Below are 57427 nucleotides of genomic sequence, written 5' to 3'. Positions count from 1 at the left end.
TTTCGTCGGCTGGACCCGCCCCTGGTCGCCCCGCTCACCATCCCCGGCCGTCGACGCCGACCCGATCCCCCGCAGACCTTGGACACTTCCCGTTCCCAGAAGCCACTAAGTGTCCAAGATTCCGCACGGGTTCCGCCGGGGACCGGCGGGCGCGGAGGCGGGCGCGCGGAGGCAGGCGCGCGGAGGCAGGCGCGCGCGGAGGCAGGCGCGCGGAGGCAGGCGCGCGCGGAGGCAGGCGCGCGCGGAGGCAGGCGCGCGCGGAGGCAGGCGCGCGCGGAGGCAGGGGCGCGCGGAGGCAGGGGCGCGCGGAGGCAGGGGCGCGCGGAGGCAGGGGCGCGCGGAGGCAGGGGCGCGCGGAGGCAGGGGCGCGCGGAGGCAGGGGCGCGGAGGGTTGCAGGGAGGGTAGGAAGGGTGCAGGGAGGGACGCGGGGAAGAGCACCTAGGCGGGCGCACAGACGGGGCAGCTCCGTAGGGCCACGAAGGGCCACTGCCCGCCCCGCCGTCGGTGTTGTCAGGCGGCGGCGCGATCAGGCGGCGGCGCGAAGCACGAAGGCCTCCACCTCCTCGCCGCCGTACCAGTCGGTGCGTCGGCCCACGTGGGTCATGCCGAGCTGGCGGGCCACCGCCATCGACGCGGCGTTGCCCGGCGACACGACCGCCCAGACCTGCGGGGTGCCGGTCGCCAACTCCCGGGCCACCAGCGACCGGGCCGCCTCGGTGGCGTACCCGTGGCCCCACGAGTCCGGGTGCAGGTGCCAGCCGACCTCGATGTCGGTGGTCAACACGCTCTCGTCCCGGCCGGGCAGCGGCTTGAGCAGCGCCGTGCCCACCACCACGCCGGTGTCTCGGACCTCGATCGCCCACGTGCCGTACCGGTCGCCGTGCTCCGCGTGCCGATCCCGCCACATCGCGAGCCGGTCGGCCGCCTGCGCCGGGTCGGTGAGCGGCAGGCCGGGCGCGCCCAGCCAGCGGGTGACCTCGGGCCGGGAGTAGATGTCGAAGATCCGGTTCAGGTCGGCCGGGTCGGCGGTCCAGTCCCGCAGGACCAGGCGTTCCGTGGCGAGGATTCCCATGGCGGCGATCCTAGTGAGCGGCGGACGGCCCGGCCGGCGACGGCCGACCTGCGCGGCCTGCGCTGTCGTGAGTGACGCGGGGCGGTACGGGGAAAGAAGCCGCGATGGGCAGCGGATGGCAACGGGCGAAGCGGATCACCAGTGCGGCGTTCCGCCCGCTGCGGGGCCGGGACCTGTCCCTGCACGCCGCCGCCATCACCTTCTACGGGGCGATCGCCGTGGTGCCGGTGGCCCTGCTGGCGATCTGGCTCACCTCGCTGCTGGCGGGAGCCGACCGGGTGCGCCGGCTCACCTCGTACGCCGTGGAGACGCTGCCGGACGCGATCGGCGCGCCCCACGCGGTGCAGGCACTGGTGGAGGCGGGGGTGGGGTTGACCCCGCTGCCGGCGTTGGCGTCGCTGCTGCCGGCGTCGCTCTACGGCGAGGGGCTGCGCCGCGCGTTCGTCTCGGTCGCCATGCCGCGCAGCGACGAGTCGCTGGTCGGCTGGCGGGGCCGGCTGCTGCTGCTCCCCCTGCTGGCACCGGCCCCGGCCCTGCTGCTGTCGATCCTGCTCGCGCTGCCGACGACCACCAGGCTGGTCCGACAGGGCGGGTGGAGCGGCGCGCTGGGGGTGGTGCTGTCGTTCCTGGCGGTCTGGCTGGTGCTCACCCCGGTGCTGCTCTGGCTGTTCCGGGTGGTCGGCCCGGCGTCGCCGGACTGGCTCTCCGCGCTGGGCATCGGGTCGTTCACCGCCGCCAACCTCTCCGGATTCCTGCACGGCTTCGTCCTCTTCGCCTCGCTCCCGATCGACCTGGGCATGCCGTTCGGCGGCTTCGACGAGATCGGCGCGGGGGTGGCGGTCCTGCTCTGGCTCTACCTCTTCCACGTGATCGTGCTGGCCGGCTACTCCGCCACCCTCGCCCTGTCCTGCTGGCGCACCCGCGCCCAGGTGCCGGCTCCCGGCCCGAACGGATGACGGGCTCTCGGGGCGCTCCCGGCCCGAACGGATGACGGGCTCTCCGGGGCGCTCCCGGCCCGAACGGATGACGGGCTTCCCGGGGCGCTCCCGGCCCGAACGGGACCGGCGACGGTCTCCCGCCGGGGGCGGCGCGGCACTAGGCTGCCCGAGCATGAGCGAGCGCAGCGGTGATGGCCGCATGAGCGGGGCGAGTGCCGTGGTGATGGCCGCATGAGCGGGGCGGGCGAGCTGCCGACCCGGGCCGACGTGGTGATCGTCGGATCCGGGCACAACGGGCTGGTCTCGGCGATCCTGCTGGCCCGTGCCGGGCTGGACGTGCTGGTGCTGGAGGCCGCCGACGTGATCGGCGGGGCGACCCGCACCGAGAACCCGTTCCCGAAGGTGCCGGGGCTGCGCCACTCCACCGGGTCGTACCTGCTCGGGCTGATGCCGCCGGAACTGCTCGCCACGCTCGACGTGCGCATCCCGGTGCTGCGCCGCGACCCGCACTACTTCCTGCCCACCCCGGGCGGCACCGGATCGCCGTACCTGCTGATGGGCAGCGACCACACGGCGACCCGGCGGCAGCTCACGGAGTTCTTCTCCCCCGCCGACGTGGCCGCCGACGACGCCATGCAGGCCGAACTGGCGGCCCTGCGCGACGACCTGGCACCGGCCTGGCTGGCCGAGCCGCTGCCGGTCGAGGAGACCGCCGAACGGCACGTCCGGCCCGCGCTGCGGCAGGTCTTCGTCGACCTGGTGCGCGGCTCGGTCGCCGACCACCTGGCCCGCTTCGACTTCCGCTCCGAGCTGCTGGTCAGCATGTACGCGGTCACCGACGGCCTGTCCGGGCTGAACGCCGGCCCGGACGACCCGGGCACCGGGCACAACTTCCTGGTGCACAACATGTGCCGGTTGCCCGGCTCCGACGGCACCTGGATGATCGCCGAGGGCGGGATGGGCACGGTCTCGCGCACCTTCGCCGACGCGGCCCGCGCCGCCGGGGCCCGCATCCTCACCGGTACGCCGGTCGCCGCGATCACCCTCGACGGCGGCGCGGCCGGCGGGGTGACCCTGGCCGACGGCCGGCACGTGGCCGCCCGGGTGGTGCTCGGGGCCTGCGACCCGTACCGGCTGATCGACCTGCTGCCCGACGGCGCGCTGCCGGCGCCGCTGACCCAGCGGATGGCGGCGGTCCGCCGCCCCGGCACCACCCTCAAGCTCAACCTGGCGCTGACCGGGCTGCCCCGCTTCTCCTGCCTGCCCGAGGGCGCGCCGAGCCCGTTCGGCTCCACCATCCACCTGCTGCCCGGCTCGGCGTCGCTGGTCGGCGGCGGGGGCGAGCCGCCGATGGCGGCGCTACGGGCGATGTGGGCGGACGTCCAGGCCGGGCGGCTGCCCGACGAGCCGACCATCGAGTGGTACCTGCACACCACCGTCGACCCGTCGCTGTCCGACGCCGCCGGCCACCACTCCTCGGCGCTGTTCGTCCAGTCGGTCCCCTACGAGCTGGCCGGCACCACCTGGGACGAGGCCCTGCCCGGGTACGTGTCGCGGCTGGTGGAGATCTGCGAGCGGTACGCCCCCGGCACCGCCGACCTGATCGCCGACGCCGTCCCGCTCCCCCCGCCCGGCATCGAGGCCCACTTCGGCATCACCGGCGGCCACATCCACCACGTCGACAACACGGTCTCGTTCACCGACCGGATGCCCTACGCCACCGGCGTCGACGGCGTGTACGCGGGCAGCGCCGGCTGCCACCCGGCCGGCAGCGTCATCGGCGCCGCCGGCCACAACGCCGCCCGTCGCATCCTCACCGACCTGGGTCGCTGACCCGTCCACCCCACCGCCCACCCACCCCGTCGATCGTGAACGGGTGGAGCGGTGGGGCGGTGGCGGTCAGGGGGTGGGGGTTTCGGCGGTGGCGCGGTGGGCGCGGACCTTGTGACCGACGCTGGTCAGGCACCGGCCGCTGGGCAGGTCGAACTTCCAGCCGTGCAGCTGGCAGGTGAGCTGGTCGCCCTCGACGATGCCGAACCGGGTCAGGTCCGCCTTCAGGTGCGGGCAGCGGCGCTGCACCACCCAGTCGCCAAGGGTGACGTCCTCGGCGTCGGTGCTCCGCTCGTGCTCGTCGTACCAGCCCTCGGCGTACTGGAGGCGCTCGGTGGACAGGCACTTGAAGAAGGCGTACACGAACTCGTTGTACTGGCCGATCCGGGCGGCGGAGAACCGGCAGGACAGGAAGAGCGAGTTGACCCAGTCCACCTCGTCGATGTGCAGCAGGTGCTCGACCAGCGCCCGGTCGGTGCGGAACCGGTAGCGGACCTTCTCCTCGGCGTACGGGCGTACCTCCTTGCCCGGGAAGTCGACCACGATCGACTCGACGCTCTCGCCGTCGTAGCCGACCAGATCGAAACGGACCGGACCGCCGACCCCCTTGGCCAGGTAGATCGACTCCTCCAGCAGCGGCTCGATCCGGCGCTTCATCCCGGCCAGCACGTCGACCTCGGGGTGCCGCCAGGACGCCTTCTCCGCCTCGATGACGCCGCGCTTGCGCTCCCGCATCTCCTCCAGGTGGGCGACCTTGTTCGCGAAGAACTCCTCGATCGGAACCGGGTGGGTGGTCGTCGCGCCTTCGGTGGTGACCTCGGCGACGCTGCCCGGCAGCAGCACGATGCCGTTGGTGCCGCCGACCTTGGCGTACTCGGACAGGAACACCGACTGGTCGGGGAAGATGTTGCCCTCGTCGCCGTGGATGTCGTTGAACTGCCACAGCGCGTCGTCGAGGAAGCACGGCGGGCCGGCGATCGGGAAGACGTGGTCGGCCTTCAGGTCGGCGATGTAGCGCCAGGTGCGGTCGAACTGCCGCTCCCGCTTCTGCTTGCCGAACGCGGTCTTCGCCGACTGCGGCAGCTCGTAGACCATCGGGTACCAGATCGCGCCCGAGAACTGGAGCATGTGCGCGTGCACGTGGCCCAGCTCGGTGAAGACGCTCAGGTCCGTCGGACGGGCGTCGTTCTGGTTGAGCAGCCGGACCCCGTCGTACTCGACCCAGAGGGACGAGTCGCCGATCGGGCCGTCGGTGGGGCTGGTCAACGCCTGAATCATGATCTTAAGACCGCCGTCGAGCTCGACGACCTGCTCGTTCGGCGCCCGGAGGAACTTCGTGAAGCCCAGCTCCCGCAGCTCGTCCTCCATCTCCGAGGTGGGGAACTCGGGCAGCAGGACGGTCGTGTCCTTCGACACGTGCCGCTTGAGGTGCGCCGCGTCGAAGTGGTCCCGGTGCAGGTGCGACACGTACAGGTAGTCGACCTTGCCGAGGGCCTCCCAGTCGAGCAGGGAGTTGTCGGGGAACGGGAACCAGGACGCGAAGTAGGCGGGATTGACCCACGGGTCGCACAGGATGCTGCCCGCGGCCGTGTCGATCCGCATGCTGGCATGTCCCGTACCGGTCACTCGCACCGCAGTCCCCCTCAAACAGGCAATCAAGGTGTACGTCAGAACGCTACCGGAGGCAGTGTCGTCGACAACCCGCGATGCCGGTAGTGCCGTCCGGCCCGGCGCTCCAGGCCGGACGGCACCCGACGACGGACGGCACCCGACAGCGGACGCGCACCGGGAAACCCCCACCGGACGAGGACAGGCGCGGGGCGTGCCAGACTAACCGGAGATCCGAATCGCGAGGGAAGGACCGACAGTGGCAGGAAGCGAGCCGGTGACGTCGCCAGATCAGCACAAGCCCGGGCACCGGAAGGCGGGGCGGATCGGCGCGGTGCTCTCCGCCCTGGCGTTGCTGGCGATGCTGTGCGGCAACCACGAGGGCAGGGTCGAGGACATCTGGCTGGTCGGCCTGGCCGTGCTGCTGCTGGCCGTTGTCATCGGCGACGCGGTGCTGCGGCGCAACGGCCTGCGCTCCTGACCACGACCGGCGGCCCGCCGACCACGTCAGACACCGAGGGCCCGTCACCCTGCTGAGCAGGGGACGGGCCCTCGGCGTACGTCTGCGTCGGAACCCGCCTGCTGCCGGTCAGCGACCGAAGAGGATGTCCTGGACATCCTTCAGCGCCGCGTCGACCTCCGCCTCGAAGTAGCCGCCAGGCACCAGGCCGAATCGCAGGGTGTCCAGGTCCTTCGGGTTGACCGGCATCGGGCTGCGGCCGGTCATGCCGCCGAGGATGCCGTCGAAGAGCCGGTCGACCTGCTCCGGGTCGTACCCGCTGCCGAAGCGGCGCACCTGGAAGCCGCGGCGAATCTGGTCCACGCGGTGGAGGTCGCCGCCGGGGGGACCGGCCATCGGGGGGCCGGCCATCGGCGGCGGGCCACCCACCGGCGGCCCGGCGACCGGGGACGGCCCGCCCATCGGCGGGCCACCGAGCGGCTGCTGCGGCAGGGGCGGCGGCCCGGCCGGGCCGCGACCGCGCAGCTCACGCAGGTCCCGCTCGGGCATCCGGATCTCGGCGGTCATGTCGGCCCGACCGTGTCGGCCCGCTTCGAAGCCGTCGAACCGGCCGTCTGGGCCGTAGCCACCCGTCCCGGCGGGCAGCCCTCGCGGCGGGGGGCCGCCGTGGCCGTGGCCCGCGCCAGGGCCGGGACCGGGGCCGGGGCCGGGGCCAGGGCCGGGGCCGGGGCCGGGGCCGGGGCCGGGGCCGGGGACGATCGGGCCACCCGGACCGCGTGGGGTGTCGTATCCGCCGCGCGGGGCGTCGTAGCCGCCGGCGGCGAAGGCGCCGCTCGGCTCGTCGTAGCGGCCGTACCGGTCGGCGGGCGGACCGGCCTGCGCGGGCATCGGTCGGGGCGGCACGGGCCCGGGCCCACGGTCATCATGCATCGGGACCGGGCCACGGTCATCACGCAGGCCACGGTCATCATGCATCGGGACCGGGCCACGGTCATCGCGCATCGGCACCGGGCCACGGTCATCGCGCATCGGCACCGGGCCACGGTCGTCACGCATCGGCACCGGGCCACGGTCATCGCGCATCGGGACCGGGCCACGGTCATCGCGCAGGCCACGGTCATCGCGCATCGGGACCGGGCCACGGTCATCGCGCAGGCCACGGTCGTCGCGCATCGGGACCGGGCCACGGTCGTCGCGCATCGGCGGGCCCATCCGGTTCGACGGGCCGAGTCGGTCGGACATCCCGGAGTCGGTGCCACGGCTGACCACGCCGCCGCGCTCCTCCAGCTCGGCCAGCTGCCGCTCGACCCGGTCGAGGTGCAGGTCGACCTGCCACTCGTCGTAGCCGTTGAAGCGGACCCGGAAGACAACGTCGTGGACCTCCTGGGAGGCCACGGGCGCGCCGACCGGCTGTCCGGCGAGCGTCGCCTCGACCCGGTCCAGGAAGGCGTCCACCTCGTCGACCTTGTAGCCCCGACGGAGCGCCTTACGCCGGAAACGCTGACCCTGACTCGCCACTATGTCTCCTGGTCTCGTTCGCTACGCCCGGTCACGCCGTCGCCTCCTGCGGCGCGTCGGTGTCGTTGTCCTCGGCCGCGGCGAGCTGCCCGCAGGCGCCGTCGATCTCGCGCCCCCGGGTGTCCCGCACCGTCGTGGACACCCCGGCGGCGCGCAGGCGCCGGACGAACTCCCGCTCGACCGGCTTGGGACTCGCGTCCCACCGGCTGCCCGGGGTCGGGTTGAGCGGGATGAGGTTGACGTGGGTCAGCTTGCCGGCCAGCAACCGGCCGAGGAGGTCGGCCCGCCACGGCTGGTCGTTCACGTCCTTGATCATCGCGTACTCGATGGACACCCGGCGTCCCGTCTGGGCGGCGTAGTCCCACGCTGCGTCCAGCACCTCGGCCACCTTCCAGCGCTGGTTGACCGGCACGAGCTCGTCGCGCAGCTCATCATCGGGCGCGTGCAGGGACAACGCAAGGGTCACCGACAGGTCTTCGCTGGTCAGGCGGCGGATGGCCGGGACCAGGCCGACCGTGGAGACGGTGATGTGCCGCTGGGACAACCCGAGCCCGTCCGGGGCGGGGGCGACCAGCCGGCGGATCGCCGCGATCACCCGCGAGTAGTTGGCCAGCGGCTCGCCCATCCCCATGAACACCACGTGGGACAGCCGTGGCGGGGAGCCGGCGACCGCGCCGGAGGCGGCCACGCCTGCCAGGTATACCGCCTGGTCGACGATCTCGGCGGTGGAGAGGTTACGGGTCAGACCGGCCTGGCCGGTCGCGCAGAACGGGCAGGCCATCCCGCAGCCGGCCTGGCTGGAGATGCAGACGGTGACCCGGTCCGGGTAGCCCATCAGCACGCTCTCCACCAGCGAGCCGTCGTGCAGCCGCCAGAGCGCCTTGCGGGTGGCCCCGTCGTCGCAAGCCAGCTCGCGAACCGGGGTGAGCAGAGTGGGCAACAGCGCGCCGGCCAGCCGATCCCGGGTGGCGGCAGGCAGGTCGGTCATCTTGGCGGGGTCGCGAACCAGCCGGCCGAAGTAGTGGGTGGAGATCTGCTTCGCGCGGAACGCCGGCTCGCCCAGCTCGGTGACCAGCGCCTGCCGACCGGCCAGATCGAGGTCGGCGAGGTGGCGGGGCGGCATGGCCGCGCGGCGTGCGGCGGGGGCGTCCGGGGCGACGGGAATCAGCGGAAGGCTCGTCATGGCGCTCCCAGTCTCCCACGCCGAACGGACGACGCGCCTGGCCGGAGGTGCCGAATCGCCCCCGACCGGGCGGCCGGCACGGGGTGCCCGGCGTGATCCATGCCTCAGCCCACCACCGGGACGAACACGGCCAGCAGCAGGTACGCGGTGGGGACCGCGAACAGAATCGAGTCAAGGCGATCCATCAGGCCGCCGTGGCCAGGCAGCAGGTTGCTCATGTCCTTCACGCCGAGGTCCCGCTTGATCATGGACTCCGCCAGGTCGCCGAGGACCGCCGCGCAGGAGACGGCCACCCCGAACAGCGCGCCCCACCACGGGGCCACGTCGAACAGCAGCCAGATCAGCAGGGCGCTGCCGAGGGCGGCGGCGGTGATCGACCCGGCGAAGCCCTCCCAGGACTTCTTCGGACTGATCGAGGGGGCCATCGGGTGCTTGCCGAGGTTGACCCCGGCGGCGTACCCGCCGGTGTCGGAGAGCACCACCGCGACCAGGGTGACCAGCACCCGCAGGTGCCCGTCGCCGGGCGCTGCGGCGAGCATCGCCGCGAACCCGCCGAGGAACGGCACGTAGACCGCGATCAGGGTGGCCGCCGTCAGGTCGCGCTGGTAGTTGCCCGGGCCGTCGCCCAGCCGCCAGACCATCGTGCCCAGCACGGTCACCAGCAGGCCGAGGCTGAGCGCGTCCGGGCCGGCGAACCACGCCAGGCCGACCGTGAGCACGCCGCCGGTGAGCAGCGGCACCAGCGGCGGGTGGGCCCCGCCACGGCGAACCGCTCGGGCCATCTCCCAGGTGCCGATCGCGATGGCGGCGGCGAGCACGAACAGGAAGGCGGGCAGGTAGAAGAAGAGTGGCACCAGCACGGCCGCGCCGAGACCGACGCCCACCCCGATCGCGGCAGGCAGGTTACGTCCCCCGCGGTTGGGCGGCGCCTGTTGGGTGGGCGGACGGTCCGCGCGGGCCCGCCGGCGCCCGGGCTGCCGTCGGCCCCGGGGCCGCCCCGGCTCCGCGCCTACGCCGGCCACCGTCGCGGAGGGCTCCTCCGGCCGGTACGGCGGCGGGGCCGACTCGCGCCCGGCGACGGGCTCGTCGACCGGCCAGGCGGGGTGACCGGGGCCGGCCGAGCGGTCCTGGTCGGGGTGACCCGGGTTCCCGACGTCGGGAAGGCCGGGCCAGACCGCGTCGCCGCCGGGCAGCGGGGGGGCGCCGTACGGGTCGGTGCGGTCCGCGTCGAGCGGCCCCAGCCGGCGCGACTCGGCCCGGACCTCGGGCTCGGACGTGCCGATCGCGGCCGGCGCGATCGGGTCGGTCGCGGCGGCGCCGAGCGTGTCGGGGGCCGAGGGCGGGTACGCGTCGGTGACGGCGCCGTGGGCCCACTGCCCCGGTTCGAGGTCACGGTCGGGCCAGGGAAGCGCGGCAGGGGCGTCCGGCTGGTCCCAGCCTCGAGGCTCGGCGCTGCGGTAGGGGTCGAGGTGGGACATCACGCACCGAGCGGACGCGGTACGGGGTTCACCACATGACGTACGACCAAGACCATCCCCTACAACAACAGTTCCGTCCGGTTGACCGGCCTGACGGCCGGCCGATTCCGACCGTTCACCGCGTGGTGGTCGGAATCGTGCCGAGCCTACTGCACTGGCCGCCCGGGCCGGGCGGACGATGGGCCACCGTCGCCGGCCGGCGACGGTGCGCGGACTCTCCCCTGCACGGCGAGGGCCCGGGTGGTGGCCTGGTGGCCGCCCACCGGGGCAGCAGCGGCCCGCGACGACGAAGGCACCGGCGTCCCGCCGCCCGACGGCGACGGCACACCGGTGCCACGGCAGGTCACGCGACCGGCCCGGGCCGGTCGCGGATCAGACCTCCAGGAGCTCGGTCTCCTTGTGCTTGACCAGATCGTCGACGCTTGCGACGTACTTCTGGGTCAGGTCGTCGAGGTCCTTCTCGGCGCGGCGGCCGTCGTCCTCGCCGACCTCGCCGTCCTTGACGAGCCGGTCCAGCTCTTCCTTGCCCTTGCGGCGGATGTTGCGGATGGCCACCTTGGCCTCCTCGCCCTTGTGCCGGGCGACCTTGATCATCTCGCGGCGCCGCTCCTCGGTCATCTGCGGGACGAGGATGCGGAGCTGGTTGCCCTCGTTGTTCGGGTTGAGGCCGAGGTCGGAGTCGCGGATCGCCCTCTCCATGGCGCCGATCTGCGAGTTGTCGTACGGCTTGATGATCACCATGCGTGGCTCGGGGACCCCGATGGACGCCATCTGGGGCAGCGGCGTCGGGGTGCCGTAGTAGTCGATGATGACCTTGGAGAACATGGCGGCGTTGGCGCGACCGGTGCGGATGGCGCCGAACTCCTCCTTGGCGTGCTCGATCGCACGCTCCATCTTCTCCTCGGCCTCAAGGAGGGTGTCGTCGATCACCGGTCTCCTCGCCTCCTTCTTGTGTTCGTGGTGGGCTGTGCTGTCGTGTCCGGAGGACCGTCGCTCGCCGGCCGCCGGACGCTCAGGCGGTGATCAGGGTGCCGATCTTGTCGCCACCCACCGCACGGATGATCGTGTCCTCGCCCTGCGCGCCGAAGACCAGCATCGGCAGGCCGTTCTCCATGCACAGGCTGAACGCGGCGGCGTCGGCCACCCGCAGGTTACGGCGCAGCACCTCGGAGAAGGTGATCGAGTCGAACTTGCTGGCGGTCGGGTCGATCCGGGGGTCGGCGGAGTAGACGCCGTCCACGCCGTTCTTGCTCATCAGCACCACATCGGCGCGGATCTCCAACGCGCGCTGGGCGGCCACGGTGTCGGTGGAGAAGTACGGCATGCCCGCGCCGGCGCCGAAGATGACCACACGGCCCTTCTCCAGGTGCCGGATGGCGCGCAGCGGGATGTACGGCTCGGCGACCTGGGCCATCGTGATCGCGCTCTGCACCCGGGTCTCGATGCCCTCCTTCTCCAGGAAGTCCTGGAGGGCGAGGCAGTTCATCACGGTTCCCAGCATGCCCATGTAGTCGGCGCGGGCCCGGTCCATACCGCGCTTCTGCAGCTCCGCGCCGCGGAAGAAGTTGCCGCCGCCGACCACCACCGAGACCTGCACGCCGCGGCGGACCACGGTGGCGATCTGCCGGGCGATGGCCTGCACAACGTCCGGGTCGACGCCGATCGCCCCGCCGCCGAAGACCTCGCCGGAGAGCTTCAGCACCACCCGACGGGCCCGGCCGGGCGGTGGGGCGGTCGGATCATCCGCTTCCAGGCTCCGGTCACCAACAACCTGCGTCATCCGCCCCGTCCCTCCCCACGCGCACAAACGTGCGCCGGTTACCGCGTACCTGCCGTCGCTGACCCTATGCGACAGGGAGGCCGCGGTGCCTGTCACGTACACCAGCGGCCTCCCCGTCGACGTTCCCTGCCGCAGGCGCGTCACGCCCGACCGGCGGCTCAGGCCTGGCCGACCTCGAACCGCAGGAAGCGGGTCACCTCGATGCCGGCCTCGGCCAGCAGCTGCTTCACGGCCTTCTTGTTGTCGGCGACCGATGCCTGCTCGACCAGGACGTAGTCCTTGAAGAAGGCGTTGACCCGGCCCTCGATGATCTTCGGCAGCGCCGCCTCGGGCTTGTTCTCCTCGCGGGCGGTCTGCTCGGCGATGCGCCGCTCCGCCTCGACGACGTCGGCCGGAACCTCGTCGCGGGTGAGGTACTTCGGCCGCATCGCCGCGATCTGCATGGCCACGCCACGGGCGTCGGCGTCACCGGCCTCGTCGGTCTTGCCGGAGTACTCCACCAGCACACCGACGGCCGGCGGCAGGTCCTGGCTCTTGCGGTGCAGGTAGACCGCGACGGTGCCGTCCAGCTTGGCGAAGCGGTTGAGCACCAGCTTCTCGCCGATCTTGGCGGACTGCTCCTGGATCAGGTCGGCGACCGGCTTGCCGTCGATCGTGCTGGCGAGCAGCTCCTCGGCGGTGCTCGCGCCGCTGCCCTCGCCGTGCTCGACGAGCTGCTGGGCCAGCACGATGAAGGCGTCGTTCTTGGCGACGAAGTCGGTCTCGCAGTTGAGCTCCAGCAGCGCCTTACCCGAGTGCGCGACCAGGCCGTTGGCGGCCGTCCGGCCGGCCCGCTTGCCGACATCCTTCGCGCCCTTGACGCGCAGGATCTCGATGGCCTTGTCGAAGTCGCCCTCGGCCTCGGTCAGCGCCTTCTTGGAGTCCATCATGCCGGCGCCGGTGAGGTCGCGGAGCTTCTTGACGTCCGCGGCGGTGAAGTTGGACATGACTCTCTCTTCGGTTTTGAGACAGCGGGTGGGATGTTCTGGGTCCCGGTTACCCGGATCCGGGCCGGCTGTGCCCGGCGTACCTGCCGTTCCTCGCCGTCCGGTTTCCCGGACGGCGAGGAACGGCGGTGCGGTCACTCCGCGGCGGCGGCCGCCGGCTGCGCGGGCTGCTCGGCGGGCTGCGCCGGCTGCTCGGCGGGCTGCTCGGCCGACTGCGCCGGCTGCTCGGCGGGCTGCGCGCGCTGCTCGTCGGCCTTCTTCGGCTCCTCGAGCAGCTCGCGCTCCCACTCGGCCAGCGGCTCGTCGGTGCCGACCTGGCCCGGCTCCGGCTTCTCGTCGCCGCCCCGGCGACGGCCGGAACGGGCGATCAGACCGTCGGCGACGGCGGCGGCCACGACCCTGGTCAGCAGCTCGGCCGAGCGGATCGCGTCGTCGTTGCCCGGGATCGGGAAGTCGACCTCGTCCGGGTCGCAGTTGGTGTCGAGCACCGCGATCACCGGGATGCCCAGCTTGCGGGCCTCGTCGACGGCGATGTGCTCCTTCTTCGTGTCGACGATCCAGACTGCGGCCGGAAGCTTCTGCATGTCCCGCAGACCACCCAGGGTGCGGGTCAGCTTGATCTTCTCGCGGGAGAGCTGCAGGGTCTCCTTCTTGGTGTAACCGGCGGTGGTCCCGCTCAGGTCACCCAGCGCCTCCAGCTCCTTCATCCGCTGCAGCCGCTTGTACACCGTCTGGAAGTTGGTCAGCATGCCACCGAGCCAGCGGTGGTTCACGTACGGCTGGCCGACCCGGGTCGCCTGCTCGGCGATGGCCTCCTGGGCCTGCTTCTTGGTGCCGACGAAGAGGATGCTGCCGCCCTCGGCGACGGTGTTGCGAATGAACTCGAACGCCTTCTCGATGTAGTCGAGGGTCTGGCGCAGGTCGATGATGTAGATACCGTTGCGCTCAGTGAAGATGAAGCGCTTCATCTTCGGGTTCCAGCGCCGGGTCTGGTGCCCGAAGTGGACACCGCTCTCCAGCAGCTGACGCATGGTCACGACGGCCATGGTGGGTACTCCTTGTGATCCCTGGTTGTGCCGCCCGGCCGGCGGCCGGGCGTCCTGGCGCCCGGTCGCCGGCCATGGCGGGCCCGACCAAGATCGGGACCAGGGAGGCCGCCGCCCCACGACGGGGCGTGGGGAGGGCGCGCGAGGTCGACCGCGTGCGGCGGTCGCCAGTCGACCAGTGTACGCCTCTGCGCGGCCCTCCGGTCAGCGGGTGGCGAGGGCCGCGGCGACGAAGAGCACCAGGCCGACCGTGAGGTAAGCCGTCGGCGGGCGCAGCCAGCCCCGGCTGCCTTCGGCGAGCGCGAGGCCGCCGGTACGCAGCCCGTAGAGCCCGACGCCGAAGATCGGCAGCCCGGCGACCAGGAAGATGCCCACCACGACGTCGGCGGCGGAGAGCGGATCACCGAGCACGCCGTGCCGCAGCACCCGCAGGGCCGGGACCTCGAAGACCGCCACCAGCAGGGCGATCAACACCGCCAGCGCCGGGCGGCGGGTCCGGTAGACGCCGTCGGACGGCGGCGGGCCGGGGCGGCGCAGCCCGTCCGGGGCGTACGCCGGGTCCAGACCCGGCGGGGACAGATCCGGTCGGACAGCCATGGAGGGCATCGGTCCGGTCGGCATCTCCAGCGGGTGCGGCGTCCCGGCCGCCGGTCCCGCCTCGGCCCCGCGTACGGGCTCGGCCGAGCGCCCCGCCTCGACCGCCGGGCCGGGGCCCGCATCCCGGTCCGCCCCGCCGGGGCGGTCCGCCTCCGCGGGGCGGTTCGGGTCGACGATCGGGTAACTGCCGAGCGGCACGGAGCGGCCGGGTTCCGACCTGCGCCCGACCGGGTCGACGCCGAGCGGGTCCGACTGCGGCGGGGTGTCCCGGGGGGCGGCGTCGTACGGGGCGCCGGAGACCGGCATGGGCCGCTGGCCGACGGTCAGCGGAAACTCGACCGCGCGCTCGACGGCAGGCGGCGGGAACGTGCCTGAGCTCTGGCCGCCCGGCAGGACGGGGTCCGCACTTCGCGACCCGGCGGACAGCCCGGTCTCGGCGGCCCGGGCCGCCCGGCGCGCCTCCCGCTCCGCGGCGAGCTCGTCCACCGACACCCCGAACGACTTGGCGTCGGCCCGCCTCGACCGCGATGGCCGGTAACTGTCAGTGTCGGTGTCAGTGAGCCCGAACGCGTCGTCCGCCCCGTGCCGCCCAGCCTCGGCATACCGGCCGACGGGCGGGTCTGTCAGCTCGTCATAGCGTCGCTCACCGGTGTCCCCGCGCTGGTCCGAGACGCGAAACTCGTCCGCTGGATAGCGGTCGTCGCCCGGCGGGCGCCAGTCCGGCTCGCCGTACCCGCGCTCGCCGGGGTACCAGCTCGACTCCTGATCATCGGGAAAGCTCCGTCGTGCGTTCACGACGGGCACCGTATGTGACAGTCGTACCCCCGCGCCATCCGGATGCCGGCTTCCTCCCGAACGGGACCCGGACCGTGCGTGGGCCGCGTCCTCGCCCACCCCGTCGCGGACACCGGCGACGCGGCCGTCCATAGCACGCGGGGGGCATGATCGTCCGGTCGTCCACAGCAGCCCCGTCGTCCACAGGCTCCCCCCAGCGGGCTGCCGGGCCCGGCATGGTGCGACGCATGACGAAGCGGAACCAGGCGGTCGGCGCGTACGGGGAGCGATGCGCCGTCCGGCACCTGATCGGGGCGGGGCTACGCCCGGTCGCCCGAAACTGGCGCTGCCCGGCCGGCGAGATCGACATCATCGCCTGGGACGGCGCGGTGCTCGCCTTCTGCGAGGTGAAGACGAGACGCACCGCCGACTTCGGCACGCCGGCCGAGGCGGTCGTGCCGGCGAAGGCGCGGCGGCTGCGGGGGCTGGCCGCCCGGTGGCTCGCGGAGACCCGCACCACCGCTGACGAGGTGCGGTTCGACGTGCTGTCGGTCGAACTGCCCGACGCGGGCGCGGCCCGGGTCGAGCACCTCAAGGGTGCGTTCTGAGATGGGCTGCCAGGCATGAGCTACGCGAAGGTGCTCTGCGTCGGCCTGGTCGGGGTGGCCGGGCACGTGGTGGAGGTGGAGGCGGACCTCGCGCCCGGGCTGCCGGCCGTGGTGATCTCCGGACTGCCCGACACCGCCCTGCACGAGGCGCGCGACCGGGTCCGCGCCGCGGTCGTCAACTCCGGCCAGCGGTGGCCCAACCGGCGGATCACACTCAACCTGCTTCCGGCCACGATGCCGAAGTTCGGCTCGGCCTTCGACCTGGCGATCGCCGTGGCGCTGCTCGGCGGCTCCGGGGAGTTGCCGCTGCTGGCGCTGGATCGGGTGGTGGTCCTGGGCGAACTGGGCCTCGACGGCACCGTCCGGCCGGTGCGTGGGGTGCTGCCGATGGTGGCCGCCGCAGCGCAGGCCGGCCTGGAGCGGGTGATCGTCCCGGCCGACAACGCGGCCGAGGCGGCGGTCGTCCCGGGCGTCCGGGTCCGCGCCGTGGACACGCTCCACCGGTTGGTCGAGTTCGTCCGGGACGGCACGCCGCTGATCGAGCCGCCCGCCCCGACGCCGTCCGCCGGCCCCGACGGGCCGGACCTGGCCGACGTGGCCGGGCAGGCGCTCGGCCGGCGGGCCCTGGAGGTGGCCGCCGCTGGCGGGCACCACCTGGCGCTGTTCGGGCCGCCCGGGGCCGGCAAGACCATGCTCGCCGAGCGACTGCCGTCCATCCTGCCCGAGCTGGACGACGAGGCGGCGCTGGAGGTCACCGCGCTGCACTCGATCGCCGGGCTGCTGCCGGCCGGCGGCCGACTGCTGCGCCGACCGCCGTTCCAGGCGCCGCACCACACCGCGACGGTGGCCTCGCTGGTCGGCGGGGGGTCAGGGCTGGCCCGCCCCGGCGCGGTGTCGCTCGCCCACCGCGGGGTGCTCTTCCTCGACGAGGCACCCGAGTTCGCCAAGGGCTCGCTGGAAGCGCTGCGCCAGCCGCTGGAGCACGGCCGGGTGCAGCTCGCCCGCAGCCGGGGTGGCACCGAGTACCCGGCCCGGACGCAACTGGTGCTCGCCGCCAACCCTTGCCCCTGCGCGAAGCCAGCCGGGGACGCCTACTGCGAGTGCTCCCCGCTGGCCCGCCGGCGCTATCTCGGCCGGCTCTCCGGCCCGCTGCTGGACCGGATCGACGTGCAGGTCACCCTGCCGCCGTTACGGGCGGCGGAGTTGATGGAGGCGACGATGACCGAGGAGCCGTCGGCCGCCGTCGCGGCCCGGGTGGCCGCCGGCCGCCGGGCCGCCGCCGAGCGTTGGGCGGACGCCGGCTGGCGGGTCAACGCGGAGGTCCCCGGTCCCCGGCTGCGCCGTCCACCCTGGCGGCTGCCCGACCGGGACACCCGCGAGCTGCGCGGCCGGCTCGACTCCGGCTCGCTGTCAGCGCGCGGCTTCGACCGGATCATCCGGATGGCGTGGACCGTCGCCGACCTCGACGGGCGGGACCGGCCGCACTCCGACGACGTCCGGGAGGCCATCCAGCTCAGGACAGGGGACGCGGCGTGAACACCGAGGAGGACCTGCTGGCCCGGGTGGCGTTGACCTGGCTCGCCGAGCCCGGCACCCGGTCGGTGCACGGGCTGGTCGACGAGCTGGGCCCGGCGGGCGCGCTGGACCTGTTGCTCGACGGCGGGGCACCCGAGGAGTGGCTGCGTGCCGCCGTGACGGCCCGGTCCCGGGAGGGGGACGCCCGGGCCGTGGCGGCCGACGCCCTGGCCCGTACGCAGCGGCTGGGTGCCCGGATCGTCACCCCCGACGACGAGGAGTGGCCGGCCCGCGTGGAGGACCTGCGCCGAATGGTCCTGCCGGGCGCCAACCGGCGGGTGGACCGGGAGGTCGCTCCCCCGCTCTGCCTCTGGACGCGCGGCGGTTGGCCGCTCCGGGAGGCGCTGGACCGGTCGGTCGCGGTGGTCGGCGCCCGGGCCGCCACCGGGTACGGCCTGCACGTGGCCACCGAGCTCGGCTACGGGCTGGCCGACCGGAACTGGACGGTGGTCTCCGGAGGCGCCTTCGGCATCGACGCCGCGGCGCACCGGGGCGCGCTCAACGCCGGCGGGCTGACGGTGGCGGTGCTCGCCTGCGGGATCGACCGGCCCTACCCGATGGGCAACGCGGGCCTGTTCGACCGGATCGCCGAGACCGGGCTGCTGGTCAGCGAGTGGATGCCGGGCGCCGAGCCGTTCCGTCCCCGGTTCCTCATCCGCAACCGGGTGATCGCGGCGGCGACGCTGGGCACGGTGCTGGTGGAGGCGGCAGCGCGCAGCGGCGCGACCCAGACGTTCAACCGGGCCCTCGCGGTCGGCCGGCGCCCGATGGTGGTGCCCGGCCCGGTTACCTCCGCCATGTCGGTGGGCACCCACGAACTGCTGCGCGAGCAGCCGTCGGCGAGGCTGGTCACCGGCGTGCCACACGTGCTGGAGGAGGTGGGCCACATCGGCGCCGACCTGGCGCCACCGGCCCGCGCCCCGCAACATCCCCGGGACCTGCTCGACGACGAGGCGGCGCTGGTGCTGGAGTCGATGCCCCGGCGCGGAGCGGTCGACGTGGACCGGCTGGCCGCCCGCGCCGGCGTAAACCTCCGGACCGCCCTGCGCAAGCTCTCCCTGCTGGAGGAGCTGGGCATGGTGCGCCGCCGCGACGACGGGTACGCGCTGGTCGCCCGCCCGGCCAGCGCTCCCGGCACCCCTCCGGCCCGCGCCCCCGGTTCCATCGCGGGCCCGCCGCCGTGACGACCCGGCCGGGACCGGTCCGCCGCGCGACCTGCTCGGCACGGCCGGTCGGCGTCATCGCGGACGTAGGCCAGCCGCGTCGCTCAGTCGCCCTCGAAGCGGAGCTGTACGTCGTGGTCGCGCAGGCAGCGCCGGGCCAGGCCCACCAGCCGACGCACCTGTTCCGCCTCCGCCGGATTCCCGGCCGCCTCGCCGAGGTAGCGCAGCTCGGCGAGCAGTTGCGGCACCTGCCCGACTGCCACGACCAGCTCGCCACCCGGGTCGAGCCGATCCAGGAACGGGGTGCGCCCACCGCCACGCACCCGCGCCAACAGGTCCACCAGCACGTCGCGCGGATCCGCCACCACCTGCACGCTGGCGTACGACGGGCGACGGCGGCCGGGGCCGGGATGGACCAGCCGGTAGAGGACGACATCCAGGCCCATGCTCGGTCCCCTCCTTCCTGAGGGTGCCCGTCCGGCGGCCTCGCGTCGGCACGGGCGGATTCCGGGTACGGCCCGGTGACGGCGCTGGCACCGACGGCGTACCACGTCAAAGTCTCCCCCGCTCGCCTCCGGCCAGCCAGCACCGTTCACCTCACCCCGCACTCAGCTCACCTCGCCCCGCGCTCAGACCCGCCCGCCCGCGCTCGCCCGGCTCGGCGGCCACGCCGCCGCTCGGCCCGTCGGCCCGCCGCCCAGCCGCCCAGTCGGCCTGCCGCCCCGTCGCCCAGTCGGCCCGTCGGCCCGCCGTCCAGTCGGCCAGTCGGCCCGCCGCCCAGTCGGCCCGCCGCCCAGCCGCCCAGCCGGCCTGCCGACCCGCCGCCCAGCCGGCCCGCCGGCCCGTCGTGCTGCCCGGGTGACGGGGCGCTCGTAAGCTGAGCCGGTGCGAGGCGACGGAGGGGCGCGGCCCGGTTGGCCGGCCGCGGCGGGTAGGCCGGAAGGCGCCCGGTGAACCGCGGCGAGCGCGGCACGAGGGAGACGCACGCGGCCCTTCCGGTGGCGTTGCGGGAGGCGGTGGACGACTTCGCCGACCACCTGGCCCGGGTGCGCAACCGCTCGGCGCACACCGTCCGGGCGTACGTCGGCGACCTGGTCTCCCTGTTCGACCACGCCGCCCGGATGGGCTGCGTCGGGGTGGCCGACCTCGACCTCGGCGTGCTGCGCAGCTGGCTGGCGAAGCAGCGGACGACCGGGGCCGCGCGGACCACGATGGCCCGGCGGGCCGCCTCGGCGCGCACGTTCAGCGCATGGGCCCACCGCGCCGGCCTGCTGCCCACCGACGTGGCCGCCCCGCTGGCGAGCCCCCGGGCCCACCGGGACCTGCCGACCGTGCTCCGCACCGACCAGGTGACCGCCCTGATCGAGGCCCCGGTCTCCCCCCCGACGACCCCGGCCCCTGCCACCAGGACGGAAGGGCGTGGCGGCGAACGTCTCCTGGCGGAGCCGGATCCTTCCACCACCTCACCGTCGGCTCCCGCCGACGAGGAGACGGCGCGGGCCGTGGTGCTACGGGACCGGGTTCTGCTCGAGCTGCTCTACGCGACCGGGGTGCGGATCAGTGAAGCGTGCGGCCTGGACACCGCCGATGTGGACGACGCCCGCCGGGTGGTCCGGGTGCTCGGCAAGGGCTCCCGGGAGCGGTCCGTGCCCTACGGGGTCCCGGCGCAACGGGCACTGGACGAGTGGCTGCGAGCCGGGCGGACCATCCTCGCCGGCCCGGCGTCCGGCGAGGCCCTGCTGCTCGGGGCTCGGGGCGGCCGACTCCACCCGACCACCGCCCGACGGGCCGTCGCCGGGTACGCGGAGGCGACGGGGCTGCCCCGGACCAGCCCGCACGGCCTGCGTCACTCGGCCGCCACCCACCTGCTGGAGGGCGGCGCGGACCTGCGGGCGGTGCAGGAGCTGCTGGGCCACTCGTCGCTGGCCAGCACGCAGATCTACACCCACGTCTCGGTCGAGCGGCTGCGGGCCGCGTACCGGCAGGCGCACCCGCGCGCCTGAGCCGGTTGAGTCCGTGCCACATGCGTCTGCGCCGGCCCGGTCCCGCGCCGACGCACCCCTCGGACCGACCGCCGCGCAGGTCGACCGGTGCACGAGTCGACCGCCGCACGAGTCGACCGCCGCGCGGGCCGACCGCCGCACGGGTCGACCGGTGCGTGACCGGGGAAGCCGCCCGCCGTCGCGTAGTTGTTGGGGGACACCGTCGATGGCTGTCGGGCTACGATCATGGGATGAGCGCGCCGCAGCCGCCCGAGCCCATCCCCGGCGCCCGGCTGCTCTTCTCCCTCGACCCGGCGGTGAGCCACCTCAACCACGGCTCGTTCGGCGCGGTGCCGATCGGGGTGCAGCGCGCCCAGCAGCGGCTCCGCGACGAGATGGAGGCCAACCCGCTGCGCTTCTTCGGGCCGAGCCTGGTGGACCGGATCGCCCACACCCGCCGGCACCTGGCCGCCTTCCTCGGCGCTGACCCCGACGGCACCGCGCTGGTCGGCAACGCCACCACCGGCGTCGCCGTGGTCCTCCAGTCGCTCGGCCTGCGCCCCGGCGACGAGGTGCTCACCACCGACCACGGCTACGGCGCGGTCGGCTTGTCCGTCGACCGCGAGTGCCGGCGCACCGGGGCGACCCGCCGCACCCTGCACGTGCCGTTGACCGCGACGGCCGAGCAGGTCGTCCAGCTCGTCCGGGCGGGGCTGCGGCCCGGACGGACGAAGCTGCTCGTCGTCGACCAGCTCACCTCGGCCACCGCCCGCCTCTTCCCGGCCGCGGCGATCGTCGGGGCCGCCCACGGGCACGAGGTGCCGGTGCTCGTCGACGCCGCCCACGCGCCGGGCATGCTGCCGACCCCCGTCGGGGACATCGGCGCGGACTTCTGGGTCGGCAACCTGCACAAGTGGGGGTACGCGCCGCGCGGCACCGCCGTGCTGGTGGTGGCCCCGTCGTGGCGGGACCGGATGGAACCGCTGGTGGTCTCCTGGGAACAGGGGGCCGGCTTCCCGGGCAACGTCGAGTGGCAGGCGACCCTGGACTACACGTCGTGGCTGGCCGCGCCGGCCGGCCTCTGGACCCTGCGCAGCCTCGGCGTCGACCGGGTGCGGGCGCACAACGCCGCGCTGGCCGCGTACGGGCAGCGGGTGGTGGGGGACGCGCTGGGGGTGGCACCGGCCGACCTGCCGGATCCGGGCGGGCCGACGGTGGCGATGCGGGTAGTCCCGCTGCCGGCCGGGCTGGCCGCCACGTTCGACGACGCCTTCGCCCTGCGGAGCCGGATCGCCGAGGAGCTGTCCACCGAGGTGGCGGTGATGTCCTGGAACGACCGTGGCTGGCTACGGCTGTGCGGCCAGGTCTACAACGCGCCGCACGAGTACGAGCGGCTCGCCGCGCGGCTGCCGGCGCTGCTCACCCGGCGCTGACCGGCGGCTACACCGGCGACCGCGTGCGAGCACGTCACGGGCCGCCGCCCGACCAGGTCAAGGGCGACGGCAACCGTGAGGGCGGCGGCGGGAAGGCGGCGCCGTGGCGGCGGCGGCGGGAAGGCGGCGGGGGCGGTCAGGTGGGCAGGAGCCGGACGGGGCCGAGCCCGAGCAGGGCCAGCGGGTCCAGGTACTCCGCTCCCCGGCGCAGCCCCCAGTGCAGGCAGGCCGGCTCGGGGCAGCCCGGGTGCCCGGGCCGCAACCGGCCCAACGGCGCCCCGGCGGCTACCCGGTCCCCGGCGCGGACGCCTGGCCGCACCGGCTCGTACGTGGTCCGCAGCCCCGCGTCGTGCCCGACCGTTACCACGGGACGACCCGCGACCGGGCCGGCGAACAGCACCACCCCCGACCCGGCGGCCCGGACCACGGCGCCCGGCGCGGCGACCAGGTCGACGCCCCGGTGGCCGGGCATCCACGGCTGCGGGGGCGGCGCGAAGCGGCGGGCCGGTCGAGGAACGCCGTCGAGCGGCCACCGGAACCGCGCGTCCGGCGTGGGAGGTTGCGCCCGGGCCGCTGCGTCAGGCGCTGCCGCCGGCCCGACACCGGGCGGGACAGGGCCGGGCCCGACACCCGGCGGGACGGGGCCGAGCCCGACGGCGGACACGATCACCACGCCGGCCGCGCCGGGTTGCGGCGGAGCCACGGGACCGGCCCCGGCGGCCAGGACCGCCGCGCAGAGCGCCGCTACGGACAGCACCGCCATGGCCGGTCGCGCCGGCCTGCGGGCGCCCTCACCCCGGGCCCGCCGCCCGCCGGCACCGGTCCCGCCCCAGCCTGAGCCACCGGCCCTGATCCTCGTCCACATGCCCGGCAGCGTGCCGGAATCCCGGGACGCGCCGCCGCCACAGGCCGCTCGCCTGTGGACGGCCGGACGGGCTGTGGACAGCCCTCGTCCGGACCGATGATCTGCTATGGGCCCAGCCGGTCGGCCCGGCCCGCGCGGGCCCGGTGCGTCGCAACCGGCACCCCGGCCCACCGCCGGGCAAGCCGCCGGCCCGAACCAGGCCAGCGCGTGATGACCACTGTGGACGACATCAGCCGACCCTCCCGGGTCGCCGGGCCGGACGAGGCGATCAGCATCGAGGAGTTCGGCTGGCCGCCCGCAACCACGGCGGTACCGTCAGGCGGGGGCCGGCGCGGTGGTGCCGACGGAGTGCGGCGGGGGCGGGCGGTGGGGACGCGCGGCCGGCGCCGGAACAGTCGACGCGGTGGGTTGCCGGAAGGACCGTCAGCCGCCGAAGCCGGAGTCGGCCGGCAGGGAGATGTCGGGCTTCTCCAACTCCTCGACGTTGACGTCCTTGAAAGTCATCACCCGGACGTTCTTGACGAACCGGGCGGGACGGTACATGTCCCACACCCAGGCGTCGTGCATCTCGACCTCGAAGTAGACCTCGCCGTCGGAGTTGCGCACGTGCAGGTCCACCTGGTTGGCCAGGTAGAAGCGGCGCTCCGTCTCCACGACGTAGGAGAACTGGCGGACGATGTCGCGGTACTCCCGGTAGAGCTGGAGCTCCATCTCGGTCTCGTACTTCTCGAGATCTTCCGCGCTCATCGCACTCCGCCTTCCATGACCACATCTTCCCCCACCGGCGCGGGAGGTCGGGGCTGCTCGCCCAACGCCACGCCGACGGTACCTCCTGACGCCCCGAAGCGCTCCATCGGCTCGTCCGGGCGCGCACCCACCGGTCGGCGGGACCTGGGGGGCCGCCCGTCCAGGCCGGACACGGCGGCCACGTTCACGTACGAGAAGCGGTGTTCCCGGCACGGTCCGTGCTCCCGCAGAGCGGCGGTGTGCTCCGCCGTGATGTAGCCCTTGTGCTCGGCGAAGCCGTAGTCGGGGAACGTCCCGTCCAGCTCGACCATGATCCGGTCCCGGGTGACCTTGGCCAGCACGCTCGCCGCCGCCACACAGGCGGCCACCCGGTCGCCCTTCCAGACCGCCAGCCCCGGCACGTCCAGCCCGTCGACGCCGAAGCCGTCAGTCAGCACGTAGTCCGGGCGGGTGTCCAGCGAAGCCAGCGCCCGGCGCATCGCGGCGAGGTTGCACACGTGCAGGCCGCGGGTGTCCACCTCGTCGGCCGGGATCACCACCACCGCGTACGCCAGGGCGCGGGTGACCACCTGCTCGTAGATGCGCTCCCGGCTGGCCGGGGTGAGCAGCTTGGAGTCGGCCAGCCCGTCGATCTCGCCGCGTCGCCCCTCGGGCAGCACCGCCGCCGCCGCGACCAGCGGGCCGGCGCAGGCGCCCCGGCCGGCCTCGTCGGCGCCCGCCACGTGCCGGAAGCCTCGGCGTTGCAGGGCGCGCTCCAGCGCGTACAGCCCGGCCTCCCGGCGGACCACTGTGCGCGGCGGGGTCAGCACGGCGTACCTCCGGCCGGGGGGACGGCCCCGGCGGACCCGGCGGGCGGGGTCGGCGCGTCGGGCCGCGCGGCCAGCACCCGGCGCAGCAGGGCCGGCAGGTCGGCCGGGTAGTACCGCTCGGTGGTGGCGGCCAGTTCGTCGGCCGGCCACCACCGGTGCCCGGAGACACTGGCCCGCTCGACGGCGTTGAAGCCGGCGGTGTCCACCTCCCAGGACGGCACCCGGACCACGAAGAACTCCTGCTCCTGCTGATACCGCACGCCGTCGAAGGGGAACCGGAGCGTCTCCCGCCACACCGGCTCGCCCAGCTCGGCCGGGGCCAGCCGCAGGCCCGTCTCCTCGGCCAACTCCCGGGCGGCGCCGGCCGCCGGGGACTCACCCGGCTCCAGTCCGCCACCGGGGGTGAGCCAGTACCGGTGCTCGGGCCGCGCCGGGTCGCAACCGGCGAAGAGCAGCACCCGGTCGGCGTCGTCGACGAGCAACACGCGCGCCGCACGTCGAGGGGTGTAGACGGTCACCTTCCCAGCCTGCCAGACCCGGCCCGCGTCGCCCACGCCCACCCGGGGGTCGGCGGGCGGATCAGGGGTTGGGGATGCCGTCGAACGACTCCGGGACGGTGAGCCAGGTGGCCCGGCCGACCGGCCAGAAGACGGTGAAGGCGCGGCCGACCACCTGGTCCTCGGGGATGGTGGCGCTCTGGATGTTCTGGCCGGACTGCTGCCAGTGCTCCAGCGAGTCGCCGGAGGCCGAGCGGTGGTCACCCATCACCCACAGCCGCCCCTTCGGGACGGTGATGTCGAACTCCTGGTCGGCTGGCTTGTCCTGCTGTCCGGCTGCCGAGTAGATGTACGGCTCGTCGAGCGGCCTGCCGTTGATCACCAACCGCTCCTGCGGGTCGCAGCAGACCACGTGGTCGCCGCCGACGCCGATCACCCGCTTGATGAAGTCCTCGCCGTCGGGGTTGCCGCTCCACTCGGTGGGCGCCTTGAAGACGATCACCTCGCCGCGGTGCGGCGACCGGAAGTCGTACACCAGCTTGTTGACCAGCACCCGATCGTCGATTTGGAGGGTGTTCTCCATGGACGGCGACGGGATGTAGAAGGTCTGCAGCACGAAGGCCCGCACCAGCACCGCGACCAGGATCGCCACGCCCAGAAGGATGGGCAGCTCCTTCCAGAAGGAGCCGCTCTTCTTGTCGGTCTGCTCGTCAATCACGGGTGGAGCCTACGTCGCCGCGACCACCCGGACCGCCCGGAACGCGCGAGGACGGACACCGCGGCCGAGACCGGGAGGAGCAGCAGCACACCGCCCGATCCGGTGGGGCGCGCGGGGGCCGGGGGGTCGCCGGCAGCCGTGACGGGCCTGGCGACTCCGGCGAAGGTGTCCGGCGCCGACAGCGACGCCCACCGGGAGGACGGCCAGACCACGACGAACGCCCGCCCGACGACGTTGTCGATCGGCACCGGGCCCTGGCAGCGGGCATCCTGGGAGACCAGCCGGTGGTCGCCCATCACGAAGATCTGGCCGGGCGGGACCACCACTTCGGCGAAGCGCCGCGACCGGCACTCAGTTGGATTCGGCGGCAGGTCCAGCGGGGAGTCCCGGATCACGTACGGCTCGTCGAGCGGAATGTCGTTGACGGTGACCCGACCCTGGGCGTCGCAGCACTTCACCCGGTCGCCGGGCAGGCCGATGACCCGTTTGATGAAGTCCTTCTCGCCGGGGCGGCTGAGCCCGACCAGGTCGCCGATCGTGCGGGCGAACTTCCCGGCCATCCCGGGCTCGGGCTCCCGGGCCTGCTGGGCGACCCACCTGTCGGTGCCCCGGAAGACCACCACCTCGCCGCGCTGCGGGTCCCGCACGTCGTAGACGACCTTGTTGACGAGCACCCGGTCGCCGATGAGCAGGGTGTCCTCCATCGACCCGGACGGGATGAAGAACGCCTGGAGCAGGAAGGTGCGGATCAGCACCGCCAGGCAGAAGGCGACGATCAGCAGCAGGGGCAGCTCCTGCCAGAGCGGCATCTGCCGGCGGGGGCGCCGGGGGCGCCGGCGCAACGGATCGACAGCGCCGTCCTCGTCAAGCGTCCGCACCTGACCACTCCCCGGTCCGCAGAAATGCCACTACCGCCCGGGAGCCTCGTCGAGGCCCCACGGGCGGTAGTGGGACGATCTGTGGCCGCAGCTGCCGCCGCGACGCGCCGATGCCCGCCCGCGCCCGTGCGAACAGCGTAACCGGGGCTGGCCCGTACGACATCCGCGCAGCTCAGGCGGTGTGGCTAGCGAGCAGTCAGCTCGACTGCTTCTCGCGGCGCTCCTTGATCTTGGCCTTCTTGCCCCGCAGCTCGCGCAGGTAGTAGAGCTTGGCGCGACGGACGGCACCGCGGGTCACGATCTCGATCCGGTCGATCCCCGGGCTGTTCACCGGGTAGGTCCGCTCGACGCCCACACCAAAGCTGACCTTGCGGACCGAGAAGGTCTCGCGCAGGCCGTCACCCTGGCGGCGGATGACGACGCCCTGGAAGATCTGGACACGGGACCGGTTGCCCTCGACGACCCGCGCGTGCACCTTGACGGTGTCACCGGCACGGAACTGGGGAATGTCGACCCGCTTCGACTGGGCGTCAAGGGCGTCCAGGATATTCATCGCTGTGTCCTCGTGAGGCTCACGGCGCACCGTCAGTCGGTGCGCGGATGGGTGATTCTGATCCCCGGGTGGCGACCGACGGGCGGCCCCGGTCGGGAATCCTCGCAGCCGCCCACGGCGCGGACGGTTGCGGCAACCCCCCTACTTTGCCACATTCCCCGGCGGCAGCTGAAATCCGGCCCGGTCCAGGGCCGCTCTGTCCCGCTTGTCCAGGCTCGTAGGGTCGAGCGCGGCGAACATGTCGGGCCGGCGGGTCGCGGTGCGCGCCAGCGCCTCGTCGCGCCGCCAGCGGGCGATCCGCCCGTGGTCGCCGGAGCGGAGCACCTCCGGCACCTCGTGCCCCCGCCAGGCCGCCGGCTTGGTGTACATCGGCGCCTCCAGCAGCCCGTGGGCGTGCGACTCCTCGTCCAGCGACCCGGCGTTGCCGAGCACCCCGGGCAGCAGCCGGGTGACCGCCTCCAGGATCACCAGCACCGCCACCTCGCCGCCGAAGAGCACGTAGTCGCCGAGCGACACCTCGGTCACCCGCATCCGGGTGGCGGCCTGGTCGAGCACCCGCTGGTCGATGCCCTCGTACCGGCCGCAGGCGAACAGCAGGTGCGACTCGCCGGCCAGCTCGTGCGCCATGGCCTGGGTGAACGGCTCCCCGGCCGGGGAGGGCACCAGCAGCCTGGGCAGGGTCAGGCCGTCGGGGGTCGGCTCCGCCGCGGTGAGGGCGTCGAGCGCGTCCCCCCACGGCTCGGGCCGCATCACCATGCCGGGCCCGCCGCCGTAGGGGGTGTCGTCGACGGTGCGGTGCACGTCGTGGGTCCAGCTCCGCAGGTCGTGTACGGCCAGCCGCAGCACGCCGTTGGCCCGGGCCCTACCGATCAGGGAGAGGTCCAGCGGGGTGAAGTACTCGGGGAAGATCGACACGACGTCGACGCGCATGCGCGGGTGCTCCAGCGGTCTAGAGATCGAACAGACCGGCCGGCGGGTCGACGACGACACGTCCGCCGGCGACATCCACCTCAAGGACGATCGCCTTGACGAACGGGATGAGCGCGGTACGTCCCTCCGGGCGGCGCAACACCAGCAGGTCGGACGCGGGTGCGTGATCGATCCGGGCCACCTCACCGAGGGGCTCGCCACCCGGGGTGACCACGGCGAGGCCGACGAGCTGGTGGTCGTGGAACTCCTCCGGGTCCTCCGGCGGGGCGACGCCGGCGCTGTCCACCCCGATCAGGGTGCCGCGCAGCGCCTCGGCGACATCGCGTTCGAGGATGCCCTCGAACGCGACCAGCATCCGCCCCTGGTGCCAGCGGGCGGACTCCACGGTCAGCTCGGCCGGGACCCGGAACGGCACTCCGGGGCCGGGGGCGGGGTTGGCCGGCGGCGCCGCGCCCGGCTCGGTACTGAGTACCGAGCCGGGCGCGAAGCGTGCCTCGGGCTCATCGGTGCGCACTTCCACGGTGACTTCACCGCGGAGGCCGTGCGGCTTACCGATCCTGCCGACGATGAGCCGCATCAGTACGAGTCGACGATGTCGACGCGCACGCCACGCCCACCGATGGAGCCGATCACCTGGCGCAGCGCCTTGGCAGTCCGGCCGGACCGCCCGATCACCGTGCCGAGGTCTTCCGGGTGCACGCGGATTTCCAGCCGCTTGCCCCGACGGGAGTCGGCCATCCGGACCCGGACGTCGTCCGGATGATCGACGATGCCCTTGACCAGGTGCTCGAGCGCCGGACGCAGTGCCATGTCAGGCCTGCTCGCCAGCGTTCGTGGCGGGCTGCGCCTCGGCCTTCGGCGCCTCAGCCTCAGCCTTCGGCGCCTCAGCCTTCGGCGCAGCGGCCTCAGCCTTGGCGGCCTTCTTGGCCGGCTTCGCCGGAGCCTCGGTCAGGCCGGCGGCGGCCTTCGCCTCGGCCTCGTACGCCGCCTTGCGGTCGACGCGCTCGGCGGCGACCAGCAGCGGCGGCGGGGCCGGCAGGCCCTTGAACTTCTGCCAGTCGCCGGTCAGCTCGAGCAGGCGCTGCACGGCCTCGCTCGGCTGCGCGCCGACGGACAGCCAGTACTGGACCCGCTCCGACTTGACCTCGATCACCGAAGGGTCTTCCTTCGGCTGGTACACGCCGACGAACTCGATCGCGCGACCGTCACGCTTGGTACGCGAGTCGGCGATGACGATGCGGTACTGCGGGTTGCGGATCTTGCCCATCCGCAGGAGCCGGATCTTTACGGCCACAGTTGTTTCGCTCCTGTTGCGATCTCACCGACCCAACACGGGCGGTGCACGGGTGAGCGCCGACCGGCACAGTGGGGTTTGGGCCGGAGACTGCTCGGTGGACTGGCGACGCGTTCGGGTTAGAGGGCGCCGGACGCGTGCCGGATACCAGCGACCCATTCTGCCAGATCGGGCCGGGATCCTTCACACCGGCGGGCCAGGTCACTCGCCCGACTGCCGGATACCGCCCCTTCACGCCCTTTGTCCGACTGTTCAGGCGCTCGCGGCAACTGCTCAGCGGGCCGGCGGCCGGTCCCAGCCGTCCGGCAGTTTCTCCGGCACCTCCCACCCGGGCGGTGGGGTGAAGTCGCACCAGGTGCCGTCGAACGGGAACTCGCCGGCCTCGGCGCGGGCGATCACCCGCAGCCCTTCGGCACGCACCGCCGCCTCGTCGGCCACCCAGTAGTCGTCGGGAAGGGCCAGCCGCTCGGCGAACTCCTCCTCGTCCTTCCACTCCCAGCTGCGGTCCGGCCGGATCACCACGTCGAGGTCCTGGTCGACCATGTCCACCCCGACCACCTCGCCGTCGTCCCAGCGGACACCCGGCTCCTCCAGATTGACGTACCAGTTGGCGAAGCGCCCGTCGGCGTCGGAGAACCACCAGACCGAGTGGGCCGCGCCCACGGGCAGGAACTTGAGCACTGACGGCCCGTTCCACCGCCCGAGCGCCAGCCGGTACGACGACGTGACCCACTCGGCGAACGGCATCGCCCGCATCCCGAGGCCGGCCTCGGTGACCTCGTGGGCCACCGGCGAGTCGCGGGCGACGAAGATGAGCAGCCCCCGCTCGTCGTCGCTGACCACCCGCCCCGCCCGGACCCAACCGATCCGGCCGTGCCGCACGTTGCGATGCATGATCAACCGGCCGGGCGAGAACGTCATGGGCGCTGACCCTACCGGGGCTCGGCCGGGCGGCCGGTGCGCCGTTGTTCCGACACCCGATCGGCCGTTTCGGACTGTCGATCCCCGTCGCTGAATCGCTACGGTGTGATGGACACGCGTCGCCGAGCGGAAGGACGGGCCTGTGTCGGAGGACGTACGGGTCGAGCTGCCCAGTGGCGAGACGGTCTGGGTCCGGGTCGCCGGCACCGCCGGCCCGGCCGACGTGGGCTGGCGGGAGGACCAGGTGTACCGCCTGGAGGGCCTGCTGGAGACGGTACGGGGGGTGGCGGGCAGCGTCCGCGCCGGGCTGCGCGAGGCCCGCCCCGACTCGGTCAGCGTGGAGTTCGGGGTCACCATGTCGGCGAAGACCGGCCGGGTGCTCAGCGTGCTCACCGAGGCCGGCGCCGAGGCCAACCTCAAGATCACCCTGGGTTGGCAGACCGGCCAGGCCGACGACCGCCCGGCGCCCACGGGCACGAACGGCTGAGGGGCCGCACATCATGGGGGTCCCGCTGATCGCCGACGGATTCGACGAGATCAGCCGGGCCCTGCGGTCCACCGTGATCGAGGTGCCCCGGGGCGACGGCATCCGCGGCGGCACAGCCTTCTTCGTCGCCCCCGGCTACGCCCTGACCTGCGCGCACGTCGTGAACGGCCGGGAGGGCGCCACGCTGCCGGTGCGCTGGGGCGGCCGGCCGCTGAGCGCCCGGGTCGTACACGCCGCCCCGGCCTCGACCGGCGGCCAGTCGATCTGGCCCCTGCCCGACCTCGCGGTGCTGCGGGTGGCCGACGCGCCCGCCGACCACCCCTGCGTGTGGCTCGGCGAGCAACCGCCGCCCGACGGCGCGCCGCTGCACACCTTCGGCTTCGCCGGGGCGTACGGCACCGCGGAGCCCACCTCGGCCTGGCTGTTCTCGGCGGGCCGGCAGGGCGTCCGGGGTGCCACGGCGCTGCGGGTCCGCGACGACGAGCTGGCCGAGGGCAGCTCCGGCAGCCCGATCGTGGACCTCACCAGCGGCGAGGTGTGCGCCGTGGTGAAGACCGCCCGCAGCCCCGGCGACCCGTACGGCGGGCTGGCCGTGCCCCTCGGCGAGCTGCGCGGGCTGCCCGTGGCCCTGCTGCGCGAGCTGTGGCGCGGCCACGACCGGCACCACGGCTCCGACGGCTCCTGGGCCCACGCCGTGGACCGGTTGCGGGCCCGGCGTGCCGCCGCCACCGCGCCCGAGGTGGCCGAGCTGCTGGACCCGGGGGCGAAGCTGCCGGTGCTGCGGGCCGCCGAGGAGGCGAAGGTGCGCGGCATCCTGGCCCGGTTGCCGGCAGCCGACGACGCGCACCAGCTCTACGAGCGGGCGTGCGGCCGGTGGGCGCCGACGCCGACCCAGCCGCTGCTGGACCGGCGCGACGTCGTCCGCGCCCTCGACGACGTCGCGCGGGCCCGGCGCGGGGAGCTGCACCCGCTGCTCGTCTTCGCCACCGCGCTGATCCCCCGCTGCCCGGCCACCGAGCGTGGCCGGCTCCAGGACTGGGTCGACGACCTGGCGTTCCGGCTGGGCCAACGGGCGCAGCTCGCGCAGCACCGGCCAGCCCTGCTCCCCGCCCAGCGGGTGCCGTCGGGGGAGCGGTCGTCGGTGCTGGTCGAGGTCACCCCCGCCGGCCACGACCAGCGGCGCTACCTGCTGTCCGTGTCCGTCTACCGGAGCCGGGACGACGTGCGCTGCCTGGCCCAGCACGACGAGCCGATGGCCCTGCCCCAGCTGGAGGCCGCCCTGCGCCGCGAGCTGCACGTCGGGCTCCGCCAACTCGGTTGGGGCCGCACCGTGATGGTCGAGCTGGCACTGCCGCCGGAGCTGCTCGACCTGCCGATCGACGAGTGGGTCCTCGCCCCGCACGACGTCGCCCCGCTCGGATTGGTCCGGCCCGTGCTGGTGCGGATCGCCGACGACGGCGAGGACGGGGCGGCCGGGCCGGAGGCCGAGGAGCGGTGGGAGGCGCTGTCGGCGTCGGCGGAGGGGATGTCCTTCGCCACCGTCGACTGCCGCGCCGAGACGGATCCGACCTGGTTCTACGCCCACCTCACCACGACCAATCCCGGGGGCGTGCTGCTGCCCGGCCCGACCACGGACCCGGCCCAGCGCACGCTGCTGGAGGTCGGGGTGCGGGCCGGGGCGCCGGTGGCGCTGTGGAGCCGGGCGGGCTGCGACCGGCACCCCGCCCCGGGCGGCGCCAGCGCCTGCCGGGGGGTGACGTTCCTGGCCGACCTGGAGTCCCGGCTGCGCCGCCGGCCGATCGGGTCGCTGCCGCTGGACGTCCGCCAGCTGCGCGCCGCGGCGGTGGCGGCCCGCGACGACGACCACTGCGGGCACCGGCTGGTCCTGCTCTGGGACGACCCGTTCCGGCGCTTCCGGGACCCCTCGACGCTCGACGCGCAGTGGTGAGACCGGCGCGGGCCGGCCGACAGGAGGGACGAGACGTTGCAGGACTGGTGGATCTATCGGGGCACGGGGAGTCCCCACTCCGGGATACTCCGGCTGCCGCCTCCCCCGCCCTGGCGGGTGTTCGACGGCGCCCCCCTGGCGCCACCGCCGTCGAGCCCGGACGGCGCGGCCGGCCGACGGCTCGGTGAGCTGCACCGGGCGGTCAGCTACCAGCCCCGCCCCGACGAGCTGGAGCTGGTCAACGCCGCCCTCTACCTGCGGCGCCCGCTGTTGATCACCGGAAAGCCGGGGGTGGGCAAGTCGACCCTGGCGTACGCGGTGGCGCACGAGCTGGCCCTGGGGCCGGTGCTGCGCTGGCCGATCACCAGCCGGTCCACCCTCGCCGAGGGGCTCTACAGCTACGACGCGATCGGCCGGCTCCAGGAGGCCAGCCTGCACCATCAGCTCGGCACTGCGGGGGACCTGCCGATCGGCCGCTACCTGCACCTGGGGCCGCTCGGCACGGCCCTGCTGCCGTACGAGCACCCTCGGGTGCTGCTGATCGACGAGATCGACAAGAGTGACGTGGACCTGCCGAACGACCTGCTCAACATCTTCGAGGACGGCGAGTACCGCGTCCCGGAGCTGCAACGGATCGCCACCAGCCAGCCGCAGGTCGAACTGCCGGTCGAGGGCAGCGCGGACCAGGTGGCGGTGCACCAGGGCGTGGTGCGCTGCCACGCGTTCCCGCTCGTGATCATGACCAGCAACGGCGAGCGCGAGTTCTCCCCCGCGTTCCACCGCCGGTGCCTGCGGCTGGACCTGGGCCAGCCGGACGCCGAGCAGCTCGCCGCGATCGTCGCCGCGCACTTCGGAACCGAGCCGACGGCCGAGACGGCCGACCTGGTCGAGCTGTTCCTGTCCCGGCGGGAGCGCGGCACCCTCGCCACCGACCAGCTCCTCAACGCCATCTACCTCACCGTCCAGGCACCCGAAGGAGGGCGGCCGGACCGGGAGCGGCTCGCGGACCTGGTGCTGCGGCAGCTCGACGCGGGGCCGGACAGCTGATGAGCACGGTCCGGCTGGTGGGTGCGCTGCGCGGTCTCGACGTGCAGCCGCGGGAGCTCGCGGACGCCCTCTGGCTGGCCCGGTTCCTGCCCAGCAGCAGCGGTCCGCTGACCGAAGCGGGAACGTCTCCGACGCCGACCGAACCGGCGGACGCCGACCCGACCGAACCGCCGGACCCGACGCCCGAGGGGGCGGAACCCAGCCAGCTCCCCACGCCCCGGACGCCCCTGAAAAGGCGCCGGCCCACCCCGTCGCGGGTGGATGGCACCGACGCGCCCGAACCGGTGCGTTGGGTACGCCTGCACGTGCCCCGGCCGGCCGGACGGCCGGCGGGAAGCGGCGGCGCGGGCCTGCCGGTCCGCGCCCCGGCACCCCCCGCCCTGGACACCCGGGCGTTGGCCCGGAGCCTGCGTCCGCTGCGCCGCCGGGTGCCCGACCCGAACACGCTCGCCCTCGACGAGGAGGCCACCGCGGCGCGGGTCGTCGAGCAGGGACTGTGGGTGCCGGTCCTGCGCCCGACGCCCCAGCCGTGGTTCGACCTGACCCTCGCCGTGGACGGCGGGGCGTCGATGGCCGTCTGGCGTCCGCTGGTGGCCGACCTGGAGTCGGCGCTGACCCGGCTGAGAGCCTTCCGCCACGTCCGGCTGGTGCGGCTGCCGTCCGGACCCGAGCGGCGGCTCACCGTGGGCCCGGCCGACGGGCCCGGCGTGCCCGGCCACTCGACGCGGGAACTGCTCGACCCGCGGGGGCGCCAGCTCATCCTCGTGGTCAGCGACTGCGCCGGGCCGGAGTGGCACGACGGCTCGATGTTCCACACCCTGCAGACCTGGGCCCGGCACGAGACCGTGGCGATCCTGCAACCGCTGCCCCAGCGGATGTGGCGGCGCAGCGGCCTGGTGCCGGTGCGCGGCCGGCTCACCGCGACCGGGGGCGACAGCGCCAACCGCCGCCTCCGGTTCGTACCCCGGCAGTGGCGGCCCGGCGCGGGCCTGCGCGGGATCGTCCCGGTGCCGGTGCTGCAGATCCAGCCGGACTGGTTGGCCGGCTGGGCGCGGCTCACCGGCACCGGCCACGGCACGATCGACGCGGTGGTCACGCTGCCGCCGCAGCCCGGGCCGCCGGCCCCCGTCGAGCCGGTCGGCGGTCCCCCGCAGGACGAGGCGACCCGGCGGTTGAGCCGGTTCCTGGCCACCGCCAGCCCGGAGGCGCTGCGGCTGGCCACCCAGCTCGCGGACCTTCCGGTGACACTGCCGATCATGCGCCTGGTGCAGCAGGCGTCGGCGGCGCCGGCCCACCCCGCGCACCTGGCGGAGGTGCTCCTCGGTGGGCTGCTCGTCCGGCAGCCCGACCCGGCGGGAGACCTGCGGTTCGACTTCCACCAGGGCATCCGGCCGATGCTGCGGGACCTGCTGCTGCACACCGACCTGCTGCGCCTACGGCACGAGATCGCCCGGTTCCTGGCCCGCCAGATGGGGATCAGCATGCGGGAGTTCGCGGCGGCGCTGAGCGCTCCGGCCGGGGTCGCTGGCGACGCGGGGCTCGGCGAGTCCTTCGGCCGTCTCCCGGCCACGGTGCTGACCCGGCTCGGCGGTCGACACCGGGAGCTGATCGAGTTCGTCGAGCAGCGGGAGCCGGACCGGGGCCCGCCGTCCCCGGGCAATGGCCACCACCCGGTCCGCCGGGTGACGGCGAAGCCGGGCCCTCTGGTGACGGCGGAGCCGGGCCCGTCCGTGGACGAGCAGGACCTCGACGGGCTCGACGCGACCATCCGGGTGTTGCGGCAGGCGACGGCCGCCGGCCCGGACCGCACCGACCTGACCGGTCTCGCCCGCGCCCTGCGGGCCCGGTTCCAGCTCACCGGGGACGTCACCGACCTGGTCGAGGCGGCTTCCATCCTGGAGCAGGTGCGGCGGTGGGCCGACGGCGGCACGGAGCCGGACGACCCCGACGCGGTGCTCGACCTCGCCGAGGTCCGGTTGTCGCTGTGCACCGAGCGCGGCGCCACGGCCGACCTGAGCGAGGCCGTGGCCCTGTTCCGCAGCGCCCTCGCCGCGCCCGACGGCCCCCGCTCCGGGCGGTGGCGCGGCACCGTCGGGCTGGCCCGCGCGCTGGTGGTCCGGGCCGACCGGCTCGGCACGGTGGCCGACCTCGACGAGGCGGTCGGGCTCTACCTCGCGGCGGCCGGGGCGGTCCCCGGGGCGGGCGGGGACGACCTGCGGCTGCGGGCTGTCGACGCGCTGCTGCGCCGGTACGCGCTGACCCGGGACCGGACCGCGCTGACCCGGGCGGACTCGGTGAGCGGCGACGTGGCGGACACGCCGGGGCGGCACAGTCGACGGGTACGCCTGGCGGACCTGCTACGCCGCGCCGCCCGGGAGGCCGGCGAGCCGGAACTGCTGCGCCGCGCCGCAGCCCTCTACGCCGAGGCCGCCGAGCGTTCCGGGCCGGACGGCGACGCCCGGGTCCTGCACGGCCTCGCCGAGGCGCGTGGCGAGCTGTCCGTCGCCACCGGCGATCCCGCCGAGCTGGACGCGGCGGTGGCGACGGCACGGGCCGCCGTGTCGGCCGGCGGCCAAGACGACGTGACGCACGTCGAGTGCCTGGCCGCCCTCGGCCGGCTGCTGCGGCTGCGCGTCGACCGGGACGGTCGGGACGGCGACCGCGACGCGCTGGTCGAGGCCGCCCGCCGGCTGCTCGATGCGGTGCCCGGTTTCCACCCGGACCGGCACCGCCACCTCGCCGCGCTGGGCGACGCCCTGCGGCTGCGGTACGACGCGGCCGGTGACGCGGGCGACATCCAGGAGGCGTGCGCCCGGTACGAGGAGGCCGTGCGGACGTCACCGGCCTCCGGCCCTCAGCTCGGCAGGCGGCTGGCCGACCTCGGCGACGCGCTGCGGGCGCGGGCCGACCGGTTCGGCTCCCGGGCCGACCTGGACGCCGCCCGACAGGCCCTCGCCCGGGCGGTCGACGTCACGCCCGCCGACGACCCCCGGCTGGCCGACCGGGTCCGGCTGCTGGCGGAGGTGCTGCTCGCGCTGCGTGAGCGGCCCGCCGCGGTGGCGTGCTACCGCCGGGCGGTGGAGCTGCACGGCCGCCGCCACGGCCCGGACGGTGCCCCCACCGTCGAGGTGCGGGTCGCCTTCGGCCGGGCGCTGCTGGCGGCGGAGCGGTTCACCGAGGCCCGGGAGGAGTTGCGGGCGGTGGCCGACATCCTCGCCCAGCGGCTCGGCCCCGGGCATCGCCGGGCCCTCGCCGCCCGGTCCGCAGCGGCCGAGGCGCTGGCCGGTCTCGGCGATCTCGGCGGGGCCCGCCGGGAGCTGCGGGACGTGCTGGCCGGGCAGGTCCGTTCGCTCGGCGCGGACGACGCGGACCCGACGGCCACCCGGCGGCTGCTGGACCGGCTGGCCGGGGCCGGTTAGCCGGCCGGGGCGGGCCGCCGAGGACCGGCGGGACGTCCGTCCCGCCTTCCCGCCGCCACCCGCTTCCAGGTAACCGCCGACCGCCGCAGCTCGCACGGGCCCTTCGACCGAGCACCCGCGAGTTATCCTCGGCCTTTGGGATCGACGTTCATAGCTGGGTCGCTCGTCGGAGCGCGACCTGCGGCACTTGGCGGAGGGATGGCCGAGCGCATGAGGGAAGCCGAGTTCGGGTCCGCACCGACGATCCTGCCGGAGGAGATGCTCGACGAGCTGGCGGAGAGCGGCACCGACGTGCTCCGACACGTGATCCGGCGGGTCCGGGCCGAGGCGAGCGCCGGGGGGCGGGTCGTGGCCCGGTTCAACAACCAGAACGGCGGCGTGCCCACCGCGCCGTACCGGGACCGGGACGACCCGGCCGGGCCCGGGGCGGACGAGGGGGGCCGGTGACCGACGCCGGCCCTCCGGCGGCCCCGGTGCCGTTCCAGGAGTTCGTGCTCAAGGTGCACAGCCGGTGCAACCTGGCCTGCGACTACTGTTACGTCTACGAGATGGCCGACCAGAGCTGGGCCCGCCGGCCCCGGGTGATGAGCGCCGAGGTGGTGCGGCGGACCGGGGAGCGAATCGCCGAGCACCTGCGCGACCACGGGGTCGCCGAGGCCAGCGTCGTCCTGCACGGCGGCGAGCCGCTGCTCGCCGGTGCCCGCCGGCTGGAACACGTGGTGACCGAGCTGCGCCGGCTCGCCGGGCCGGGGACCGCGCTGTCCTTCGTGGTGCAGACCAACGGGACCCTGCTCGACCGGGACATGCTGGAGACGTTCCGGCGACACGACGTACGGGTCGGGGTGAGCCTCGACGGCGACCGGTCCGCGACCGACCGGCACCGCCGCCGCCGCGACGGCGGCAGCAGCTACCCGGCCACCGTCCGCGCCCTGGAACTGCTGTCCGGGCCGCGCTACCGGCCCCTCTTCGCCGGCCTGCTGGCCACCGTGGACCTCCGCACCGACCCCGTCCGCGCCTACGAGGCGCTGCTGGAGTTCGACCCGCCGGTGGTCGACTTCCTGCTGCCGCACGGCACCTGGACCGACCCGCCGCCGGGTCGGCCGGCCGACCCGGCCTCGACGCCGTACGCCGACTGGCTGATCGCGGTCTTCGAGCGCTGGTACGCGGCGCCCCGCCGGGAGACCGGCGTGCGGATGCTGGAGGAGATCCTGGTGCTGCTGCTCGGCGGGGCCAGCCGGGTCGAGTCCGTCGGGCTGTCCCCGGCGGCGTTCGTGGTGGTGGAGACCGACGGCGAGATCGAGCTGGTGGACACGCTGAAGGCCGCCTACCCGGGGGCCGCGGCGACCGGGCTGACCGTGCACTCAGACCGGTTCGACGCGGCGCTGGCCCACCCCGCGGTGCGGGCCGGCCAGGGCGGTGCGGCCGGGCTGCCCGGGGCGTGCCGGGCCTGCCCGGTGCACCGGATCTGTGGGGGCGGCCTGTACCCGCACCGGTTCCGCGCCGGGCGCGGCTTCGACAACCCGTCGGTGTACTGCGCTGACCTGTACCGCCTGATCGATCACCTGGCCCGGCGGGTCGCCGGGGCGCCCGGACCGCCAGCGCCGGCCGCGCCGCCGGGCCGGGCGCCGGCCGGCGGTCGGCCCGCCCGGGCGGCGGAGCGGACGGCACCGGACCCGGCCGCGGCCTGACCCCGTCGGCCGGTGTCGGGTTCCCGATAGGACGGACGGAGGGTGATGTGGAGGGTGCGGAAGGCTATCCTCGTAGCTCGGTCGGGCCGCGCCAACCGGGCCTCGGAAGTCCGGCGGCCGGGACCAGGGAGGCTCGATGAGTGCTCAGCGCAGCGCCGCCGAAGGCCGGCCGCGGATCGTCCTGGCCCATGCCGGGGCCGACCGGCTGTGGGCGGAGTGGCTCTGCGAGCAGCTCGAACAGGGCGGGACCGGCACTGAGCCACGACAGCTTGATCCCCGGCCCGCCGACGACCTCGCCGCGCTGCTGCGGGACGCGGCCGGAGACGCCGCCGGGCTGCTGCTGGTGCTGAGCGACGCGCTGCTGCGCGCCGGGACGCGCTCGGTCGCCGAGTGGGCGGAGGCGGTGGCCGCCCTGCGGGCCGATCGGGAGGTCGCGTTCCGCCCGGTGGCGGTCGGGCTGCGCCGGCCGACGTTCCTCGCCGCCGGCGAGTGCCCGGTGCTCGGCGCGCTGGACGAGGCCGAAGCCCGCGCCGAGGTCCTCGCCCTGTTCGGGCTGGACGCCCCGGCCCCCCGCCGGTCGTCATCCGCGCCCTGGCCGCTGCACCAGCCCCGGTACTGGCGCCAGCCCTTCCCGCCCCGCAACCCGAACTTCACCGGCCGGGAGGACGAGCTGCGGGAGCTGCGGGAGCTGCTCACCGGGGACGTGACGGCGGTGGTGCCGACCGCGGTGCTGGGCCCCGCCGGGGTCGGCAAGACCCAGCTCGCGGTCGAGTACGCGTACCGCTTCGCGGCCTGCTACGACCTGGTCTGGTACGTGCGCAGCGAGCAGCTCTCCACGGTCCGGGCCGACCTGGCCGGGCTGGCCGCCTCGATCGGCCTGCGGATCAGCGACGACCTCGGGGTGACCGCCGACACGGTGTTGGAGGCGCTGCGCCGGGGCGAGCCGGTCCGCGACTGGCTGCTGGTCTTCGACAACGCACCCGCCCCGCACGAGCTGGCCCGGCTGCTGCCCAACGGCCGGGCGCCGCGGGGGCGGTGCCACGTGCTGGTGACCTCGCGGGACGAGGCCTGGCGGTCCCGCGCCGACGTGCTGGAGTTGGACGTCTACCGACGGGTGGAGAGCCTCGACTTCCTGCGTCGGCGGGTGCCCCGGCTGACCGAGCACGACGCCTTCCAACTGGCCGACCGGTTCGGCGACCTGCCGCTCGCCCTCGACGCCAGCGCCGGGTACCTGTCGACCTCGCATCTGCCCGTGCGGGACTACCTGGTCGAGAGCGAGCAGCGGATGACCGCGCTGCTCAACCAGGCCCAGGTCTCGTCGTACGAGCGGCAGGTCGTGATGGCCTGGGTGCTGCCGATGAACCGGCTCCGGGAGCGCCGGATGTCCGCCGCCCAGCTGCTGCGGTTGTGCGCGTTCCTGGGGCCGGACCCGGTGCCGATGTCCCTGCTGCTCGGCCCGCCCGACGGCAGCCGGCCGGCGGTCGGGCTGCCCACCCCGCTCGGCGAGGAGATCGGGGACACCATGTCCCGGGCGGGCATCTTCCACGAGATCGGCGCGTACGGGCTGGCCCGGATCGGCGAGCGCGACGGCCGGGAGACCGTCCAGCTGCACCGGGTCTTCCAGCAGTTCCTCCGGGAGCAGCTCACCGATGCCGAGCGCCACACGTACGCCGGAACGGCCCGACGGCTGCTCGCCGCCGCCGACCCGGGCGAGCCGGAACAGATCGTCCACCGCCCCCGGTACGCCGACCTGCTGGTGCACGCCGAGGCCGCCAACGTGGCCGCCGCGGCGGACGACCCGGCGGTCCGCGGCCTGGTGATCAACCTGTGCCGGTACCTCTTCGCCCGGGGCGAGTACACCGCGTGCCAGCGACTGGGCACCCGGGCCCGGGCGGCCTGGGTGGAGGTGATCGCTCGGAGCCACCCGGACGTGGTGGCGCTGAGCGTCACGCTGGCCAACGCGCTGCGCAGCCGGGGCGAGTACGAGCAGGCCCGGTCGCTGGATGAGGCGAACCTGGCCCGGGCCCGCGCCGACCTCGGTGAGGGGCACCCGGAGACGCTCGGCGCGGCGAACGGCCTGGCGGCGGACCTGCGCCGGCTCGGCGACTGGAAGGCCGCGTACGACCTGGACCGCCGGGCCCACGAGCGCGGGCTGCTGGCGCTGGGCCCCGACCATCCGCGCACGCTGCTCACCGCGCACAACTACGCGGTGTCCCGGCGGATGATGGGCGAGTTCCGGGCCGCACTCGCCCTCGACGAGGACGCGCTGCGCCGGTACCGGATCCGGTTCGGCGGCGAGGAGAACCGGTCGACGCTGTTCTCCGCCAACAACGTCGCCCGGGACCTGCGCGAGTGCGGGGAGTACGCCCGGGCGTGGGAACTCCAGGAGGAGGTCCACCGGCGCTACGGGGTGCTCTTCGGCCCCGACCATCCGGACTCGCTGCAGGCCATGAAGAACCTCGCGGTCACCCGCAGCAAGGCCGGGCGCTACCTCGACGCGTACCAGTTGGCCAGCGGCTGCCTGGCCCAGCACCGGCACCGGTTCGGGCCGGACTACGCCGAGTCGCTGGCCGCCGCCAGCAACCTGGCCAACGACCTGCGGTGCCTCGGCGAGACCCCCGGGGCCCGGGCCCGCGCCGAGAACACGCTGGAGCGGCTGCGCGACACGGCCGGCGAGGAGCATCCGTACACGCTCTGCGCCGCCGTGAACCTCGCGATCTGCCTGCGGCTGACCGGCGAGCCGGAGGGCGCGCGCAGGCTCAACGAGCGCACCCGGGCCGGGCTGTCGGCGGCGCTCGCCCCGGACCACCCGTACACCCTTGCCTGCGGCACCAACCTCGCCAGCGACCTGCGGGCGCTCGGTGAGGTGCGGGCGGCGCGGCAGCTCGGCGAGGAGTTGCTGGAACGCCTACGCGCGGTCCGGGGCGCGGCGCACCCCTACACCCTGGCCTGCGCTTCGAACCTGAGCGGCGACCGGCGCGCCGACGAGGACCACGGGGGCGCCCGCGAGCTGCTGCGGGACACCATGGCGAGCTACGAGCGCACCCTCGGCGGGGACCACCCGGAGGCCGAGGCCGCGGCGGCCCGCACCCGGCTGGACTGCGACGTGGAGCTCCCGCCGACCTGAGCCGCCCCGCTCAGCCCGCCCGGTCGACCGGCTCGGGTCTCGGTGGCCGGGAACGCGTCGAGGGGCGGCCGGGGGTGCCGGCCGCCCCTCGCAGGCGGTGGGTCAGTAGGCGCGGGCCAGGATGGCGACCAGGTCGGGCTCGTCCTCGGAGTCCGGGACCGAGCCGTCGGCGCGCAGCAGGCAGCGCACGGTGACGCCCTGGCCGTTCGCCTCAGCCTCGCCGGCCACGCCGACCGCCGACCACGGCACCCGGGCCCAGCCGGTGGCCGCGGCCTCGATCGCCTCGGCGAGCGTGGCGACCTCGACGGTTCGGGACTCGCGGTGCGCGAGGGCCTGGTCGTGCAGCGCCCGCTGGTCGGTCTCCAGGGCGGCCAGCACCGCGCCGACCACCTCGGCCAACGGGGTGGGCGACTTCGAGCCGTCCGTACGACGGACCACGACCGCGTTGCCGGCGGCCAGGTCGCGGGGGCCGACCTCGACGCGTACCGGGTAGCCGCGCAGCTCGGCGTCGACGGCCCGGCGGCCGAACGGGGTGTCGGTGCGGTCGTCGAGCGCGACCCGGACCCCGGCGTCGCGCAGCGCGTCGCAGAGCTTGGCCGCCGCCTCGCCGACGCCCTCGCCGGCCTTGACCACCATCACGTACGCCTGGACCGGCGCCAGCCTCGGCGGCACCCGCAGCCCGTTGTCGTCGCCATGGGCCATGATCAGGCCGCCCAGCATCCGCGTGGAGGTGCCCCAGGAGGTCGTCCAGGCGTGCTCCCGGCCGCCCTCGGCGGAGGAGTAGCTGATGTCGAACGCCTTGGCGAAGTTCTGCCCCAGCTCGTGGCTGGTGCCGAGCTGGAGGGCCTTCCCGTCGCCCATCATGCCCTCGCACGTGAACGTGGCGGTGGCCCCGGCGAAGCGCTCACGGGTGGTCTTCAGGCCGACCACCACGGGGATGGCGAGCACGTTGACCATCAGGTCCTCGTACGCCTCGTGCAGGATCTTCCGGGCGTACGCCTGGGCATCGGAGCGGGTCGCGTGGGCGGTGTGCCCCTCCTGCCAGAGGAACTCGCTGGTGCGCAGGAAGATCCGGGGGCGCAGCTCCCAGCGGACCACGTTCGCCCACTGGTTGAGCAGCAGCGGCAGGTCCCGGTACGAGTCGATCCACTTGGCCATGAACTCGCCGATCACCGTCTCGCTGGTGGGGCGCACCACCACCGGCTCGGCGAGCTGCTTGCCGCCGCCGTGGGTGACCACCGCCAGCTCCGGCGAGAAGCCCTCGACGTGCTCGGCCTCGCGCTTGAGGTAGCTCTCCGGGATGAACAGCGGGAAGTACGCGTTCTCCGCGCCGGCCGCCTTGATCCGGGCGTCCATCTCGGCCTGCATCCGCTCCCAGATGGCGTAGCCGGCCGGGCGGATGACCATGGTCCCTCGGACCGGGCCGTTGTCGGCCAGCTTCGCCTTGGCGATCAGGTCCTGGTACCAGCGGGGAAAGTCCTCCGCTCGGGGAGTGAGCACGCGTGCCATGACCGCACATCCTATGCGGCCCCCGCCGGACGGCCGCCATCGGGCGCGACATGCCGCTCCCGGACCACCCGCCGGGCGGCCGTCGGGGGCACGCCGCCTACCGCCACCGCACCATTCGCCGGGCGGCGGTCCCGGCCGCCCGTGGCGGCGGGTCGGGCAGCCTCGGCCGTAGACTTCGACCACCATGGGTGAGTTCAGGGACGCCGCCCGGCAGCGACTGCGGAACAGCATCGTCGACGCCGCCCGGGCGCAGACCGTGGCCGGCGGCTGGGACGGCGTACGGATGGGCGAGGTGGCCGGCGCTGCCGGGGTGAGCCGGCAGACGGTCTACAACGAGTTCGCCAGCAAGGCGGGGCTGGCCGAGGCCCTCGCCCGGCGTGAGGTGGACCGGTTCGTCACCGACGTACGGGCCAACCTGGACGCGCACGGCGACGACATCCCGGCCGGGGCGTACGCGGCGATCTCGCACACCCTCGCCGCGGCGGCGGACAACCCGCTGCTCAAGGCGATCCTGACCAGCGCCCGGGGCGGCTCGGACGAGCTGCTGCCGTACCTGACCACCCGCGCCGAGCTGGTACTCACCGAGGCGACCGGAGCGCTGCTGGACTGGGCCACCGTCCGCCTCCCGGCGGCCGACCCGGCCGCCCTGGCGTTCGCCGCCGACACCATCGTCCGCCTGGTGGTCAGCCACATCGTGCTCCCCCGCTCCCCGGTCGACCGAACCGCCCGGTCCCTGACCGACCTGACCCTCACCCTCTTCGGAGGGGCTGGCCGCGGAGGATGATTCGGGTGGGGGTGCGGACCACGGACAGGTCGCGGCGGGGGTCCGTCGGGTAGACCGTGAGGTCCGCCAGGCCGCCCTCGACCAGGCCCGGGAAGCCCAGCCACTCCCGCGCCTTCCAGGAGGCGGCGGCCAGGACGTCCACCGCCGACATGCCGGCCCGCTCGTGCAGCAGCATCATCTCCTCGGCGGCCAGCCCGTGGTCGATGCCGCCGCCCGCGTCGGTGCCGACATAGATGGGCACCCCCGCCTCGTACGCGGACCGGACCACCTCGGGGAACCGGTCGCGTAGGGCGAGCATGTGGTCGGCGTACCCGGGGAACTTCGAGCGGGCCTGCTCGGCGATCCCGCCGAACGTCGCGATGTTGATCATCGTGGGGACGAGGGCGGTGCCCTGCCGGGCCATCAGGTCGATCAGGTCGAGGCTGAGCCCGGTGCCGTGCTCGACCGAGTCCACCCCGGCCCGCACCATGATCTCGACGGCGGACTCGGAGAAGGTGTGCACCGCCGCCCGCACCCCGGCGGCGTGCGCGGCGGCCACGGCGGCGGTCATCGTGTCGGCGTCCCAGGCGGGGGCGAGGTCGCCGACCCCCCGGTCGATCCAGTCGCCGACCAGCTTGACCCAGCCGTTGCCGGCGGCGGCCTGGGCGGCCACGGTGGCGGCCACCTCCGCCGCGTCGACCTCCACGCCGATGTCGCGCAGGTAGCGCTTCGGCGGGGCGACGTGCCGGCCCGCGCGGGCCAGTCGCGGCAGCTCCGGGTCGTCGTCGAGCTCAGGGTACGGGTACGGAGAGCCGGCGTCCCGGATCGCGAGGACCCCGGCGTCCCGGTCGACGCGGGCCAGCGCGCGGGCCTGGTCCAGGGAGGTGACCGGGGCACCGCCCCGGGCGATGCCGAGGTGACAGTGGGCGTCGGTCAACCCGGGCAGGATGAAGCCGCCGTCGACGACCGTCTCCGCCCCGGGCACCGGGTCGAAGGTGACCCGGTCGCCGACCAGCCAGAGATCCCGGACCTCGTCGTCGGGGAGCAGCACACCGCGCACATGCAGAGCCATGCACACAGTCCTACCCGATCACTCCCGGTCGGTGGCGAGCAGGCCGTTCCGGCGGGCGGTCAGGGCCGGCAGGTCGACGGAGACCTTCCACGGCAGCTCGGTGACGAACAGGTCCTCGGTGTGGGTGACCTGCGCGTACTCGCGGCCCGCTCCGAGCGCGTACTCGGTCAGCGTGACCCGCTCCGGGAGCGGGTCCACCACCCAGTAGGACCGCACCCCGGCGTGCGCGTAGACCTTCGCCTTGTCGTACATGTCGCGGAAGGTGGAGGTCGGCGAGACGACCTCCACCGCGAGCAGGGCGTCCTCGACCGGCAGCGGGCTGCGGTCGGCGTTGCCCCGGCGGACCGCGACGACGTCCGGCCGGGGCTCGTTGCGGCGGTCGACCCGCATCGACAGGTCGATGCCGACCTGGTACTCGGTGGGGCAATTCGTCCGAAGCGCGAGCAGCAGCTCGACGCACATGTCCTGGTGCAGCAGAGTGGGCGACGGCACGATCAACCTTCCGTTGATCAGTTCGTACGGAAGGTCCTTCGGCAGGTCGCCGAGGTCGTCGACCGTCCACTCGTGCCGTTCGGGAAGGATCGGGGCTGCGGTCATGACATCTCCTTCCAAGGGGCTACATCACCCTAGGCGGTCACCACGTCGCCCACCGTCACCGACACGCGTCAGCGGGGGTGGTTGTCGCCGCCCTTGCCGAGCTTGTTGAAGTCGATCTTCGGAAGCTTGAAGCCGGGCGGGAGGCCCTGCCCGCCGGCCAGGTCGTTCGGGTCCAGACCCGGCGGGAGCTGCGGCATGCCGCCCGGAAAGCCGCCCGGCATACCGGCGCCGGCCCCGGTGCGCGGCCGGTTGCCGCCCTTGGTGCCCTTGCGCTTGTTCTTCGGCGACTTGGTCGCCTTGCGCCGGCCACCGCCGGGCAGGCCCATCATGCCGCCCATCTGCTTCATCATCTTCTGCGCGTCGGTGAAGCGGTTGAGCAGCTGGTTGACGTCCATCACCGTGACGCCCGAGCCGCCCGCGATCCGGGCCCGACGGGAGCCGTTGATGATCTTCGGGTTGGTGCGCTCGGCCGGGGTCATCGACCGGATGATCGCGGTGACCCGGTCGAAGTGCTTGTCGTCCAGCTCGGCGAGCTGGTCCTTCATCTGCCCCATGCCCGGCATCATGGCCAGCACGTTGGCGATCGGGCCCATCCGGCGGACCGCGATGAGCTGGTCGAGGAAGTCCTCCAGGGTGAACTGCTCGCCACCCATCAGCTTGGCGGTCATCTTCTCCTTCTGATCGGAGTCGAAGGCCTGTTCGGCCTGCTCGATCAGAGTGAGGACGTCGCCCATGCCGAGGATCCGGCTGGCCATCCGGTCGGGGTGGAAGACGTCGAAGTCCTCCAGTTTCTCGCCGGTGGAGGCGAACAGGATCGGCTGCCCGGTCACCTCGCGGACCGAGAGCGCGGCGCCGCCCCGGGCGTCGCCGTCGAGCTTGGAGAGCACGACGCCGGTGATGCCGACGCCGTCGCGGAACGCCTCGGCGGTGCGTACGGCGTCCTGACCGACCATCGCGTCGATGACGAAGATGACCTCGTCCGGGTTGACCGCGTCGCGGATGTCGGCGGCCTGCCGCATCATCTCGGCGTCGATGCCGAGCCGGCCGGCGGTGTCGACGATGACGATGTCCCGGGCGGACCGCTTCGCGTGCTCGATCGAGGCGCGCGCGACCTGCACCGGGTCGCCGGTGCCGTTGCCGGGCTCCGGGGCGTACACCTCGACGCCGGCGCGGCCACCGAGCACCTGGAGCTGCCCGACGGCGTTGGGGCGCTGGAGGTCGGCGGCGACCAGCAGCGGCTGGTGGCCCTGGGCCTTGAGCCAGCGGGCCAGCTTGCCGGCCAGGGTGGTCTTGCCGGAACCCTGGAGGCCGGCCAGCATGATCACGGTCGGCGGCTGCTTGGCGAACTGGAGCCGCCGCCCCTCGCCGCCGAGGACGTTGATCAGCTCCTCGTTGACGATCTTGACAATCATCTGCGCCGGGTTCAGCGCCTGGGAGACCTCCGCGCCGCGCGCCCGCTCCTTGACGTTCGCGATGAAGCCCTTGACCACCGGCAGGGCGACGTCGGCCTCCAGCAGCGCCATGCGAATCTCGCGCGCGGTGGCGTCGATGTCGGCGTCGGTGAGCCGACCCTTGCCACGGAGCTTGGTGAAGATCCCGGAGAGGCGGTCACTCAAGGTGTCAAACACGCGAACATCCCGTTTGTCAGTGTTCCGGCGGGCACAACGCGGCCGGGCTCAGGTGTCCGGCCATGGCTAGGGTAGCCCGCCGACCGCGCCCGCGCTTCGGCCCCGCCGCCGAGCAGCGGGATCGCGGCGACGGGAGGCGGGCCCGAGGGCGGGCACGGCCGTTCCCGCCGCACACCGTGGCCACGGCGGTCCCTCACACGGCGGCCAGGACTGCGGCCTCCAGGCGGGCCCGCTCGTCGTCGGAGGGCCACCCGCCGACCAGGTAGAAGGCGTCCACCACGTCGCCGCCGAGGGTGGAGATCCGGGCCGCGCGGACCTGGGCGCCGGCCTCGTCGAGGGCGCAGGTCACCCGGTACAGCAGCCCGGCCGCGTCGGCGGCGCGCAGCTCCAGCAGCACCGCGTCGGTGGCCGCCTCCCGGTGCCAGACCACCCGGGGCGCCGCCCCGCCGCCGCGCGCCGCGAGGGCCCGGCCGCGCAGGCGCTGGGTGACCGAGACGTCCCCGGCGACCGCCCGGCGCAGGTCGCCGCCGAGCGCGATCGGGTCGGGCGGCAGACCGTACCGGGGTTGCACCCGGCACTCGACCAGGGCCCGACCGTCGACCGTGGCGGCGTCCGCGGCGAGCACCTCCAGCCGGTGCAGGGCCAGGCAGCCGGCCACCGTCGCGAGCAGCCCCCGCCGGTCGGCCGCGGCCACCGCCACCCGGTCCCCGGTCAGGTGTACGACCGGCAGTGGCCCGGCGATCAGCGCCGGGTCCGGGGCGGGCGGGGCGGGCAGCACGCCGGTGTCCAGCGCCGTGCGGACCCGGGTGACCAGCTCGGCGACGAGCCGGCCCTTCCAGTCCGACCAGGCGGCCGGGCCGGTGGCCGCCGCGTCGGCGCGGACCAGTGCGTGCAACAGGTCCAGGGTGGTCGGGTCGCCGACCTGCTCGGCGACCCGGGCGATGGTCACCGGGTCGGACAGGTCGCGGCGGGTGGCCACGTCGGGCAGGAGCAGGTGCAGCCGGACCAGCGTGCCGATCAGCGCCACCTCGGGCCCGGGCAGGCCGATCCGGGCGGCCACGGCCTCGGCCAGCGGCGCGCCCACGGTGCTGTGGTCCGCGTGGGCGGGCCCCTGCCCGCCGGCCCGCCCGGCGGCACCAACGCCCGGCAGCCCCTTGCCGATGTCGTGCAGGAGCGCGCCGAGCAGCAGCAGGTCCGGCCGGTCCACCTCGCGGGTGTGCCGACCTGCCTCGTACGCGGCCTGCACGAGGTGCCGGTCGAGGGTGTACCGGTGCACCGGGTTGTGCTGGGGCAGGCTGCGCATTCGGGTCCACTCGGGCAGCCAGCCGTCGATCAGCCCGTACCGGTCGCAGGTCTCCCAGGCGGGCACCAGGCCGGGACCGGCCCCGAGCAGGGTGACCAGCGCGGCGCGCGCCTCGGCGGGCCACGGCGACGGCAGCGGCGGGCAGTACGCGGCCAGCCACTCGCAGGTGGCCCGGGCGATCGGCAACCGGGTGGTGGCCGCCGCGGCGGCCATCCGCAGCGACAGGCTCGGGTCGGGGCGGGCGCCGATGGCGGTGCGGGCCAGCACCAGCTCGCCGTCGTGCTCGACGACGTCCCGGGCGACCGGGCGGCGCACCGGCCGGGAACCGACGCCCCGGCGGCGGCCGGAGCGCAGCCGGTCGGCGGCCCGCCAGGCGTCGTCGAGGGCGTGGCTGATCGTGCGGGCGTCCCCGGCGACCCGGCGCAGCAGCGCGTCGCCGTCACCGTCGTCGGGCCCCTGTTCTCGCTTGTGGGCCGGGGCCTCGTGTGGCTGACGGCGCAGCAGCGCGTCGCCGTCACCGTCGTCGGGCCCAGGCCCGGGCTGAAGCCGTCCCCCGACGGCTTCAGGCCGCTGGGCGGCGTCAGGCGCGCCGGGCTGCCGCAGCCCGAGCCGGGCTGCGACCCCGTCGCGTTCCTGGGCGACCAGCCGGTCGATGCGGCGGCCGGCCTGCTCGTGCAGGGCGTCGCGGGTGTCCAGCAGGCGCAGGTGGGCGGCCCGGACAGCGGGGCGCAGCGCGTCGGTGATGCCGGCGGCGGCGATGGCCCGCAGGATGCCCACGTCGCGCAGGCCGCCGGCGGCCTCCTTGAGGTCACCCTCCAGCAGGAAGGCCAACTCGCCGTGGGCCTGCCAGCGGGCGGTGGTGATCTCCCGCAGGCCCCGGAGGCGGCGGACGACGGTGCGCCGCCAGTGGTCGGTGGCGGTCCGGACCAGCGTGTCGGCCAGTTCCCGGTCCCCGGCGACGAACCGGGCGTCGAGCAGGCCGAGGGCGACCTTGACGTCGTCCTGGGCCACCGAGAGCGCCTCGGCGACGGTACGTACCGAGTGGTCCAGCCGCAGCCCCGCATCCCAGATCGGGTACCAGACCTTCGGAGCCAACTCGTCCATCCCACCCACCCCGGCATGCAGCAACACCAGGTCAAGGTCCCCGTAAGGCGCACACTCCCGCCGCCCCAGCCCTCCCACGGCCACCAACGCCACCCCGCCCGGCCACGGCAACAGTCCCCCCAGCCACCGCTCAAACACCCCCGCCCGAGCCCTCCGAGCCCTCTCCCCCACCCCTCCGACAACGCCGACGACCTCGTTGATCAAGAGGTTTGCGTCACCGTCGCCGACGCTTTCCGACGCATTCCTCTTGATCAACGAGGTCATCTCCCGTATTCCCGCCCTAGAGGGCGTCGAGGCCGCGTTCGCCCGTGCGGACCCGGACTACCTCCTCGACGCCCGTGACCCACACCTTGCCGTCGCCGATCTTGCCGGTCCGGGCGGCCCCGACGATGGCGTCGACGATCTTGTCGACGTCGATCTCGTCGGTAAGCACCTCCACCCGGATCTTGGGCAGGAACTCGACCGTGTACTCGGCACCCCGGTAGACCTCGGTGTGCCCCTTCTGCCGGCCGTACCCCTGGACCTCGCTGACGGTCAGCCCGGCCACCCCGAGGGCGTGCAGAGCCTCCTTCACCGAGTCCAGCTGGTACGGCTTGATGACCGCGGTCACCAGCTTCATGTCCAACCCCTCCATCCCAGGAACGTTAACCGGCGACCTTCGCGCTGACCGGCTCGGCGGGCTGCTCCGAGGCCGGCTTGGTGCCGGCGGTACCGCCCGGCGTCCCGATCCCGGCGAGCGCGAACGCGCTGCCGCTGCCGCCGCCACCGGCCGGGGAGAGGTCGTAGCCGCTCTCGGCGTGCTCGGCGATGTCGATGCCCTCGACCTCGGCCTCGGGCTTGACCCGGAAGCCGATGGTCTTCTCGATCACGAAGGCGAGCACCCAGGCGACCGCGAACGACCAGACGGTCACGATCAGGCCGGCGATCGCCTGACGGCCGAGCTGGGTGACGCCGCCGCCGTAGAACAGGCCGTCGGAGGCGCCGACCACGTCGCTGATCGCGGCGTTGACCGAGTTGGTGGCGAACAGGCCGAGCCACAGCGACCCGATCCAGCCGCCGACGAAGTGCACGCCGACCACGTCGAGGGAGTCGTCGTAGCCGAGCTTGTACTTCAGGCTGATGGCCAGCGCGCAGACCACGCCGGCGACGATGCCGAGCAGGACCGCGGCCCAGGGGGCGATGAAGCCACAGGCCGGGGTGATGGCGACCAGACCGGCGACGGCGCCGGAGGACGCGCCGACCATGGTCGGCCGCTTGTCCTTGATCCACTCCACCGCGAGCCAGCCGAGCACCGCCGCGGCGGTGGCGAGCTGGGTGTTGATGAACGCGAGCCCGGCGACCGAGTCGACGGTCAGCTCCGAGCCGGCGTTGAACCCGAACCAGCCGAACCAGAGCAGGCCGGCACCGAGCGCGACCAGCGGGATGTTGTGCGGCTTCATGCCCTCGCGGGGCCAGCCGAGCCGCTTGCCGAGCACCAGCGCCACGGCCAGGGCCGCCGCACCGGCGTTGATGTGCACCGCGGTGCCACCGGCGAAGTCCAACGCGTGGATGTCACCGCCGATGATGCCGCCGCCCCACACCCAGTGCGCGACCGGGAAGTAGACCAGCGTCGCCCAGCCGAAGGCGAACAGCAGCCAGCCGCCGAACTTGGCCCGGTCGGAGATGGCGCCACTGATCAGCGCGACGGTGATCACCGCGAAGACCATCTGGAACGCCATGAACACGTAGAGCGGCACCCCGATGCCGCTGGGGTTCTCCGCGGTGGCGCCCCACAGGTCCGTCTCGGCCAGGAAGGTCTTGGTGCCGAGGTACGCGCCCGGGTCGCCCCAGAATCCGTTCACGTCGGCCCCGAAGGCGACGCTGAAGCCGTAGAACCACCACAGAACAGAGATGAGCCCGATGGCGGAGAAGCTCATCATCATCATGTTGAGCACGCCCTTGGCCCGGTTGAGCCCGCCGTAGAACAGCGCGAGCCCGGGCGTCATGAGCAGCACGAGCGCGGTCGAAACCAGCAGCCAAACGGTGTTGGCGCCGTCGATCGTCGGTGCTTCAGGCACGCTGGCCTCCTAAAGGTGAAGTTCCCTCCTTCGCGGCTTCCGAGGCAACGTCGCCCGTACGCCGGATGGGCGGAAGCTTCGTCGCCTCCTGTTTCCTTCACCGTCACCCGTCGATTTCCAGCCCGTGACGCTGTGTTTCATACGTGTGAAGAACCCCTCACCGTCCCCGCCCCCCCGTGCCGCCCACCCCCTCTTTCACGGAAAGAGTGGCCATTCCCGCCGGAATGACCACTCTTTCCGTGAAAATGCGCGCGCAGGTGGGGCGGGGGGCGGGCGTGGGGGGCGGGCGCGGGGGGCGGGCGCGGGGGGCGGGCGGGCGCGGGCGGGGCGGCGCGCAGGTGGGTGGGGTGGGCGGGGGGGGGTTAGCGGAGGGCGTATTCCAGGGCGTGGCGTTCGTAGTCGAGTAGGCGTAGGTCGCGCATGGGGCGCCGGAGGTGGCCCTTGTGCACGATCCGGACGAACGCCGGCTCCCCCGCGGCGGCCATCCGGCGGATGCCCTCGACGTGGTCGACGACGCGCTTGCGGATGGTCCGGATCAGCCGGTGCCGGTCGCGCGGGATCAGCCCGTACGCGTCGGCGAACAGCCGCAGCCGACGCGGCCGGTCCGGGCGATTCCAGCCCAGCGTGATCGAGTCCCGGTCGGAGAAGATCGGCACCCAGGTCCACGCCGCGTACGCCACGTCGTAGATCCGCGCGCCCGGCGAGGCGAGGTCGAAGTCGATCAGCCCGAGGGTGCCGTCCGGCCGCCAGATGACGTTGTGCGGGGCGGCGTCGTGGTGGCAGATCACCTCGGTGTCCGGCGGCGGCGGCCCGAACGAGCGCCACACCGCCCCGGGCTGCGGGGCGAAGCCGTACTGGGCGTCGTGGAACATCCGCAGCATGGTGGCGACCGTGACCAGCGCCTCGTCGGTGACCCAGTGCGGGGCCAGGGGGTACTCCCCGCACTCCCCCTCCAGGTACGACAGCACCTCGCGGTTGCGCTCGTCCATCCCGAGTGCCCGGGGAGCGCCGGTGAACCCGACGTACTCCAGGTGGCGCAGCAGGGCGTGCACTGACGGGGTCCACGGGCCGGCGTTGCGTCGGACGGTGTCGCCCACCCGGACCACGGTGCTCACGTTCCCGCCGTGCAGCGGGATTTCCTGCGAAGTCACGTACGGTCTCCCGAGGCCCGGCGCCGGGTGGCGGTCCTCGCGCCATCCGGCATGGGCGCGATCGTCACTGGTCACTGCGAGGTTACGCGTCGCGGGCGAGCGGCTCGGTGCCGAGCAGCGCGTCGACGAACTGCGCCGGGTCGAACGGGGCCAGGTCGTCCTTGCCCTCGCCGAGGCCGACCAGCTTGACCGGAATGCCGAGCTTGCGCTGCACGGCGATCACGATGCCGCCCTTGGCGGTGCCGTCGAGCTTGGTCAGCACCACACCGGTCACGTTGACCACCTCGGTGAAGACCCGGGCCTGCTCAAGGCCGTTCTGGCCGGTGGTGGCGTCGAGGATGAGCAGGGTCTCGTCGATCGGGCCGTGCTTCTCGACCACCCGCTTGACCTTGCCCAGCTCGTCCATCAGGCCGACCTTGTTCTGCAGCCGGCCGGCGGTGTCGATCAGCACGGTGTCCACGCCGGTGTCGATGCCCCGCTTGACCGCGTCGAAGGCCACGCTGGCCGGGTCGGCGGCCTCCGGGCCACGGACGGTTTCCGCGCCGACCCGGCCGCCCCAGGTCTCCAGCTGGTCGGCGGCGGCGGCGCGGAAGGTGTCGGCCGCCCCGAGCAGCACGGTACGGCCGTCGGCGACCAGCACCCGGGCGATCTTGCCGCAGGTGGTGGTCTTGCCGGCGCCGTTGACCCCGACCACCAGCAGCACCGCCGGGACGCCCTCCTTCGGGGCGGTCCGCAGCGACCGGTCCAGGCTCGGGTCGAGGGCGTTGACCAGTTCGGCGGCGAGCAGGGCGCGCAGCTCGGTGGCGGATCGGGTGCCGAGCACCCGGGTCCGCTCCCGGAGCCGGTCGACGATGTCCCGGGTGGCGTCGATTCCGACGTCGGCGGTGATCAGGCTGTCCTCGATCTCCTCCCAGGCGTCCTCGTCGAGGTGGTCGCGGGAGAGCAGCCCGAGCAGGCCCTTGCCGAAGGCATTCTGCGAGCGGGACAGCCGGGAGCGCAGCCGGACCAGCCGGCCGGCGGTCGGCTCGGGCACCTCGACGGTGGGCGCGGGCGCCTCCACCACCGGCGGCGGCTCGACCAGGATCCCGGTGGAGAGGTCGGACTCGGGTGCCTCGACGGGCGGCCCGGCGAGGTCCTCCTCGGCCCGGGTGTCCACCTCCGTCTCCGGCAGCGGCGGTTCGGGGCGCCGGCGCAACCGTGGCACCACCAGCCCGAGGCCGCCGAGGATCAGCACGCCGAGCAGGGCGAGCGCGATGAGGAGGTATTCCGTCATGCCGAAATCCTGTCAGATGCCGGTGACGGCGTCCCAGCCACCGCACCCGGCGGGCAACCGAGCTGCGGGTACGCTCGCCCAGCCGTGGCTGGCGCAGCCGCCGACCGGGTAGAAATGATGAGATCGGCTCACCCCTGGAGGTCACCCATGCCGGCTCCCCGCCTGCTCATCGGCCCGCTGCTGCGCCGGGTCGTCGGCACGCGGGCCACGGTCTGGGTGGAGACCAGCGCGCCCGCGACGGTCCGGGTCCGCACGGCAGACGGCGCCGAGGGCACCGCGGTCACCTTCTCGGCGTACGACCACCACTACGCGCTCGTCGTGGTGACGGGGCTCACCCCGGACAGCGCGACGGCGTACGAGGTGCTGGTCGACGACGAGGTGGCCTGGCCGGAGCCGCAGGGCGGCTTCCCGCCCAGCGTGATCCGCACCCGGGCCGCCGACGACCTGGACCAGCCGGTGCGTCTGGTGTTCGGCTCCTGCCGGGAGACCACCCAGCACTCGACCGCCCGCAAGCTGCCCCCGGACGCGCTCGACGCGTACGCCCGGCGGCTGATGGTCGAGCCGGACCGGGCCGCCGCCCAGCCCGACCTGCTGGTGCTGCTCGGTGACCAGGTCTACGCCGACGTGACCTCCCCCACGGTCCGGCGGCTGCTGAAGCGGCGCCGTCGGCGACCCAAGGACGCGCCGAGCGACCAGGTGGTCAGCTTCGACGAGTACACGAAGCTCTACCTGGAGTCGTGGCGGGACCCGGAGATCCGCTGGCTGTTCTCCACGATCCCGAGCGTGATGATCTTCGACGACCACGAGATCATCGACGACTGGAACACCTCGGCCGAGTGGCGGGCCGACATGCGCGACCAGCCCTGGTGGGCGGAGCGGATCAGCAGCGGCCTCGCCTCGTACTGGGTCTACCAGCACCTGGGCAACCTCTCCCCCGACGAGATTGCCGCCGACCCGGTCTTCGCCAAGGTCAGCGCGGCGGGGGACGCCACCGGCGTGCTGCGCGAGTTCGGGCAGCGGGTCGACACCGAGGCCGACCTCGCCCACGACACCGAGCGGTGGCGGGCCGTGCAGTACCAGTGGAGCTACGCGCTGGACCTGGGCCGGACCCGGCTGGTCATGCTGGACAACCGGTGCAGCCGGGTGCTGGAGTCCGACCAGCGGGCGATGCTGCCCCCGGGCGAGTGGTCGTGGTTCCTCGACCGGGCCCACGGCGTCTACGACCACCTCGTGGTCGGCGCGTCCCTGCCCTGGCTGCTGCCGCCGGGCATCCACCACGTGGAGGCGTGGAACGAGAAGCTCGCCGACTCCCGGAAGCACCGGGTCGCCCGGCTGTCGGAGAAGCTGCGCCGGGCGCTGGACCTGGAGCACTGGGCCGCGTTCCGCCGCTCGTTCGACGCGCTCGGCGCCCTCTTCGCCCGCATCGGCAGCGGCACCCCCGGCGAGCCCGGCGAGCGGGTCGGGGCCGGGCCGGCGTACGCGCCACCGGCATCGATCAGCGTGCTCTCCGGTGACGTGCACCACTCGTACGTGGCTCGGGCGCGGTTCGACGACCCGGACGTGGTCACCCCGGTGCACCAGCTCACCTGCTCGCCCATCCACAACCAGGTGCCCGCCGGGTTGCGCCCGCTGATGAAGCTGGGCTGGTCGTCCGGACCGGCCGGGGCCACCCGGGCCCTCGCCCGCACCGCCGGGGTCCGCCGCCCGCCGTTGCGGTGGAAGCGGCTGGCCGGGCCGTACTTCGGCAACGCGGTCGCCACGCTGGTACACGCCGGGCGGACAGCCGAGGTGACCGTCGAGGGCACCACCAGCGCGGGCCACCTGCGTGAGGTGATGCGGCAGCGCCTCACGTCCAACGGCTGACCTCCGCCGTACCGCCTGGGGTTTCGGGAGTTGGCGCGGTGAGGCATCGAATCTCGACTTTGGCCTGTTCCACTCCGTGACGTGGCCGACCTGCCCATACCCGCGGCGGGAACATGGTTGATGCCAAAACGAGACATTCAGCAGCGATGATCTTCCCGTGTTCCGTCAGAACACTCTCTGCCCTTGCTGTGTGAGGGCATGGTCACCCCTTGGGTGGAAGGAAGACTTGCATGGGGATTCCCTGGCTCGCCGATGTCCTGCGAGCGGCCGGCGTCGCGGTTGTCGAGGAAGGAGACTGGCGCTCGCGGGGTGTCAGCGGCTCGTTCGCCCCGATCGGGGTGCTGTGGCATCACACCGCCGCCACATCCAGCCCGAGCAGACCGGCACCGGCACTGGGCGTCTGCATCAGCGGCCGATCCGACCTGCCCGGTCCACTGTGCCATGCGCTGGTTGACTACAACGGCGTGTTCCACCTGATCTCCGCCAACCGCGCCAACCACGCCGGCAACAGCCGGGGCAGCGGACCCATCCCCGCGGGCAGCGGCAACACGATGCTGATCGGGTGGGAGATCGACTACAACGGCGTCAACCAGTCGATGACCCAGGCCCAGTACAACGCGTCCGTCGCCGCCACCGCCGCGGTGCTCCGCACGCTGGGCCGCGACGCCAGCTATGCCCGGGGCCACCGCGAGACCAGCACCACCGGAAAGATCGACCCCTCCTTCATCGACCTCGACGCGATGCGCCGCGACGTCGCAGCCGCCATGAGCGGCGGCCCGGGCCCCGACCCGAGCGTCGGCCCGATGTACCACCAGGCGCGGTACCCGGACAGGTCGTGGACGGGGTTCCAGCCGTTGGCCGGCTACCAGACGACAGCCCCCGGCGAGGCACGCGACATGGCGATCACCGGAATGGCGGACCGCTCCGCCCAGTTGCTCATCGTCGGGGCCGACAGCAGCATCTTCCACGAGATCCGCAACCCCAACGGCACCTGGACCGGGTTCGCACCACTCGCCGGCCTCGGCACCTCAGCCCCCGCAGCCGGCAGCCGCGTCAGCATCGCCGGCATGCCCGACGGCTCCGCTCAAGTCCTCATCGTCGGCGCCAACAACATCGTCCACCACCAGATCCGCAACCCCAACGGCAC

The 57427-nt window shown here is 74.2% G+C and carries 48 protein-coding genes and 2 pseudogenes; 18 read left to right on the top strand and 32 right to left on the bottom strand.

The window, feature by feature from the left end; all coding sequences use genetic code 11:
* Positions 1-527 precede the first annotated feature (527 nt).
* Positions 528-1073 carry a GNAT family N-acetyltransferase gene (locus ACH4T9_RS05030; protein WP_396669845.1) on the bottom strand — a complete coding sequence of 182 codons (546 nt, stop codon included), beginning with the start codon at positions 1071-1073 and terminating at the stop codon, positions 528-530.
* A 104-nt stretch (positions 1074-1177) separates the two neighbouring features.
* On the opposite strand from ACH4T9_RS05030, the gene ACH4T9_RS05025 reads away from it, so the two are divergent.
* Together ACH4T9_RS05025 and ACH4T9_RS05020 are read left to right on the top strand one after the other, a co-directional pair.
* Complete coding sequence (locus ACH4T9_RS05025; protein WP_396669844.1) at positions 1178-2029, top strand: YhjD/YihY/BrkB family envelope integrity protein; 852 nt, start codon at positions 1178-1180, stop codon at positions 2027-2029.
* Between the two features lie 213 nt (positions 2030-2242).
* The gene (locus ACH4T9_RS05020) at positions 2243-3844 is read left to right on the top strand and encodes a phytoene desaturase family protein (RefSeq protein ID WP_396669843.1); all 1602 of its coding nucleotides are present in this window, start codon (positions 2243-2245) and stop codon (positions 3842-3844) included.
* A 66-nt stretch (positions 3845-3910) separates the two neighbouring features.
* Here the strand turns inward: ACH4T9_RS05020 and ACH4T9_RS05015 are convergent, their stop codons facing one another.
* Positions 3911-5473 carry a Rieske 2Fe-2S domain-containing protein gene (locus ACH4T9_RS05015; RefSeq protein ID WP_396669842.1) on the bottom strand — a complete coding sequence of 521 codons (1563 nt, stop codon included), beginning with the start codon at positions 5471-5473 and terminating at the stop codon, positions 3911-3913.
* Positions 5474-5708: 235 nt separating this feature from the next.
* On the opposite strand from ACH4T9_RS05015, the gene ACH4T9_RS05010 reads away from it, so the two are divergent.
* Positions 5709-5930 carry a DUF2631 domain-containing protein gene (locus tag ACH4T9_RS05010; protein WP_161687946.1) on the top strand — a complete coding sequence of 74 codons (222 nt, stop codon included), beginning with the start codon at positions 5709-5711 and terminating at the stop codon, positions 5928-5930.
* 108 nt (positions 5931-6038) lie between these two features.
* Here the strand turns inward: ACH4T9_RS05010 and ACH4T9_RS05005 are convergent, their stop codons facing one another.
* From ACH4T9_RS05005 to ACH4T9_RS04970, 8 genes are all read right to left on the bottom strand, one after another.
* Positions 6039-7427 carry a DivIVA domain-containing protein gene (locus ACH4T9_RS05005; protein ID WP_396669841.1) on the bottom strand — a complete coding sequence of 463 codons (1389 nt, stop codon included), beginning with the start codon at positions 7425-7427 and terminating at the stop codon, positions 6039-6041.
* A gap of 31 nt (positions 7428-7458) precedes the next feature.
* Positions 7459-8610 carry a 23S rRNA (adenine(2503)-C(2))-methyltransferase RlmN gene (gene rlmN / locus ACH4T9_RS05000; protein ID WP_396669840.1) on the bottom strand — a complete coding sequence of 384 codons (1152 nt, stop codon included), beginning with the start codon at positions 8608-8610 and terminating at the stop codon, positions 7459-7461.
* 104 nt (positions 8611-8714) lie between these two features.
* On the bottom strand, positions 8715-10088 hold the full coding sequence (locus ACH4T9_RS04995; RefSeq protein ID WP_396669839.1) for a phosphatidate cytidylyltransferase: 1374 nt from the start codon (positions 10086-10088) through the stop codon (positions 8715-8717).
* 372 nt (positions 10089-10460) lie between these two features.
* On the bottom strand, positions 10461-11018 hold the full coding sequence (frr, locus tag ACH4T9_RS04990) for a ribosome recycling factor (protein ID WP_396669838.1): 558 nt from the start codon (positions 11016-11018) through the stop codon (positions 10461-10463).
* 82 nt (positions 11019-11100) lie between these two features.
* A complete protein-coding gene (gene pyrH / locus ACH4T9_RS04985; protein WP_161687936.1) occupies positions 11101-11868 on the bottom strand; it encodes a UMP kinase in 768 nt (255 codons plus the stop codon).
* Positions 11869-12026: 158 nt separating this feature from the next.
* Complete coding sequence (tsf, locus tag ACH4T9_RS04980; protein ID WP_396669837.1) at positions 12027-12854, bottom strand: translation elongation factor Ts; 828 nt, start codon at positions 12852-12854, stop codon at positions 12027-12029.
* A 134-nt stretch (positions 12855-12988) separates the two neighbouring features.
* Positions 12989-13900 (bottom strand): 30S ribosomal protein S2, encoded by a 912-nt coding sequence (gene rpsB, locus ACH4T9_RS04975; protein ID WP_396669836.1) that lies wholly within the window; start codon positions 13898-13900, stop codon positions 12989-12991.
* A gap of 204 nt (positions 13901-14104) precedes the next feature.
* On the bottom strand, positions 14105-15301 hold the full coding sequence (locus ACH4T9_RS04970; protein WP_396669835.1) for a hypothetical protein: 1197 nt from the start codon (positions 15299-15301) through the stop codon (positions 14105-14107).
* Positions 15302-15519: 218 nt separating this feature from the next.
* Between ACH4T9_RS04970 and ACH4T9_RS04965 the strand changes: the two genes are divergently transcribed.
* From ACH4T9_RS04965 to ACH4T9_RS04955, 3 genes are read left to right on the top strand one after another with little or no spacing between them, the layout of a single operon-like run.
* A complete protein-coding gene (locus tag ACH4T9_RS04965; RefSeq protein ID WP_396669834.1) occupies positions 15520-15879 on the top strand; it encodes a YraN family protein in 360 nt (119 codons plus the stop codon).
* A gap of 15 nt (positions 15880-15894) precedes the next feature.
* Complete coding sequence (locus tag ACH4T9_RS04960) at positions 15895-17415, top strand: YifB family Mg chelatase-like AAA ATPase (protein WP_396669833.1); 1521 nt, start codon at positions 15895-15897, stop codon at positions 17413-17415.
* Positions 17325-18638, top strand: coding sequence for a DNA-processing protein DprA (locus ACH4T9_RS04955; RefSeq protein ID WP_396669832.1), 1314 nt, complete (start codon positions 17325-17327; stop codon positions 18636-18638). The genes ACH4T9_RS04960 and ACH4T9_RS04955 overlap by 91 nt, the downstream gene beginning before the upstream one ends.
* A gap of 83 nt (positions 18639-18721) precedes the next feature.
* Here ACH4T9_RS04955 and ACH4T9_RS04950 read toward each other — a convergent pair whose 3' ends face one another.
* On the bottom strand, positions 18722-19063 hold the full coding sequence (locus ACH4T9_RS04950; RefSeq protein ID WP_396669831.1) for a hypothetical protein: 342 nt from the start codon (positions 19061-19063) through the stop codon (positions 18722-18724).
* A gap of 504 nt (positions 19064-19567) precedes the next feature.
* Between ACH4T9_RS04950 and ACH4T9_RS04945 the strand changes: the two genes are divergently transcribed.
* Both ACH4T9_RS04945 and ACH4T9_RS04940 read left to right on the top strand, forming a co-directional pair.
* The gene (locus tag ACH4T9_RS04945) at positions 19568-20620 is read left to right on the top strand and encodes a tyrosine recombinase XerC (RefSeq protein ID WP_396669830.1); all 1053 of its coding nucleotides are present in this window, start codon (positions 19568-19570) and stop codon (positions 20618-20620) included.
* A 230-nt stretch (positions 20621-20850) separates the two neighbouring features.
* Positions 20851-22032 (top strand): aminotransferase class V-fold PLP-dependent enzyme, encoded by a 1182-nt coding sequence (locus ACH4T9_RS04940; RefSeq protein WP_396669829.1) that lies wholly within the window; start codon positions 20851-20853, stop codon positions 22030-22032.
* A gap of 136 nt (positions 22033-22168) precedes the next feature.
* On the opposite strand, the gene ACH4T9_RS04935 is transcribed toward ACH4T9_RS04940, so the two are convergent.
* The 12 genes and pseudogenes from ACH4T9_RS04935 to ACH4T9_RS04880 all read right to left on the bottom strand — a co-directional run bounded on the left by ACH4T9_RS04935 (position 22169) and on the right by ACH4T9_RS04880 (position 30244).
* The gene (locus ACH4T9_RS04935) at positions 22169-22795 is read right to left on the bottom strand and encodes a murein hydrolase activator EnvC family protein (protein ID WP_396669909.1); all 627 of its coding nucleotides are present in this window, start codon (positions 22793-22795) and stop codon (positions 22169-22171) included.
* Positions 22796-23320: 525 nt separating this feature from the next.
* Positions 23321-23644: a DUF2469 domain-containing protein gene (locus ACH4T9_RS04930; protein ID WP_007075222.1), complete on the bottom strand. Its 324-nt coding sequence runs from the start codon at positions 23642-23644 to the stop codon at positions 23321-23323.
* Complete coding sequence (locus tag ACH4T9_RS04925) at positions 23641-24453, bottom strand: ribonuclease HII (RefSeq protein WP_396669828.1); 813 nt, start codon at positions 24451-24453, stop codon at positions 23641-23643. Before ACH4T9_RS04925 ends, ACH4T9_RS04930 begins: the two co-directional genes overlap by 4 nt.
* The gene (locus ACH4T9_RS04920) at positions 24447-24971 is read right to left on the bottom strand and encodes an NUDIX hydrolase (protein WP_396669827.1); all 525 of its coding nucleotides are present in this window, start codon (positions 24969-24971) and stop codon (positions 24447-24449) included. The genes ACH4T9_RS04925 and ACH4T9_RS04920 overlap by 7 nt, the downstream gene beginning before the upstream one ends.
* 61 nt (positions 24972-25032) lie before the next feature.
* Positions 25033-25668 carry a signal peptidase I gene (gene lepB, locus ACH4T9_RS04915; protein WP_396669826.1) on the bottom strand — a complete coding sequence of 212 codons (636 nt, stop codon included), beginning with the start codon at positions 25666-25668 and terminating at the stop codon, positions 25033-25035.
* A 9-nt stretch (positions 25669-25677) separates the two neighbouring features.
* Positions 25678-26546: pseudogene (gene lepB, locus ACH4T9_RS04910) on the bottom strand (signal peptidase I).
* A gap of 196 nt (positions 26547-26742) precedes the next feature.
* Positions 26743-27099 carry a 50S ribosomal protein L19 gene (gene rplS, locus ACH4T9_RS04905; protein WP_161687914.1) on the bottom strand — a complete coding sequence of 119 codons (357 nt, stop codon included), beginning with the start codon at positions 27097-27099 and terminating at the stop codon, positions 26743-26745.
* Positions 27100-27240: 141 nt separating this feature from the next.
* Entirely contained in the window at positions 27241-28029 is a 789-nt protein-coding gene (gene trmD / locus ACH4T9_RS04900) for a tRNA (guanosine(37)-N1)-methyltransferase TrmD (protein WP_396669825.1), read from the bottom strand.
* Between the two features lie 19 nt (positions 28030-28048).
* Positions 28049-28606, bottom strand: a complete 558-nt coding sequence (rimM, locus tag ACH4T9_RS04895; RefSeq protein ID WP_396669824.1) for a ribosome maturation factor RimM — start codon at positions 28604-28606, stop codon at positions 28049-28051.
* Positions 28606-28839, bottom strand: a complete 234-nt coding sequence (locus tag ACH4T9_RS04890; protein ID WP_350888515.1) for an RNA-binding protein — start codon at positions 28837-28839, stop codon at positions 28606-28608. Before ACH4T9_RS04890 ends, rimM begins: the two co-directional genes overlap by 1 nt.
* A gap of 1 nt (position 28840) precedes the next feature.
* Positions 28841-29323 carry a 30S ribosomal protein S16 gene (rpsP, locus tag ACH4T9_RS04885; protein ID WP_396669823.1) on the bottom strand — a complete coding sequence of 161 codons (483 nt, stop codon included), beginning with the start codon at positions 29321-29323 and terminating at the stop codon, positions 28841-28843.
* Between the two features lie 273 nt (positions 29324-29596).
* On the bottom strand, positions 29597-30244 hold the full coding sequence (locus ACH4T9_RS04880; protein ID WP_396669822.1) for a DUF402 domain-containing protein: 648 nt from the start codon (positions 30242-30244) through the stop codon (positions 29597-29599).
* Positions 30245-30386: 142 nt separating this feature from the next.
* Between ACH4T9_RS04880 and ACH4T9_RS04875 the strand changes: the two genes are divergently transcribed.
* The 7 genes from ACH4T9_RS04875 (at position 30387) to fxsT (ending at position 41960) form a co-directional block, all read left to right on the top strand.
* Positions 30387-30731 (top strand): CU044_2847 family protein, encoded by a 345-nt coding sequence (locus ACH4T9_RS04875; protein WP_387016506.1) that lies wholly within the window; start codon positions 30387-30389, stop codon positions 30729-30731.
* A gap of 13 nt (positions 30732-30744) precedes the next feature.
* Positions 30745-32679, top strand: a complete 1935-nt coding sequence (locus ACH4T9_RS04870) for a trypsin-like peptidase domain-containing protein (RefSeq protein WP_396669821.1) — start codon at positions 30745-30747, stop codon at positions 32677-32679.
* A gap of 36 nt (positions 32680-32715) precedes the next feature.
* Positions 32716-33726 (top strand): AAA family ATPase, encoded by a 1011-nt coding sequence (locus ACH4T9_RS04865; RefSeq protein ID WP_396669820.1) that lies wholly within the window; start codon positions 32716-32718, stop codon positions 33724-33726.
* Positions 33726-37145, top strand: a complete 3420-nt coding sequence (locus ACH4T9_RS04860; RefSeq protein ID WP_396669819.1) for an SAV_2336 N-terminal domain-related protein — start codon at positions 33726-33728, stop codon at positions 37143-37145. Before ACH4T9_RS04865 ends, ACH4T9_RS04860 begins: the two co-directional genes overlap by 1 nt.
* A gap of 210 nt (positions 37146-37355) precedes the next feature.
* Positions 37356-37592: a hypothetical protein gene (locus ACH4T9_RS04855; RefSeq protein WP_396669818.1), complete on the top strand. Its 237-nt coding sequence runs from the start codon at positions 37356-37358 to the stop codon at positions 37590-37592.
* Entirely contained in the window at positions 37589-38833 is a 1245-nt protein-coding gene (locus ACH4T9_RS04850; RefSeq protein WP_396669817.1) for an FxsB family cyclophane-forming radical SAM/SPASM peptide maturase, read from the top strand. Before ACH4T9_RS04855 ends, ACH4T9_RS04850 begins: the two co-directional genes overlap by 4 nt.
* 136 nt (positions 38834-38969) lie before the next feature.
* A complete protein-coding gene (gene fxsT, locus ACH4T9_RS04845) occupies positions 38970-41960 on the top strand; it encodes an FxSxx-COOH system tetratricopeptide repeat protein (protein ID WP_396669816.1) in 2991 nt (996 codons plus the stop codon).
* A gap of 102 nt (positions 41961-42062) precedes the next feature.
* On the opposite strand, the gene proS is transcribed toward fxsT, so the two are convergent.
* The gene (gene proS, locus ACH4T9_RS04840) at positions 42063-43469 is read right to left on the bottom strand and encodes a proline--tRNA ligase (protein ID WP_396669815.1); all 1407 of its coding nucleotides are present in this window, start codon (positions 43467-43469) and stop codon (positions 42063-42065) included.
* A 184-nt stretch (positions 43470-43653) separates the two neighbouring features.
* Between proS and ACH4T9_RS04835 the strand changes: the two genes are divergently transcribed.
* Positions 43654-44253, top strand: coding sequence for a TetR family transcriptional regulator (locus tag ACH4T9_RS04835; RefSeq protein ID WP_396669814.1), 600 nt, complete (start codon positions 43654-43656; stop codon positions 44251-44253).
* On the opposite strand, the gene ACH4T9_RS04830 is transcribed toward ACH4T9_RS04835, so the two are convergent.
* The 8 genes and pseudogenes from ACH4T9_RS04830 to ftsY form a co-directional block, all read right to left on the bottom strand.
* Entirely contained in the window at positions 44219-45304 is a 1086-nt protein-coding gene (locus tag ACH4T9_RS04830; RefSeq protein ID WP_396669813.1) for an amidohydrolase family protein, read from the bottom strand. The two genes, ACH4T9_RS04835 and ACH4T9_RS04830, sit on opposite strands and share 35 nt — an antisense overlap.
* An 18-nt stretch (positions 45305-45322) precedes the next feature.
* Complete coding sequence (locus ACH4T9_RS04825) at positions 45323-45901, bottom strand: Uma2 family endonuclease (protein ID WP_396669812.1); 579 nt, start codon at positions 45899-45901, stop codon at positions 45323-45325.
* A 68-nt stretch (positions 45902-45969) separates the two neighbouring features.
* Positions 45970-47529, bottom strand: a complete 1560-nt coding sequence (ffh, locus tag ACH4T9_RS04820) for a signal recognition particle protein (protein WP_396669811.1) — start codon at positions 47527-47529, stop codon at positions 45970-45972.
* Positions 47530-47722: 193 nt separating this feature from the next.
* Positions 47723-50107, bottom strand: a pseudogene (locus tag ACH4T9_RS04815) (bifunctional uridylyltransferase/uridylyl-removing protein GlnD); the annotation flags it as partial.
* A gap of 109 nt (positions 50108-50216) precedes the next feature.
* The gene (locus ACH4T9_RS04810; RefSeq protein ID WP_387017112.1) at positions 50217-50555 is read right to left on the bottom strand and encodes a P-II family nitrogen regulator; all 339 of its coding nucleotides are present in this window, start codon (positions 50553-50555) and stop codon (positions 50217-50219) included.
* Positions 50556-50580: 25 nt separating this feature from the next.
* Positions 50581-51993 (bottom strand): ammonium transporter, encoded by a 1413-nt coding sequence (locus ACH4T9_RS04805; RefSeq protein ID WP_396669810.1) that lies wholly within the window; start codon positions 51991-51993, stop codon positions 50581-50583.
* A 362-nt stretch (positions 51994-52355) separates the two neighbouring features.
* On the bottom strand, positions 52356-53219 hold the full coding sequence (locus ACH4T9_RS04800) for an aminoglycoside phosphotransferase family protein (protein WP_396669809.1): 864 nt from the start codon (positions 53217-53219) through the stop codon (positions 52356-52358).
* Between the two features lie 7 nt (positions 53220-53226).
* Positions 53227-54417: a signal recognition particle-docking protein FtsY gene (ftsY, locus tag ACH4T9_RS04795; RefSeq protein WP_396669808.1), complete on the bottom strand. Its 1191-nt coding sequence runs from the start codon at positions 54415-54417 to the stop codon at positions 53227-53229.
* Between the two features lie 147 nt (positions 54418-54564).
* Between ftsY and ACH4T9_RS04790 the strand changes: the two genes are divergently transcribed.
* Together ACH4T9_RS04790 and ACH4T9_RS04785 are read left to right on the top strand one after the other, a co-directional pair.
* The gene (locus tag ACH4T9_RS04790; RefSeq protein WP_396669807.1) at positions 54565-56280 is read left to right on the top strand and encodes an alkaline phosphatase D family protein; all 1716 of its coding nucleotides are present in this window, start codon (positions 54565-54567) and stop codon (positions 56278-56280) included.
* A 230-nt stretch (positions 56281-56510) separates the two neighbouring features.
* Positions 56511-57427: N-acetylmuramoyl-L-alanine amidase (locus ACH4T9_RS04785; protein ID WP_396669806.1), on the top strand; the 917-nt coding region annotated here is incomplete at its 3' end.

Origin of the sequence: Micromonospora sp. NPDC020750 (assembly GCF_044334565.1) — a bacterium.
GTDB lineage: Bacteria > Actinomycetota > Actinomycetes > Mycobacteriales > Micromonosporaceae > Micromonospora.
This window is presented reverse-complemented; position numbering and strand designations above follow the sequence as displayed.

Bases quoted from the DNA above. Each gene is read 5' to 3' on its own strand.
- ACH4T9_RS05030 (WP_396669845.1), bottom strand. From the start codon at position 1,073: ATGGGAATCCTCGCCACGGAACGCCTGGTCCTGCGGGACTGGACCGCC.
- ACH4T9_RS05025 (WP_396669844.1), top strand. From the start codon at position 1,178: ATGGGCAGCGGATGGCAACGGGCGAAGCGGATCACCAGTGCGGCGTTC.
- ACH4T9_RS05020 (WP_396669843.1), top strand. From the start codon at position 2,243: ATGAGCGGGGCGGGCGAGCTGCCGACCCGGGCCGACGTGGTGATCGTC.
- rlmN (WP_396669840.1), bottom strand. From the start codon at position 8,610: ATGACGAGCCTTCCGCTGATTCCCGTCGCCCCGGACGCCCCCGCCGCA.
- ACH4T9_RS04995 (WP_396669839.1), bottom strand. From the start codon at position 10,088: ATGTCCCACCTCGACCCCTACCGCAGCGCCGAGCCTCGAGGCTGGGAC.
- pyrH (WP_161687936.1), bottom strand. From the start codon at position 11,868: ATGACGCAGGTTGTTGGTGACCGGAGCCTGGAAGCGGATGATCCGACC.
- tsf (WP_396669837.1), bottom strand. From the start codon at position 12,854: ATGTCCAACTTCACCGCCGCGGACGTCAAGAAGCTCCGCGACCTCACC.
- rpsB (WP_396669836.1), bottom strand. From the start codon at position 13,900: ATGGCCGTCGTGACCATGCGTCAGCTGCTGGAGAGCGGTGTCCACTTC.
- ACH4T9_RS04965 (WP_396669834.1), top strand. From the start codon at position 15,520: ATGACGAAGCGGAACCAGGCGGTCGGCGCGTACGGGGAGCGATGCGCC.
- ACH4T9_RS04960 (WP_396669833.1), top strand. From the start codon at position 15,895: ATGAGCTACGCGAAGGTGCTCTGCGTCGGCCTGGTCGGGGTGGCCGGG.
- ACH4T9_RS04950 (WP_396669831.1), bottom strand. From the start codon at position 19,063: ATGGGCCTGGATGTCGTCCTCTACCGGCTGGTCCATCCCGGCCCCGGC.
- ACH4T9_RS04940 (WP_396669829.1), top strand. From the start codon at position 20,851: ATGAGCGCGCCGCAGCCGCCCGAGCCCATCCCCGGCGCCCGGCTGCTC.
- ACH4T9_RS04935 (WP_396669909.1), bottom strand. From the start codon at position 22,795: ATGGCGGTGCTGTCCGTAGCGGCGCTCTGCGCGGCGGTCCTGGCCGCC.
- ACH4T9_RS04930 (WP_007075222.1), bottom strand. From the start codon at position 23,644: ATGAGCGCGGAAGATCTCGAGAAGTACGAGACCGAGATGGAGCTCCAG.
- rplS (WP_161687914.1), bottom strand. From the start codon at position 27,099: ATGAATATCCTGGACGCCCTTGACGCCCAGTCGAAGCGGGTCGACATT.
- trmD (WP_396669825.1), bottom strand. From the start codon at position 28,029: ATGCGCGTCGACGTCGTGTCGATCTTCCCCGAGTACTTCACCCCGCTG.
- rimM (WP_396669824.1), bottom strand. From the start codon at position 28,606: ATGCGGCTCATCGTCGGCAGGATCGGTAAGCCGCACGGCCTCCGCGGT.
- ACH4T9_RS04890 (WP_350888515.1), bottom strand. From the start codon at position 28,839: ATGGCACTGCGTCCGGCGCTCGAGCACCTGGTCAAGGGCATCGTCGAT.
- ACH4T9_RS04880 (WP_396669822.1), bottom strand. From the start codon at position 30,244: ATGACGTTCTCGCCCGGCCGGTTGATCATGCATCGCAACGTGCGGCAC.
- ACH4T9_RS04870 (WP_396669821.1), top strand. From the start codon at position 30,745: ATGGGGGTCCCGCTGATCGCCGACGGATTCGACGAGATCAGCCGGGCC.
- ACH4T9_RS04860 (WP_396669819.1), top strand. From the start codon at position 33,726: ATGAGCACGGTCCGGCTGGTGGGTGCGCTGCGCGGTCTCGACGTGCAG.
- ACH4T9_RS04855 (WP_396669818.1), top strand. From the start codon at position 37,356: ATGAGGGAAGCCGAGTTCGGGTCCGCACCGACGATCCTGCCGGAGGAG.
- fxsT (WP_396669816.1), top strand. From the start codon at position 38,970: ATGAGTGCTCAGCGCAGCGCCGCCGAAGGCCGGCCGCGGATCGTCCTG.
- proS (WP_396669815.1), bottom strand. From the start codon at position 43,469: ATGGCACGCGTGCTCACTCCCCGAGCGGAGGACTTTCCCCGCTGGTAC.
- ACH4T9_RS04835 (WP_396669814.1), top strand. From the start codon at position 43,654: ATGGGTGAGTTCAGGGACGCCGCCCGGCAGCGACTGCGGAACAGCATC.
- ACH4T9_RS04830 (WP_396669813.1), bottom strand. From the start codon at position 45,304: ATGGCTCTGCATGTGCGCGGTGTGCTGCTCCCCGACGACGAGGTCCGG.
- ACH4T9_RS04825 (WP_396669812.1), bottom strand. From the start codon at position 45,901: ATGACCGCAGCCCCGATCCTTCCCGAACGGCACGAGTGGACGGTCGAC.
- ACH4T9_RS04810 (WP_387017112.1), bottom strand. From the start codon at position 50,555: ATGAAGCTGGTGACCGCGGTCATCAAGCCGTACCAGCTGGACTCGGTG.
- ftsY (WP_396669808.1), bottom strand. From the start codon at position 54,417: ATGACGGAATACCTCCTCATCGCGCTCGCCCTGCTCGGCGTGCTGATC.
- ACH4T9_RS04790 (WP_396669807.1), top strand. From the start codon at position 54,565: ATGCCGGCTCCCCGCCTGCTCATCGGCCCGCTGCTGCGCCGGGTCGTC.